This window comes from Ornithinimicrobium panacihumi (assembly GCF_052073805.1).
GTDB lineage: Bacteria > Actinomycetota > Actinomycetes > Actinomycetales > Dermatophilaceae > Ornithinicoccus > Ornithinicoccus panacihumi.
Genome location: NZ_JBQGWG010000004.1, coordinates 1 through 54,995, shown reverse-complemented (window position 1 = coordinate 54,995; position 54,995 = coordinate 1). Strand labels below are relative to the sequence as shown.

54 protein-coding genes (1 of these 54 running past the window's edge) are annotated in these 54,995 nt (G+C 72.7%); 33 read left to right on the top strand and 21 right to left on the bottom strand.

Annotation, left to right across the window (positions count from 1 at the left end):
- The 5 genes from ACTMMA_RS05720 to ACTMMA_RS05700 all read left to right on the top strand — a co-directional run.
- Positions 1–1,317, top strand: the 3' portion of a protein-coding gene (locus tag ACTMMA_RS05720) for a cation:proton antiporter (protein WP_441189145.1). 552 nt of this gene lie to the left of the window's left edge; the window shows 1,317 of its 1,869 coding nt (coding positions 553–1,869); the start codon falls outside the window, past its left edge; its stop codon occupies positions 1,315–1,317.
- Positions 1,317–2,495 (top strand): MFS transporter, encoded by a 1,179-nt coding sequence (locus ACTMMA_RS05715; RefSeq protein ID WP_441189144.1) that lies wholly within the window; start codon positions 1,317–1,319, stop codon positions 2,493–2,495. The genes ACTMMA_RS05720 and ACTMMA_RS05715 overlap by 1 nt, the downstream gene beginning before the upstream one ends.
- Before the next feature lie 38 nt (positions 2,496–2,533).
- Entirely contained in the window at positions 2,534–3,616 is a 1,083-nt protein-coding gene (locus ACTMMA_RS05710; protein WP_441189143.1) for a lactonase family protein, read from the top strand.
- A 65-nt stretch (positions 3,617–3,681) separates the two neighbouring features.
- The gene (locus ACTMMA_RS05705) at positions 3,682–4,620 is read left to right on the top strand and encodes an acyl-CoA thioesterase (protein WP_441189142.1); all 939 of its coding nucleotides are present in this window, start codon (positions 3,682–3,684) and stop codon (positions 4,618–4,620) included.
- A 295-nt stretch (positions 4,621–4,915) separates the two neighbouring features.
- A complete protein-coding gene (locus ACTMMA_RS05700) occupies positions 4,916–6,289 on the top strand; it encodes a glucose-6-phosphate dehydrogenase (protein WP_441189141.1) in 1,374 nt (457 codons plus the stop codon).
- 223 nt (positions 6,290–6,512) lie between these two features.
- Here ACTMMA_RS05700 and ACTMMA_RS05695 read toward each other — a convergent pair whose 3' ends face one another.
- Complete coding sequence (locus tag ACTMMA_RS05695; protein ID WP_441189140.1) at positions 6,513–9,812, bottom strand: efflux RND transporter permease subunit; 3,300 nt, start codon at positions 9,810–9,812, stop codon at positions 6,513–6,515.
- A 66-nt stretch (positions 9,813–9,878) separates the two neighbouring features.
- Here ACTMMA_RS05695 and ACTMMA_RS05690 point away from each other — a divergent pair, with 66 nt between their 5' ends.
- Both ACTMMA_RS05690 and ACTMMA_RS05685 read left to right on the top strand, forming a co-directional pair.
- The gene (locus ACTMMA_RS05690; protein ID WP_441189139.1) at positions 9,879–10,382 is read left to right on the top strand and encodes a MarR family winged helix-turn-helix transcriptional regulator; all 504 of its coding nucleotides are present in this window, start codon (positions 9,879–9,881) and stop codon (positions 10,380–10,382) included.
- Positions 10,383–10,437: 55 nt separating this feature from the next.
- Entirely contained in the window at positions 10,438–12,516 is a 2,079-nt protein-coding gene (locus ACTMMA_RS05685) for an elongation factor G (protein ID WP_441189138.1), read from the top strand.
- A gap of 108 nt (positions 12,517–12,624) precedes the next feature.
- Here the strand turns inward: ACTMMA_RS05685 and ACTMMA_RS05680 are convergent, their stop codons facing one another.
- On the bottom strand, positions 12,625–12,780 hold the full coding sequence (locus tag ACTMMA_RS05680) for a hypothetical protein (protein WP_441189137.1): 156 nt from the start codon (positions 12,778–12,780) through the stop codon (positions 12,625–12,627).
- 40 nt (positions 12,781–12,820) lie between these two features.
- Positions 12,821–14,881, bottom strand: coding sequence for a M3 family metallopeptidase (locus ACTMMA_RS05675; RefSeq protein ID WP_441189136.1), 2,061 nt, complete (start codon positions 14,879–14,881; stop codon positions 12,821–12,823).
- Positions 14,882–15,011: 130 nt separating this feature from the next.
- Between ACTMMA_RS05675 and ACTMMA_RS05670 the strand changes: the two genes are divergently transcribed.
- Entirely contained in the window at positions 15,012–15,827 is an 816-nt protein-coding gene (locus ACTMMA_RS05670) for an LLM class flavin-dependent oxidoreductase (protein WP_441189135.1), read from the top strand.
- A gap of 14 nt (positions 15,828–15,841) precedes the next feature.
- Here the strand turns inward: ACTMMA_RS05670 and ACTMMA_RS05665 are convergent, their stop codons facing one another.
- Entirely contained in the window at positions 15,842–16,906 is a 1,065-nt protein-coding gene (locus tag ACTMMA_RS05665) for an EamA family transporter (RefSeq protein ID WP_441189134.1), read from the bottom strand.
- A 111-nt stretch (positions 16,907–17,017) separates the two neighbouring features.
- Between ACTMMA_RS05665 and ACTMMA_RS05660 the strand changes: the two genes are divergently transcribed.
- Both ACTMMA_RS05660 and ACTMMA_RS05655 read left to right on the top strand, forming a co-directional pair.
- On the top strand, positions 17,018–17,569 hold the full coding sequence (locus ACTMMA_RS05660; protein ID WP_441189133.1) for a CGNR zinc finger domain-containing protein: 552 nt from the start codon (positions 17,018–17,020) through the stop codon (positions 17,567–17,569).
- 1 nt (position 17,570) lies between these two features.
- The gene (locus tag ACTMMA_RS05655; protein ID WP_441189132.1) at positions 17,571–18,665 is read left to right on the top strand and encodes a trans-sulfuration enzyme family protein; all 1,095 of its coding nucleotides are present in this window, start codon (positions 17,571–17,573) and stop codon (positions 18,663–18,665) included.
- A 6-nt stretch (positions 18,666–18,671) separates the two neighbouring features.
- On the opposite strand, the gene ACTMMA_RS05650 is transcribed toward ACTMMA_RS05655, so the two are convergent.
- Positions 18,672–19,481, bottom strand: a complete 810-nt coding sequence (locus ACTMMA_RS05650) for a hypothetical protein (protein WP_441189131.1) — start codon at positions 19,479–19,481, stop codon at positions 18,672–18,674.
- 4 nt (positions 19,482–19,485) lie between these two features.
- Complete coding sequence (locus ACTMMA_RS05645; protein WP_441189130.1) at positions 19,486–19,626, bottom strand: ribbon-helix-helix protein, CopG family; 141 nt, start codon at positions 19,624–19,626, stop codon at positions 19,486–19,488.
- Positions 19,627–19,736: 110 nt separating this feature from the next.
- Here ACTMMA_RS05645 and ACTMMA_RS05640 point away from each other — a divergent pair, with 110 nt between their 5' ends.
- Positions 19,737–20,057 (top strand): YciI family protein, encoded by a 321-nt coding sequence (locus tag ACTMMA_RS05640; RefSeq protein ID WP_441189129.1) that lies wholly within the window; start codon positions 19,737–19,739, stop codon positions 20,055–20,057.
- A 26-nt stretch (positions 20,058–20,083) separates the two neighbouring features.
- On the opposite strand, the gene arcC is transcribed toward ACTMMA_RS05640, so the two are convergent.
- Positions 20,084–20,995 (bottom strand): carbamate kinase, encoded by a 912-nt coding sequence (gene arcC, locus ACTMMA_RS05635; protein WP_441189128.1) that lies wholly within the window; start codon positions 20,993–20,995, stop codon positions 20,084–20,086.
- A 133-nt stretch (positions 20,996–21,128) separates the two neighbouring features.
- Here arcC and ACTMMA_RS05630 point away from each other — a divergent pair, with 133 nt between their 5' ends.
- Positions 21,129–21,821 (top strand): biliverdin-producing heme oxygenase, encoded by a 693-nt coding sequence (locus tag ACTMMA_RS05630; protein ID WP_441189127.1) that lies wholly within the window; start codon positions 21,129–21,131, stop codon positions 21,819–21,821.
- Positions 21,822–21,829: 8 nt separating this feature from the next.
- Positions 21,830–22,435 (top strand): DedA family protein, encoded by a 606-nt coding sequence (locus tag ACTMMA_RS05625; protein WP_441189126.1) that lies wholly within the window; start codon positions 21,830–21,832, stop codon positions 22,433–22,435.
- Between the two features lie 160 nt (positions 22,436–22,595).
- Here ACTMMA_RS05625 and ACTMMA_RS05620 read toward each other — a convergent pair whose 3' ends face one another.
- Complete coding sequence (locus tag ACTMMA_RS05620; RefSeq protein ID WP_441189125.1) at positions 22,596–23,402, bottom strand: DsbA family protein; 807 nt, start codon at positions 23,400–23,402, stop codon at positions 22,596–22,598.
- Positions 23,403–23,437: 35 nt separating this feature from the next.
- On the opposite strand from ACTMMA_RS05620, the gene ACTMMA_RS05615 reads away from it, so the two are divergent.
- The gene (locus ACTMMA_RS05615) at positions 23,438–24,067 is read left to right on the top strand and encodes a 2'-5' RNA ligase family protein (protein ID WP_441189124.1); all 630 of its coding nucleotides are present in this window, start codon (positions 23,438–23,440) and stop codon (positions 24,065–24,067) included.
- A gap of 38 nt (positions 24,068–24,105) precedes the next feature.
- On the opposite strand, the gene ACTMMA_RS05610 is transcribed toward ACTMMA_RS05615, so the two are convergent.
- Positions 24,106–25,782 (bottom strand): metallophosphoesterase family protein, encoded by a 1,677-nt coding sequence (locus ACTMMA_RS05610; RefSeq protein ID WP_441189123.1) that lies wholly within the window; start codon positions 25,780–25,782, stop codon positions 24,106–24,108.
- Positions 25,783–25,819: 37 nt separating this feature from the next.
- Here ACTMMA_RS05610 and ACTMMA_RS05605 point away from each other — a divergent pair, with 37 nt between their 5' ends.
- Both ACTMMA_RS05605 and ACTMMA_RS05600 read left to right on the top strand, forming a co-directional pair.
- Complete coding sequence (locus tag ACTMMA_RS05605) at positions 25,820–27,481, top strand: FAD-binding dehydrogenase (protein WP_441189122.1); 1,662 nt, start codon at positions 25,820–25,822, stop codon at positions 27,479–27,481.
- Between the two features lie 58 nt (positions 27,482–27,539).
- Complete coding sequence (locus tag ACTMMA_RS05600; protein WP_441189121.1) at positions 27,540–28,163, top strand: NUDIX hydrolase; 624 nt, start codon at positions 27,540–27,542, stop codon at positions 28,161–28,163.
- Here the strand turns inward: ACTMMA_RS05600 and ACTMMA_RS05595 are convergent.
- The 8 genes from ACTMMA_RS05595 to ACTMMA_RS05560 are packed head-to-tail and all read right to left on the bottom strand — an operon-like array spanning position 28,150 to position 36,418.
- Entirely contained in the window at positions 28,150–29,142 is a 993-nt protein-coding gene (locus tag ACTMMA_RS05595) for an NAD(P)H-quinone oxidoreductase (RefSeq protein WP_441189120.1), read from the bottom strand. The genes ACTMMA_RS05600 and ACTMMA_RS05595 overlap by 14 nt on opposite strands.
- 28 nt (positions 29,143–29,170) lie before the next feature.
- Complete coding sequence (locus ACTMMA_RS05590; protein WP_441189119.1) at positions 29,171–29,800, bottom strand: hypothetical protein; 630 nt, start codon at positions 29,798–29,800, stop codon at positions 29,171–29,173.
- Positions 29,801–29,846: 46 nt separating this feature from the next.
- Complete coding sequence (locus ACTMMA_RS05585) at positions 29,847–31,265, bottom strand: NupC/NupG family nucleoside CNT transporter (protein WP_441189118.1); 1,419 nt, start codon at positions 31,263–31,265, stop codon at positions 29,847–29,849.
- Between the two features lie 31 nt (positions 31,266–31,296).
- Entirely contained in the window at positions 31,297–32,721 is a 1,425-nt protein-coding gene (locus ACTMMA_RS05580; RefSeq protein WP_441189117.1) for a pyridoxal phosphate-dependent decarboxylase family protein, read from the bottom strand.
- Positions 32,714–34,090, bottom strand: coding sequence for an MFS transporter (locus ACTMMA_RS05575; protein WP_441189116.1), 1,377 nt, complete (start codon positions 34,088–34,090; stop codon positions 32,714–32,716). The genes ACTMMA_RS05580 and ACTMMA_RS05575 overlap by 8 nt, the downstream gene beginning before the upstream one ends.
- A 9-nt stretch (positions 34,091–34,099) precedes the next feature.
- Complete coding sequence (locus ACTMMA_RS05570; RefSeq protein WP_441189115.1) at positions 34,100–34,867, bottom strand: IclR family transcriptional regulator; 768 nt, start codon at positions 34,865–34,867, stop codon at positions 34,100–34,102.
- Between the two features lie 16 nt (positions 34,868–34,883).
- Positions 34,884–35,846, bottom strand: coding sequence for a hypothetical protein (locus ACTMMA_RS05565; RefSeq protein WP_441189114.1), 963 nt, complete (start codon positions 35,844–35,846; stop codon positions 34,884–34,886).
- A complete protein-coding gene (locus tag ACTMMA_RS05560) occupies positions 35,846–36,418 on the bottom strand; it encodes an RNA polymerase sigma factor (protein WP_441189113.1) in 573 nt (190 codons plus the stop codon). Before ACTMMA_RS05560 ends, ACTMMA_RS05565 begins: the two co-directional genes overlap by 1 nt.
- A gap of 192 nt (positions 36,419–36,610) precedes the next feature.
- On the opposite strand from ACTMMA_RS05560, the gene hutH reads away from it, so the two are divergent.
- Entirely contained in the window at positions 36,611–38,203 is a 1,593-nt protein-coding gene (hutH, locus tag ACTMMA_RS05555) for a histidine ammonia-lyase (RefSeq protein WP_441189112.1), read from the top strand.
- A gap of 106 nt (positions 38,204–38,309) precedes the next feature.
- A complete protein-coding gene (gene hutU, locus ACTMMA_RS05550; protein WP_441189111.1) occupies positions 38,310–39,965 on the top strand; it encodes a urocanate hydratase in 1,656 nt (551 codons plus the stop codon).
- 11 nt (positions 39,966–39,976) lie between these two features.
- Here hutU and ACTMMA_RS05545 read toward each other — a convergent pair whose 3' ends face one another.
- Positions 39,977–40,501, bottom strand: a complete 525-nt coding sequence (locus tag ACTMMA_RS05545; protein ID WP_441189110.1) for a PadR family transcriptional regulator — start codon at positions 40,499–40,501, stop codon at positions 39,977–39,979.
- 73 nt (positions 40,502–40,574) lie between these two features.
- On the opposite strand from ACTMMA_RS05545, the gene ACTMMA_RS05540 reads away from it, so the two are divergent.
- The 6 genes from ACTMMA_RS05540 to ACTMMA_RS05515 all read left to right on the top strand — a co-directional run bounded on the left by ACTMMA_RS05540 (position 40,575) and on the right by ACTMMA_RS05515 (position 44,703).
- The gene (locus tag ACTMMA_RS05540; protein ID WP_441189109.1) at positions 40,575–41,684 is read left to right on the top strand and encodes a serine hydrolase domain-containing protein; all 1,110 of its coding nucleotides are present in this window, start codon (positions 40,575–40,577) and stop codon (positions 41,682–41,684) included.
- A 125-nt stretch (positions 41,685–41,809) separates the two neighbouring features.
- Positions 41,810–42,352 carry a Uma2 family endonuclease gene (locus tag ACTMMA_RS05535; RefSeq protein ID WP_441189108.1) on the top strand — a complete coding sequence of 181 codons (543 nt, stop codon included), beginning with the start codon at positions 41,810–41,812 and terminating at the stop codon, positions 42,350–42,352.
- A gap of 29 nt (positions 42,353–42,381) precedes the next feature.
- Entirely contained in the window at positions 42,382–42,804 is a 423-nt protein-coding gene (locus ACTMMA_RS05530; protein ID WP_441189107.1) for a YccF domain-containing protein, read from the top strand.
- A 77-nt stretch (positions 42,805–42,881) separates the two neighbouring features.
- A complete protein-coding gene (locus tag ACTMMA_RS05525; RefSeq protein ID WP_441189106.1) occupies positions 42,882–43,406 on the top strand; it encodes a serine hydrolase in 525 nt (174 codons plus the stop codon).
- 204 nt (positions 43,407–43,610) lie between these two features.
- On the top strand, positions 43,611–43,787 hold the full coding sequence (locus tag ACTMMA_RS05520; RefSeq protein ID WP_441189105.1) for a hypothetical protein: 177 nt from the start codon (positions 43,611–43,613) through the stop codon (positions 43,785–43,787).
- 25 nt (positions 43,788–43,812) lie between these two features.
- Entirely contained in the window at positions 43,813–44,703 is an 891-nt protein-coding gene (locus tag ACTMMA_RS05515; RefSeq protein WP_441189104.1) for a DMT family transporter, read from the top strand.
- Here ACTMMA_RS05515 and ACTMMA_RS05510 read toward each other — a convergent pair.
- Positions 44,630–45,322, bottom strand: coding sequence for a TetR/AcrR family transcriptional regulator (locus ACTMMA_RS05510; RefSeq protein ID WP_441189103.1), 693 nt, complete (start codon positions 45,320–45,322; stop codon positions 44,630–44,632). The two genes, ACTMMA_RS05515 and ACTMMA_RS05510, sit on opposite strands and share 74 nt — an antisense overlap.
- Before the next feature lie 52 nt (positions 45,323–45,374).
- Between ACTMMA_RS05510 and ACTMMA_RS05505 the strand changes: the two genes are divergently transcribed.
- The gene (locus tag ACTMMA_RS05505; RefSeq protein ID WP_441189102.1) at positions 45,375–46,688 is read left to right on the top strand and encodes a cytochrome P450; all 1,314 of its coding nucleotides are present in this window, start codon (positions 45,375–45,377) and stop codon (positions 46,686–46,688) included.
- A gap of 15 nt (positions 46,689–46,703) precedes the next feature.
- Here ACTMMA_RS05505 and ACTMMA_RS05500 read toward each other — a convergent pair whose 3' ends face one another.
- Positions 46,704–47,180: an aminoacyl-tRNA deacylase gene (locus ACTMMA_RS05500; protein WP_441189101.1), complete on the bottom strand. Its 477-nt coding sequence runs from the start codon at positions 47,178–47,180 to the stop codon at positions 46,704–46,706.
- Positions 47,181–47,239: 59 nt separating this feature from the next.
- Between ACTMMA_RS05500 and ACTMMA_RS05495 the strand changes: the two genes are divergently transcribed.
- The 8 genes from ACTMMA_RS05495 (at position 47,240) to ACTMMA_RS05460 (ending at position 54,658) form a co-directional block, all read left to right on the top strand.
- Entirely contained in the window at positions 47,240–48,334 is a 1,095-nt protein-coding gene (locus tag ACTMMA_RS05495; protein WP_441189100.1) for a diaminopropionate ammonia-lyase, read from the top strand.
- Positions 48,331–49,662: an MFS transporter gene (locus tag ACTMMA_RS05490; RefSeq protein WP_441189099.1), complete on the top strand. Its 1,332-nt coding sequence runs from the start codon at positions 48,331–48,333 to the stop codon at positions 49,660–49,662. Before ACTMMA_RS05495 ends, ACTMMA_RS05490 begins: the two co-directional genes overlap by 4 nt.
- 44 nt (positions 49,663–49,706) lie before the next feature.
- The gene (locus tag ACTMMA_RS05485) at positions 49,707–50,219 is read left to right on the top strand and encodes a GNAT family N-acetyltransferase (protein WP_441189098.1); all 513 of its coding nucleotides are present in this window, start codon (positions 49,707–49,709) and stop codon (positions 50,217–50,219) included.
- A gap of 92 nt (positions 50,220–50,311) precedes the next feature.
- Positions 50,312–51,670 (top strand): allantoate amidohydrolase, encoded by a 1,359-nt coding sequence (locus tag ACTMMA_RS05480; protein WP_441189097.1) that lies wholly within the window; start codon positions 50,312–50,314, stop codon positions 51,668–51,670.
- Entirely contained in the window at positions 51,667–53,052 is a 1,386-nt protein-coding gene (locus tag ACTMMA_RS05475) for a formimidoylglutamate deiminase (RefSeq protein WP_441189096.1), read from the top strand. Before ACTMMA_RS05480 ends, ACTMMA_RS05475 begins: the two co-directional genes overlap by 4 nt.
- Before the next feature lie 238 nt (positions 53,053–53,290).
- Positions 53,291–54,103: a hypothetical protein gene (locus ACTMMA_RS05470; protein WP_441189095.1), complete on the top strand. Its 813-nt coding sequence runs from the start codon at positions 53,291–53,293 to the stop codon at positions 54,101–54,103.
- A 148-nt stretch (positions 54,104–54,251) separates the two neighbouring features.
- Positions 54,252–54,497, top strand: a complete 246-nt coding sequence (locus ACTMMA_RS05465; protein ID WP_441189094.1) for a hypothetical protein — start codon at positions 54,252–54,254, stop codon at positions 54,495–54,497.
- A complete protein-coding gene (locus ACTMMA_RS05460; protein WP_441189093.1) occupies positions 54,494–54,658 on the top strand; it encodes a hypothetical protein in 165 nt (54 codons plus the stop codon). The genes ACTMMA_RS05465 and ACTMMA_RS05460 overlap by 4 nt, the downstream gene beginning before the upstream one ends.
- Positions 54,659–54,666: 8 nt before the next feature.
- On the opposite strand, the gene ACTMMA_RS05455 is transcribed toward ACTMMA_RS05460, so the two are convergent.
- Positions 54,667–54,995, bottom strand: a 329-nt coding sequence (locus ACTMMA_RS05455; RefSeq protein WP_441189092.1) for an IS1634 family transposase, incomplete at its 5' end; no start/stop codon positions are given.

Below are 54,995 nucleotides of genomic sequence, written 5' to 3'. Positions count from 1 at the left end.
GGCAAGACGCTGCTCGTCTCGACCGCGCTCACGCTCCTCTTCGGCGTCACGCTGGAGGTCGCGCTGCGCCGCTACCTGATCCCCGACTTCCTCGACGGGGTCGTCTTCCTCGCCGTGGCGGTCGGCGCGCTGGTGCTGAGCAACCAGATCCAGCCGGAGAGCGGTCTGCTGACCGTGACCATGCTGGGCATCTACCTGGCCAACCGGCCGGGGCTGAACCTCGAGCACGTCCGGGAGTTCAAGGAGCACCTCCAGGTCCTCATCGTCGGTGCGCTGTTCGTCCTGCTCGGGGGCCGGATCACCCCCGCGCAGGTCGTCGACGTGGCCCCGACGGCCCTGGTCTTCGTGACCCTGCTCATCCTCGTGGTGCGCCCGGCCTCGATCTGGCTGGGCCTGATGGGCACCTCCGCGACCCGCCAGGAGCGGACCCTGCTGTCCTTCATGGCCCCGCGGGGCATCGTGGCGGCCGCCGTCACCAGCATCTTCGCCCTGGAGCTCGACCACGCGGTCGAGACCGCCCGGGAGCGGGCGTCCCGCGGCGGGGAGACCGCCCAGGAGACCCTGGCCCTGGAGGCCCGGGCCGAGCACCTCCAGCTCCTGCAGGAGCAGGCGGCCTCGTTGGTGCCGCTGGTCTTCGTCACCATCGTGGTCACGGTCGCGGTCTACGGCCTTGGCGTGGGGCGCCTGGCCGAGCGGCTCGGCTTGGCCACCACGACCCCCACGGGCGTGCTCTTCGCCGGTGCCTCCGCCTGGGTGCGGCAGGCGGCCGGGGTGCTGGAGAGCCTCAAGGTCCCCACCCTCATCGTCTCCCTCGCCCCTGGCGAGGTCAGCCAGGCCAGGCTGGCCGGCCTGCGGGTGGAGCGCACCCACATCCTGTCCGAGCACGCCGTCGAGGACATGGAGCTGGCCGGCATCGGCTCCCTGGTGGCCACGACCTATGACGACGACACCAACGCCACCGCCGCCCGCGAGTTCGCCCACACCCTGGGCAAGCGCAACACCTTTGCCGTCAAGCGCCAGGGCGACGGCGGCCGGGACACCACCCGCACCGCCACCAAGCTGACCGCCCCCGCTGCCTTCGACCCGCCCCTGACCGCCCCCGAGCTGGAGCAGCGGATGCGGGAGGGCATGGTCGTGCGCAAGACCAAGCTCACCGAGCAGCACACCCTCGAGGACTTCCGTGAGCGCTCGCCGGAGGCGGTGCTGATGTTCACGGTCGAGGACGGCGCCGCCACCGTGGTGACCTCCGACCAGCCCGTCCCGGAGTCGGGCGTGACTCTCGTGGCGATGGTCCGCCCGCGCGCCGGGAAGAGCTGATGGGGACGGCCCACGCCGGTCACTTCCCGCGAGCCCTCGCCTTCGCCGCCCTGATCATGGGTGGCATCGGGATCGGGATCACCGAGTTCGTGACGATGGGGCTGCTGCCCCAGATCGCCGAGGGCATCGACGTCACCATCCCGCAGGCGGGCCACACGATCTCGGCCTACGCGCTCGGCGTCGTCGTCGGGGCACCCCTGGTCGCGCTCGGCGCGGCCCGGCTCCCGCGGCGGGCGGTGCTCATCGTCCTCATGCTCGTCTTCGCGCTGGGCAACGCCCTGAGCGCTCTGGCACCCACCTACGGCACGCTCTTCGCCTCCCGCCTGCTGGCGGGGCTGCCGCACGGGGCCTTCTTCGGCCTGGCCTCCCTGGCCGGCATCTCCTTCGTCCCGCGCAGCCAGGCCGGCCGGGCCGTCGGCACTGTCATGCTCGGGATCCCGATCGCGATGGTGGCCGGCGTCCCGCTCGGGACATGGGCCGGCCAGGAGCTGGGCTGGCGGGTGGCCTACTGGTCCTGCGCGGTCATCGGCGTGCTCACCGCCGTGCTCATCCGTCTCTGGGTGCCGCGCACGGCGGGGGACCGCCGCCACTCCTGGCGCACCGAGATGACTGCCTTCACCAACCTCCAGTTCTGGCTGACCCTCCTGATCGGCGCCGTCGGTTTCGGGGGCATCTTCGCCATGTACTCCTACATCGCGCCCACCATCACCGAGGTCACCGGCATGGACCAGCGCTGGGTCCCGCCCATGCTGCTCGTCTACGGCCTCTTCTCGATCGTCGGCACCTGGGCCGGCGGACGCCTGGGCGACTGGTCGGTGCTGCGCACCCTGGTGATCATGGGGCTCGGCTGCGCGGTGTCGCTGCTCGCCTTCTGGCAGACCTCCCGGTCCCTGCTGCCCGCCGTCGTCACCGTGGCGGCCATCGCGGTGGCCGGATCCGCCTGGGTGGTCGCGCTCCAGCTGCGGCTGATGTCGGTGGCCGGCAGCGCCCGGACCCTCGGCGCGGCGATGAACCACTCCTCGCTCAACCTGGCCAACGCGCTCGGCGCCTGGCTCGGGGGCGTGGTGATCACGGCCGGGCACGGCTACCGCGCGCCCGCGCTCGTCGGTGCCGGCCTGTCCCTGGGTGGCCTCGTCGTGCTCGGCATCTCGCTGCTGGTCCACCGACGGACCCGCTGACCTCGCACCCGTCGGTGCCTCCTGACAGGCTGACGGGTATGACGCAACGCACCGGCTCCCTTCCCGCCCCGGTCGATCTCGTGCTGGGTGGATACACCGACGACCAGCCCGAGGACTCCTCCGGCCTGGCCAGGGTGAGGCTCGGCGAGGGCGACGAGGACGCACCCGCACGCCTGGCCCCGGTGCCGGACCCGTCGTGGGTGGTGCGCCTCGCGGACGGCCGGCTGGCCATGGTCTCCGAGGCCGGGGACGAGGTGGCGCTGGTCTCCCAGGCGGGGGAGGAGCTCTCCCGCTGCGGGTCCGGGGGCATGGGGCCCGCCCACCTCGCCGCGTCCCCGGACGCCAGGTGGCTGGTCGCCAGCAACTACGTCAGCGGCAGCGTCGGGCTGATCGCCCTCGACGACGACGGTCTGCGGCTCGTCGACGAGCTGCAGCTGGAGGGGGAGGGGCCGCACGAGCGGCAGGACTCCGCCCACGCCCACCAGGCCGTCTGGCTCGACGACACCCGGATGCTGGTCTGCGACCTCGGCTCCGACCGCGTGCACGAGATCAGCCTGGAGGTGGGCGGGTCGGGCGAGTCGGTCGAGACGGGTGAGGAAGGGCCGGTGGAGGAGGAAGGCGGAGGTGAGCTGCGGCATACCGGCCAGATCGAGCTCCCCGCAGGTGCCGGCCCCCGCCACCTGGCGCTGCACCCGGGCCGCGACGACGTGGCCTGGGTCGTCGGTGAGCTGGACCTCGCCGTGCACGTGCTGCGGCGGGGCGAGGAGGGCTGGGCGGTCACCGGGTCGGCGAGCAGCGCCCCCAGCGGCCCGGCCGACGGGGAGACGACCGCCGCCGGGATCGTGGTCGCACCTGACGGCGGGCACGTCTACGTCTCGACGCGCGGGACCGACACGGTGGCCGTCTTCGCCGTGGACGAGGACGGGGGGCTGGAGCTGGTGCAGCTGCTCACCGTCGACCACTGGCCGCGCTTCATCGGCTGGGCGCCGGGGTCGGAGGGCGAGGTGCTGCTCGTCGCGGCCGAGCGCGCCGGGACGGTGCAGGCCAGGCTGGTCGAGGACGGGCGGCTGGGGGAGGTCGCGGCGCAGGTGGACTGGTCGGCGCCGACCTGGGCCGGCTGAGCGGACCGCGGTCGGCCCGGGTCTGCCGGGCAGCACATCTGACCACCCGCCGCTAGCCTGTGCCCGTGAGCCGTGAGTCCCAGACCACGCTGCGTTTCCTGGCCGCCCCGACCGACGCCGGCCAGTCCGGCAGCGTGAGCGCGGGCAGGGTCCTGGAGTGGATCGACAAGGCCGGCTACGCCGCGGCCGCGCGGTGGTCGGGGGGCTACTGCGTGACGGCCTACGTGGGCAACGTGCGCTTCCGTCGGCCGGTCGAGGTCGGCGACCTCGTCGAGGCCCGGGCCCGGGTCATCGTCACCGGTCGCACGAGCATGCAGGTCACCGTGGAGGTCAGCTCGGGCCCGCCCACGACGGCCGAGCTGGAGCCGGCCACCCAGTGCCTGATCATCTTCGTGGCCGTCGACGACGCCGGGAAGCCGCGCCCGGTGCCGACCCTGAGGCCGGCGACCCAGGAGGAGCGCCTGCTCCAGGAGTGGGCCGCCCGGCGCAGCAAGGTCCGTGACGAGGTGGTGGCCGCGATGGAGAGGGTCACCTTCACCGACGGCGGGTCGGCCCCGCGCGACCAGCTGCGCTTCCTCGCGGCGCCGACCGACGTCAACTGGGGCGGCAAGGTGCACGGCGGGGTCGTCATGCGCTGGATCGACGAGGCCGCGCACGTCCTGGTGACGCGCTGGACCCAGGACGTGGCCAACGTGGCGATCTTCACCGGCGGGGTCCGGTTCTACCAGCCGCTGCGGATCGGCGACCTGGTCGAGGTGGAGGCCAGGCTGCTGCACACCGGCCCGCACTCGATGCACGTGGGCGTCCACGTCCGCTCCGGCGACCCCACGACGGGTGAGCTGGCGTTGACGACCTACTGCCGGACGGTGTTCGTCAGCGTCGACGACAGCCCGGAGCGGCGGGCGCGTGAGGTGCCGCAGTGGACGCCGGTCACCGACGAGGACCGGGCCCTGGATGCCCACGCCACCGAGCTGACCCGGATCCGGGAGCGCTACGGCGACTGAGCACCCTGGCGCGCGGTGACGGCTGTCCTGCTCGTCGTGTCCTGCGATTGTGGTCCTGCGGATCTGGTCCTGCGGATCTGGTCCTGCGCTTCTCGCGCTATAGCACCAGAAGTGCAGGACCAGAGGTGCAGGACAGCTCCGCGCAGGGCCTGCCCCTTTCCCCGGCCGGGTCCTGACCTGCGGGGACGGGACCCGGGTTCCACCCGGCGGACGCTCGGATGACGCGGGGATGACGAGTCGTCGACGAAGGATGGGCGGCGCGCGAGGTGATCCTGCACCGCATACCCTGCATTGCATGACCGACGAGTCGACCACGCTCATCATCCTCGGCGCCTCCGGCGACCTGACCCGACGCCTGCTGCTGCCCGGCCTGGGCACCCTCCTGAAGGAGGAGCCCGAGCGGCGCGTGCGCGTCGTGGGCGCCGACCGGGTCGAGCTGTCCGACGAGGACTGGAAGGCCAAGGTGCGCGACGCCCTCGCCGAGGCCGAGCTCGACGACGACCGTGCGGCGGAGCTGGTCAAGGACTCGACCTACCACCAGACCGACGCCCTGGACAGGCAGCAGCTCGGGCAGCTCCTCGACCAGGTCAAGGACACGCCGCTGGTCATCTACTTCGCCCTGCCGCCGGCGGTCACGGTGCAGGTGTGCGAGCTGCTCGAGCGGATCCACGTGCCCCGCGGGACGCGGCTGGCGCTGGAGAAGCCCTTCGGCAGCGACCTCGCGACCGCGCAGGAGCTCAACCGGCAGCTCCTCCGCGTCGTGCCCGAGGGCGACATCTTCCGGATCGACCACTTCCTGGGCGTCAACACCATCCTCAACCTCATCGGGATCCGCTTCGCCAACCGGCTGCTGCAGCCGATCTGGTCGGCCGAGCACATCGAGAAGGTCGAGATCTTCTACGACGAGACGCTCGCCCTGGAGGGACGCGCCGGCTACTACGACAAGGCGGGCGCGCTGCTGGACATGATCCAGAGCCACCTGCTGGAGATCCTCGCCTTCTTCGCGATGGAGGCACCCGCGACGATGCACGCCGAGGAGATCCGCTCGCTCAAGGCCCAGGCGCTGCGGGCCACCCACCCGTGGGGGCACGACGCCGCGGGGGCGTCCCGACGGGCGCGCTACACCGCGGGGACCCTCGACGGCCGGGAGATCCCGGACTACGCGGCCGAGGAGGGGGTCGACCCCGAGCGCGGCACCGAGACCCTGGCCCAGCTCACCGTCCAGCTCGACAACGCCCGGTGGGCGGGCGTGCCCTTCGTGCTGCGCTCCGGCAAGGCGATCGGCACGGCCAGCAAGCAGGTCGTGGTCACCTTCAAGGAGCCGGCGCACGTGCCGACCGGGCTGCACGACAACCCGCAGAAGGACCGCCTGATCCTGGAGATCAAGCCGGGAGCGGTCACCCTCGACCTGTCGATGAACGCCGAGGGCAATCCCTTCGACCTGGAGCAGAAGGAGCTGCACGCCGAGCTGGGCAAGCCGCGCATGCTGCCCTACGGCGAGGTCCTGGGCGCCATCCTGGACGGCAACCCGCTGATGACGATCCGCGGCGACGAGGCCGAGGAGCTGTGGCGGATCGTGGAGCCGGTGCTCGCCGAGTGGCGGGCCGGGACGGTCGAGCTCGAGGAGTATGCGGCAGGGTCGGCCGGTCCCGAGGGCTGGAGCGAGTAGGGGCTCACCTCGGTCACGCTAGCTTGTGGCGCCCGCGGCTTCTGGGGTCACGGGTGGCCCGGGCGTCTTCCAGGTGCCGCGTTGCCGCGGGACTTCCATCGAGTGACGCTGCTGTGCTGCCGATCCGGGAGGTTCCGGCAGCACAACAGCATCACAGGATGGGGTCTGTCGGTGGCCCCGAGCCCTACGCCGCCGGTGACGGCGAACGCGGGAGGCTTGAGCGTCAGGCGGCGGACTGGCGGCTGAACCGCGCCGCGGCCCGCTCGACCAGCTCGTAGAGCACCGGCACCAGGATCAGCGTCAGCAGCGTCGAGCTGATCAGCCCGCCGATGACCACGATCGCCAGCGGCTGGCTGATGAAGGCCCCGCCGCCGGTGATCGCCAGCGCCATCGGGACCAGGGCGAAGATCGTGGCCAGCGCCGTCATGATGATCGGCCGGAGGCGGTGGCGGGCACCCTCGACGACCGCGGTGGTGCGGTCCAGGCCCTTGGCGCGGTACTGGTTGACCAGGTCGATGAGCACGATCGCGTTGGTCACCACGATGCCGATCAGCATCAGCATGCCGACCAGCGAGGCGACGTCCAGCGGCTTGTCGGTGGCCAGGAGGAGCGCGATCGAGCCGGTCGCGGCGAAGGGCACCGAGACCAGCAGGATCAACGGCTGGACCAGTGAGTTGAAGGTCGCGACCATCACCAGGTAGACGATGGCGATCGCCGCCAGCAGGGCCAGGCCGAGCGCCTCGAAGGCCGAGCTCTGGTCGGCGCTGACGCCGCCGAGCTCGACCTGGACGCCCTCGGGGAGGTCCATGCCGTCGAGCCGCTCCTGCAGCTGGGCGCTGGTGGCACCGAGGTCGTCGCCGGACGGGCGCCCGGTGACCGTGGCGGCCCGCAGCCCGTCGATCCGGGTGATGCTCACGGCCTCGTCGACGGGGGTGAGCTCGGCGATGTCGCCCAGGGTGACCGGCTCACCCTCCTGGTCCGTGGCGACCTCCAGCTCGGTGAGATCGTCGACGTCGGCGGCCCCGCCCTGGCGGACGACGACGTCGAGGGTCTGCCCGTCCAGCTCGACCCGCCCCACGGTGGCGCCGTCGGTGGAGGCCTGGACCACCTGGCCGAGCTGCGCCTCGGTCAGGCCGACCTCGGCGGCGGCCGGGCGGTCCACCTGGATCTGCAGGGCCGGGACGGTGTCGGTGAGGTCGTTGGTGATGTCCGTGGCGCCCACCTCGTCCAGCACGACGGCGACCTCCTCGGCCGCGGCGCGCAGGTCCTCGGTGTCCTGGGACTGCACCTGCACCTCCAGGGTGCTGGGCATCATCCCCTGCCCGGCCTGGGCGGTGAAGCTGCCGCCCTCGGGCAGGTCCTCGGCGAAGGCGGCGGTGAACCTCTCGCCGAAGGCCTCTCCGTCCACGCCCTCGGCGAGGGTCAGGGCGAAGGTCGCGCTGTTGGGCCCGCTGCCCAGGAAGACCGCCTCGATGCCCCCTGGCGACCCGGTGACGGTCTGGTAGGACTCGACGTCGTCCTGCTCGGCCAGCCAGGCCTCGATCTCCTGGGTCTGGGCGTCGGTCTCGGCCAGCGTGGTTCCGCTAGGCAGCTCGAGGCTGGCCTGCAGGGTGTTCTCGCCGGTGGCCGAGATGAAGTCGGTCTTGAGCAGCGTCGCGGCCCACCCGGTGACGCCGAGCAGCACGACGGCGAGCAGGACGGTCAGCCACGGCCTGGCCAGGGCGCCGCGGAGCACGGGCAGGTAGCTGCGCTGCAGCCAGTCCGGCCGGTCGTTGGTGACCACGGCGGCAGGGGAGTCGGCGGGGGAGGCGGCAGGGCCGGTCGGCTCCTCGCCCTCCACCACGGTGTCGGGGTGCTCCTGCGCGTGCTTGCCCGGCTTCGTCCCCGCCAGGAACCAGTAGCCCAGCACCGGCACGATCGTCAGGGCCACGAGCAGCGAGGCCAGCATGGCCAGTGACACCGTGACCGCGAAGGGCTTGAAGAGCTCGCCGACGGCACCGCTGACGAAGCCCAGCGGCAGGAAGACGGCGACCGTGGCGACGGTCGCCGAGGTGATCGCCCCGGCGACCTCACGGGTCGCCTCGACCACGGCGGTGCGGCGGTCGTCGCCGCGGGACATGTGGCGCTTGATGTTCTCGATGACCACGATGGAGTCGTCGACGACGCGGCCGATCGCGATGGTCAGCGCCCCGAGGGTGAGGATGTTGAGGCTGTAGTCGAAGACCTTCAGCCCGATCAGGGCCAGCAGCAGCGACAGCGGGATCGACAGCGCGGTCACCAGCGTCAACCGGATCGAGAGCAGGAAGACCAGCACGACCAGGATCGCGAAGCCCAGGCCCAACAGGCCCTCGGTGGCCAGATCCTCGATCGACTTCTCGATGAAGGGGGCGCCGTCGTAGACCGTGACCAGCTCGCCGCCACCGAGGCCGGTGGTGATCTCCTGGTCCATCTCGGCCAGGGCGTGGCTGATCTCGACGGCATTGCCGTCGGGGGTCTTGGTGATGGCCAGGCCGACGCTGGGCTCACCGTTGGTCCTCGTGTATGCGGTCGCCTCCCGCTCCTCCAGCGTCACCTCGGCGACGTCCCCCAGGGTCGGGATCTCGGGGATCTCCACCTCCTCGGGCGCCGCGGGCGGCTCCATCGGGGGCAGCGGCTGCCCGGCCGCTGCGGCGGCCTCGGCGGCGGCAGCCTGCTCCTCCGCGGCGGCTGCGGCCTGCTCGGCCGCCTGGGCCGCGGCGGCCTGCTGCTGGGCGGCGGCCTGGCGCGAGCCCATGACCTGCTGGGTCATCAGCGGCAGGTCGGCGATCTCCTGGACGTCGGTGAGGCGGGAGCCGACCTGCACGGGCAGCTCGGTCTCGCCGTCCAGCACCCGACCTCCGGGCAGCACGACCCCGTTGGCCTGCAGGAGCTGGGCGATCGAGGCGGGGTTGGCGCCGTGCTCGGCCGCGGCCTCCTCGTCCAGGTCGACGGTGATGACGCGGTCGGCCACGCCGGAGAGGGTCACCGAACGGACCCCCTCGATGTCCTCCAGGTCGGGGATGACGACCCGCTCGAGCCGGTCGACCAGGTCGACCTCGTCGACGCCCTCACCACCGACGGCCGACAGCTGGATGATCGGGAAGTCGTCGATGTTGCCGGCGAAGATCTGCGGGTTGGCGGTGTCGGGCAGGTTGGGCAGGGCCAGGACCGCCCGCTGCAGGTCGGTCTGCGCCGAGCCCATGTCGGTGCCGTAGTCCATCTCGATGAGCACCGTGGAGAAGCCGTCGGCGCTGGTCGAGGTGACCTCGACGACGTTGTTGAGCCCCTGCGCCGCGATCTCCACCGGCTTGGTGACCTGCTCCTCGACCACCGACGTGCTCGACCCTTGGGCGGGGGTGGCGACCACGAGCACGGGGAACTGGAGCGAGGGGAAGAGCTCACGCGGCAGCGCCCCCGCGGACCACAGTCCGGCGACGATGCTGAACAGGGTGGCGAGGGCGATGAGCGCGCGGTTGCGCACGCTGAACAGCGTGAGGCGTGACATAGGCTTCCAGCGTAGGTGACATAGTTAGCCTGTTCCTAACTGAACGTGAGCGGAGGTGAGAGCGACGTGCCCACGGAGGCGAGCCCGGTGGTGCCGGGCGCTGACCGCGAGGCGCTGACCGCGCAGATCGCCGACGCCGAGCGACGGCTGCACGCGCACGTGACGCGCATGGTGCCGGCCCTGCCGGTGCCGACCGACCTGACCATCCGCCAGCTCCAGGTCCTGGCGATCCTGCGCGGCGCCCCCGACTGCACCGCCCAGGCCGTGGCCGAGGCGCTGCACGTCTCCGCCCCGACGACGAGCGGGCTGCTGGAGCGGGTCGTCGCCAAGGGTTGGGTCGAGCGCCGCCCCGACCCGCAGGACCGCCGCCGGGCCCTCCTGCGGCTGACCCCCGCCGCGGAGGAGCTCCTGGGGGAGTTCGAGTCGCCGACGCAGGTCGTGCGGGAAGAGCTCCTGGACGGTCTGGACGAGTCCGAGCTCCGGGAGCTGTCCCAGGTGCTGGGCCGCCTCTGCGAGGTGGCGCAGGAGAAGGAGGGCGTGCACCGCATACCGGAGAACGACATCGGCTGAGGGACGAGGCCGGACCCCCTTACGCTCCGTCAACGACACGGCGTAGCGTTGAGCCATGAACCGCAACGGCGCCTCATTCGCCCCCCCGACGTCCCCCTCCCAGATCCGCACAGTGGTCCTGGTCGGACCGCAGGGCACCGGGAAGAGTGCGCTGCTGGCGCAGCTGACCACCGGCCAACTCGGGCACGTCAAGGAGGCCGAGGAGGCGTCCACCGAGCTCGGTGTCGCCACCACCGTCCACGACCGCACCGGCACCGTCGTCACCCTCGTCGACAGCCCCGGGCGTCCCGACTTCGTCGGTGACGTGCGCGCCGGGCTCCGCGCGGCCGACGCCGTCCTGTTCGTCGTCGCGGCCGGCAGCGGCATCGACGACGCCACCCGCATGCTGTGGCGCGAGTGCGACACCATCGGCATCCCGCGCGCCGTCGCCGTCACCCAGCTCGAGCTGGCGCGGGCCGACTGGGACAGCGTCGTGGCCGACTGCCGCCGCATCTTCGGCGACGCCGTGCCGCTCGGCCTGCCCGTGATCGAGAAGCAGGAGCTGGCCGCCGTCATCGACCTGCTCGAGCAGACCCGCACCGACGTGGCCGGCACGACCGTCCCGCTGACCGAGGACGAGAAGGCCGAGGTCGAGGAGGCTCGCGGCGCGCTGATCGAGTCCGTCATCGAGCAGTCCGAGGACGAGACGCTGCTGGACCGCTACCTGTCCGGCGAGGAGCTCGACATCGAGGGCCTGCGCGCCGACCTGTCCAAGGCGACCGCCACCGCCCGCTTCTTCCCGATCGTGCCCGTCAACCCCCCGGACGGCACCGGTGTCCCGGCGCTGCTCGACCTGATCGTCAGCGCCTTCCCCTCGCCCGACCGCGCCTGGGTGCCGGCCGTGATGACCCCGCAGGGCGGCGAGTTCGGAGAGGTCACCGCCGACCCGGCCGGCCCGCTCGTGGCGCAGGTCATCCGCACCACCACCGACCCCTACGTCGGCCGCCTGTCCCTGGTCCGGATCTTTTCCGGCACGCTCAACACCGACGACCGGCTGCACGTCTCCGGGCACCTGGAGTGGGTCGTCGGCCACGAGGTGGAGGGCCACCCCGGCCACGACGAGGACGACGAGCGTCTCGGCCAGATGAGCACCCCGACGGCTGCCGGCCCGGTGCCGCGCACCAGCGCCATCGCCGGCGAGCTGGTCCTGGTCACCAAGCTGTCGACCGCGGAGACCTCCGACACCCTCTCCGACACCGACCGGCCCGCGCTCGTCGAGCCGTGGCTGCTGCCCGAGCCGCTCCTGCCCATCGCCATCCAGGCTGCCCGCAAGCAGGACGAGGACAAGCTCGGCAACGCCCTGCAGCGCCTCATCTCCGAGGACCTCACGCTGAGGCTGGAGCGCAACGCCGAGACCCACCAGCTGGTGCTGTGGACCCTCGGTCCGGCGCACGTCGACGACGTGATGGCTCGGCTGGAGGAGAAGTTCAACGTCAAGATCAGCACCGAGCCGGTCCGCACCTCGATGCGCGAGACCTTCGTGCGCAAGGTGGCCGCCCAGGGTCGCCTGGTCAAGCAGTCCGGTGGCCACGGGCAGTATGCCGTGGTGCAGCTGGAGATCGAGCCGCTCGAGCGCGGCGCGGGCTTCGAGTTCGTCGACAAGGTCGTCGGTGGCGCCGTGCCCCGGCAGTTCATCCCGTCGGTGGAGAAGGGTCTGCGCAACCAGCTCGAGGAGGGTGTGCTCGCCGGCTATCCGTGCGTGGACGTGCGCGTGACGCTGCTGGACGGCAAGGCCCACTCGGTGGACTCCTCCGACATGGCCTTCCAGACCGCCGCCGGCTTGGGGCTGCGCGAGGCCGCCAACGAGTCGACCGTCGCCCTGCTCGAGCCGGTCGACACCGTCGAGGTCACCGTGGGTGATGAGTTCGTCGGCGCCTGCCTGGCCGACCTGCGTGGCCGCCGCGCCCAGGTGCACGCCACCCAGCCGGCCGACCTCGAGGGCCACACGGTCGTCACCGCGGACGTGCCGCAGCACGAGCTGTCCCGCTACCCGATCGACCTGCGGTCGGTGGCGCGCGGCACGGGCTCGTTCACGCGGACCTTCGCCCGCTACGACTACCTGCCGCAGAACCTGGCGCGGGAGATCACCGGCTGACCGGTAGTCCTCGACGCCTGAGCAGACCTGGACCACCCGCCGCCCGTCGGCCCGGGTGGTCCAGGTCTGTGGCGGGGGTGTGGTGCCCGGTCGTGACGGTGAGGGGCGTCAGCCGCGCGGCGCCTCCGGCGGGCGCGGGAAGCTCGACCTGGTGTGCCCCTCGTCGATGGACCGCCGGGTGGAGAACCGCTCGGTGCTGGTCATCCGGATGACGTGGACGCCCGAGATCACGACCAGCGCGATCAGGAGCCCGAGGGCGATCATCGATTCGGTCGAGGCCCACCACACGACCAGGGGGTGACTCTCAGGCGGTGAGGCCGAGGCGGGCCAGCAGGTGGGAGACGTCCGGGTCGGAGCCGCGGAAGCGGCGGTAGGACTCCATCGCCTCGATCGAACCACCCCGGCCCAGGAGCTCGGTGCGGAAGCGCTGCCCGGCGGCACGCGTCATACCCCCGGGGTTGTCGTCGTCGCCCTGCTCCCGGAACCAGGCGACGGTGTCGGCGTCCATGACCTCGGACCACAGGTAGGAGTAGTAGCCCGCGGAGTAGCCGCCGCCGAAGATGTGGTGGAAGTAGGCGGAGCGGTAGCGGGGCGGGACGAGGCGGTGCGCGGCGCCGGCGCGCTGGAGGGCGGCGGCCTCGAAGGCCTCCACGCCCTCGGGGTCCTCGGGCAGCTCGCCCAGCGGCGTCTGGTGCCAGGCCTGGTCCAGCAGCATCGCCGCGAGGAGCTCGAGGGTGTCGCGGCCGGACTCGGTGCGGTTGGCCACGAGCGCCTCGATCCACTCCTGCGGGACCGGCTCGCCGGTCTCGTGGTGGCGCATGTAGGAGGCCATCAGGCTCGGCTCCCACGCCCAGATCTCGTTGACCTGGCTGGGGAACTCGACGAAGTCGCGCGGGACGCTGGTGCCCGAGCGGCTCGGGTAGCGCACGTCGGAGAGCAGGCCGTGCAGGTCGTGGCCGAACTCGTGGAAGAGCGTGATGACGTTGTCCCAGGTCATCAGGCTCGGGCTGCCCGGGGCCGGCGGCGGGACGTTGCAGGTGTTGGTCACCACCGGCAGGTCCTCCAGCAGGTGCGACTGATCCACGATCGAGGTCATCCACGCGCCGCCCTGCTTGGTCGGGCGGGTGAACGGGTCGATGACGAAGGCCCCCAGGGTGGTGCCGTCCTCCTCGCGGACCTCGAAGACGCGGGCGTCGCCGGTGTAGCCGACGAGCTCCTCCCGCTCGTGGAAGGTGATGCCGTAGAGCGCGGTGGCGGCGGCCAGGACTCCCTTCTGCAGCACCTGCTCGAACTCGAGGTACGGCTTGAGCTTGTCGGTGTCGAAGGCGCTCTCGGCGGCCTCCTGGGCGGCGAGGAACTGCCAGTCCCACGGCTCCAGGGTGGCGCCGGGCTCCAGCGTCTCCAGACGAGCGGCGAGCTTGTCGGCCTCGGCGTCGGTCAGGGCGACCACGCCGGGGGTGAGGCGGCCCAGGATGTCGTTGACCGCGTCGGTGGTGCGGGCGCAACCGACCTCGTGGACGTAGGCCGCGTGGTGCTCGTAGCCCAGCAGGGTCGCGCGCTCGGCCCGCAGGCGGGCGATCCTGACCAGCATGGCGCGGGTGTCGTGCTCGCCGGACAGACCCCGCTCCACGGAGGCGCGGTAGACCCGCTCGCGCAGGCCACGGTGCTCCAGGGAGTCCAGGATCGGCTGGCCGGAGGTGTTGACGATCGGGATGAGCCAGCCGTCCAGGTCGCGGCCGCGGGCGGCCTCGGCCAGCCCGGCCTTGTCGTCCTCGGACAGGCCTGCGAGCTCGGCCTCGTCGGTGACGTGGACGGCCGCGGCGTTGCGGCCGGCGACCAGCGCGGTGTCGAAGGCGTTGGACAGGGTCGCCAGCTCGGCGTTCAGCTCCCGCAGCCGGGCCTTGCCGGCCTCGTCCAGGGCGATGCCGCCGCGCTCGTAGCCCTTGATCCGCTCGGCGAGGTTGAAGGCGTCCTGCTCGTCCAGCTCGACCTCGCCGGCCTCTGCCCGCCCGCGCAGGGCCAGCAGCCGGTCGTAGAGGCCCCGGTGGAGCATGATCGCGTCGTTGTGGGCGGCCAACTTGGGGGAGAACTCGGCCATGATCGCGTCGCGCTCGGCGTTGGTGTCGGCGGCCTTGGCCACCCAGAAGGCCGAGAGCGTGCGGTCCAGGGTGGCGCCGGTGCGCTCCCAGGCGTGCAGGACGTTCTCCACGGTGGCGGGCTCGGTGTCGGCGGCGAGCGCCTCGAGCTCGGCGAGGTGCTGCTCCATGCCGGCCTCGAGGGCCTCACGGACGTGGGCGTCGGTGATCGTGGCGTAGTCGGGCAGGGAGAACGGCAGCGTCGATGGTGCCAGCAGGGGATTCGTCATGGACTCATCACATCATGCGGGCGACCACGTGGATGACCTGCCAGCCGGACAGCACCGCCTCGGTGGTGAGCTGGTGGTCGTTGTAGTCGGACCAGTGGTCGTCGTCGATCACGGGTGGGAGTCTAGAGACATGGCCGAGATCGGACTCATCTTCCCGCCGGACCAGCCGCCGGAGCACCTGCTGCCGGTGGCGCGCGCGGTCGACGCCTCGACGCTGGACGAGCTGTGGGTGTGGGAGGACTGCTTCGCCCACACGGGGCTGAGCACCGCCTCGGTCGCCCTGGCCAGCACCGACCGGGTGCGCGTGGGGATCGGGCTGATGCCGGTGCCGCTGCGCAACGTGGCGCTGCTGGCGATGGAGATCGCGACCATCGCGCGGCTCTTCCCGGGGCGGTTGCTGCCCACGATCGGCCACGGCGTCCAGGACTGGATGCGCCAGACCGGCGTCAAGCTGGCCTCCCCGCTGACGCTGCTGCGCGAGCAGGCGGTGGCTCTGCGCGCGCTGCTGGCGGGGGAGGAGGTCACGGTGAGCGGCGACTACGTGCGGCTCGACCGCGTGCGGCTGCAGTGGCCGCCGCAGGAGCCGCTGCCGCTCTACGTCGGCGGTGAGGGGCCCAAGACCCTGGCGCTGGCCGGCGAGGTGGGCGACGGGGTCCTGTTCACCGGCGGGACGAGGGACGACGCCCTGCTGGAGGGTATGCGGATCGCCACCGGCGCCCGCACCGCCGCCGGCGTCGGTGGTGGGCTGGAGTGCCTGACCTTCATGGCCGTGCGGCACGGCGCGGACGTCGACGCGGTCACCGCGAAGGTGGGGCGGCTCGTGGAGGCCGGGGCGGACCGGGTCGCGGCCTATGTGCTGTCGCCGGACGGTCCGCCGGCCTCGGACCTGGAGGCGCTGCTGGCGGCGGTGGAGATGCTGGAGGAGGTCCGGCACCAGCTCCGGTGATGGACCCGGGGCGGTCAGTCCGGGATGGGCTCGACCTCGATCGGGCCGGTGTCCGGGTGCACGTCCTCGGGCCGCTCGTCGAGCTTGACGGCCACGACGCCGGCCAGGATGAAGGCGCCGCCGAGCAGCTGGACCGGGGCGGGCAGCTCGGCCAGCAGCAGCCAGGCCCACAGCACCGCGAACATCACCTCGGCCAGCCCGACGAACGAGCTGACCTTGGCGCCGAGGCGGCGCGCGGCGGCGATGCCGGTCACGTAGGCCAGGGCTGCGGCCACCAGGCCCAGCCACAGGATCGGGACCCACCAGGGCACGGTCAGCCCGGCGAGGGTGGCGGTGGTGGTGGACCAGGCCATCGGGACCAGCCCGACCAGGCCGGCCAGCGCGAGGGCCAGGCCACCGACGGCCATCCCCAGCGCGGAGAAGGTGATCGGCGGCAGGCCCGAGGCGTCGTCGGCGCCGACCACGAAGAAGACCGCCAGGCCGACCGCGGCCGCCAGGCCCCACAGGACGCCGGCGGTGGAGAGCTCGATGTCGCCGAGCACGTCGAGCACGAGCAGGAGGCCGACGACCGCGAGCCCGATGCCGAGCACGGTGAGCGGGCGGGGACGCTGCCCCTTGGCCAGCCACAGCCAGCCCACGACCAGGATGGGGCCGAGGTACTCGAGCATCAGCGCGACCCCGACCGAGAGACGCTCGACGGCGAGGAAGTAGAAGAGCTGGCAGCCGGCGACCGCGATCAGCCCGAAGAGGGCCAGGTGGACCCAGGCCAGCGGACGGGACAGCAGGTGCCACCGCCCCCGCATCTCCAGGGCCACGAAGGGCAGGAGGATCAGGGCTCCCAGCGTGATCCTGGCCGTGACCGCGGCGCCCGGGGTCCAACCCTCGGTGAGCACGCTCTTGGCCACCGCGCCGGACGTGCCGAACATCGCCGCGGAGAGCACGGCGATGAGCAGCCCGACGACCAGGTGGCGGGCGCCGGCCGGGCGGCCGTCGGTGCCGGGCCGGCGCGCGGACTGGCGCGCTGCCCCGGGCGCGGTCTCGCGCGGGGTGCCGTCCTGGTGGGTGGTGGTCTCGCTCATCGCGTCCCCCTCTCGGTGCGGGTCGGCCGAGAGTCGTCGGCCTGACGTGGGATCATGGGTGTCAGACGTTGAGGGACATGACGATAGATGAGAGGCGTGTCAGGAGTCAAGATGCAATTCACCCATGACACCGAGCTGGCGCTGCAGGGGGCGGCCGCCCTGGTCAACACGACCGGTCGAGGCACCGGGGAGGACACCCTGGGCACGGTGGCCGACCTCGACGACTTCGTGCGCGAGTGGCGCTGGTCCGGCTCGCGGCAGCGTGACCGCGCCGAGCTGGACGCGGTCCGGGCGCTGCGGCCGCGGCTGGCGGTGCTCTGGGAGCTGGGGGAGGAAGAGATCGCCGAGCACGTGAACACCCTGCTCGCCGAGGCCCGGGCCCTGCCGCGCGTCGTCCGGCACGACGACTTCGGCTGGCACCTGCACGCCACCTCCGACGATGCCCCGCTGGCCACCCGGATGGCGGTCGAGGCCGCGATGGCCTTCGTCGACGTGCTGCGCGCCGACGAGGTCCGGCGGCTGCGCACCTGCGAGGCCGAGGACTGCCAGGACGTCCACGTCGACCTGTCCCGCAACCGGTCCCGCCGCTTCTGCAGCACCACCTGCGGCAACCGGGTGGCGGCGGCCGCCTACCGCGAGCGCCAGGCCCGGCGGGAGGGCTGAGATGGAGCAGCACGAGAGCCTCGACCCCGCGACCCGCGCGGTCGCGCTCGGCCGGCCGGACCGCATACCCGGAGCCCCCGTGAACGTCCCGGTGACCTTCTCCTCCACCTATCTCGCCGGCGGCGAGGTGAGCTATGCGCGCGCCTCCAACCCGACCTGGGAGGCGCTGGAGGAGGTGCTCGGCTCGCTCGAGGGCGGCCACGCGCTGACCTTCGCCTCCGGCCTGGGCGCCGTGGCTGCGGTCGTCGGGTCCCTGCCGGTGGGCAGCGTGGTCGTCGCCCCGACCCACGTCTACAACGGCACCGGTGGGTTGCTGGCCGAGCGGGTCGCGGCCGGCGCGCTCGAGGTGCGCAACGTGCCGGCCCACGAGACCGACGCGATCGTCGAGGCCTGCGACGGGGCCGCCCTGCTCCTGCTGGAGACGCCGACCAACCCGATGATGGAGGTCACCGACGTCGCCGCGGTCATGGGTCGGCTCGAGGAGCGGTATGCGGCCGCCCGCCCCCTCGTCGTGTGCGACAACACCTTCGCCACCCCGCTGGTGCAGCGGCCCCTGGCCTGGGGCGTCGACGCGGTCCTGCACTCGGCGACTAAGTACCTGGCCGGTCACTCCGACGTGCTGCTCGGCGCCCTCGTGGTGGCACCGGGTCGGCCGGACCTGCTGGAGCGGTGGAGCACCTACCGGACCCTGCACGGGGCGATCCCGGGGCCGATGGAGGCCTGGCTCGTGCTGCGGGGTGTCCGGACGTTGGCGCTGCGGGTGGAGCGGGCCTCGGCCTCCGCCGCGGTCCTGGCGGAGCGCCTCGGGGACCACCCGGCCGTCAGCGCCGTGCGGTATCCAGGCTTCGGGGCGATGGTCTCGATCGAGCTGGGCGGTGACGCCGAGGCCGCCGAGAGGGTGTGCGAACGGGTGCGGCTGTGGACGCACTCGACCAGCCTGGGCGGCGTCGAGTCGCAGCTGGAGCGCCGCCGCCGGCACCCCCTCGAGGTCGAGACGGTGCCGGCGGACCTGGTGCGGCTCTCGGTCGGGGTCGAGGCGGTCGAGGACCTGTGGCGCGACCTGCGTCAGGCCCTCGACCCGCTCGATCCCCCGTGACCGAGATCAGTCCATCTCGGCCAGGGTGTAGCCGTAGAGGTCGGACTGACGCTCGTTGATCCAGATCTCCTTGACCCCGTCGGGGTCGACGATCTGCAGGGTCCGGCTGTAGGTCTCGTCGATGAGCGCCGACCCGATCCCGGCGGCGTCCAGCAGCGCTTTGGCCTCCTCGACGTTGCCGGCCCACTCGAAGGCCAGCTCCGCGCCGACCGAGTCCGCGGCGTGGGTCGCCATCAGGCCGCCGCCGTCGCAGGTCAGGTCGGTCCAGACACCGTCGTCGGCGATCAGGCGCGGGCGGGCGCCGAGCGAGGTCAGGACGCGCCGGGCCTCCGCGGGGGTGGTGGTGTACCAGATGCCGACCACCGACAGTCGCGGTTCCGCGGCGGGGGTGTCCTCCGGGGCCTCGGTGGGGGAGTCGAGGGTGAAGGTCGTGCCGTCGGCCGCGGTGACCAGGCCGGCGGTGCCGTGGTCCTGCTCGCTCAGCTCGATGGGGGCGCCGGCCGCGGCGGCGATGCGCACGGCCTGCTCCACGGGGGTGGACGTCTCCAGCGGCAGGGTCGTGCGGCCGGCGGGCTGGTCGGGATTGCTGGCGTGCAGCGCGACGCGGCCCGACCCGAGCTGGTAGACCAGCCAGCCGGGGTGCTCGCTGATGAGGACGCCGCCCAGGGTCTCCAGGATGCGCTGCCAGGCAGGGATGTCGGCGGTGAAGCGGATCGGCCGGGCGGTCAGGTCGGTGATCGTGCTCATGCTGCTCTCCATGCTCGTGCTCGTGTCCTGCGTGGTGGCCTGCTCCGAGGCGTGCTGCTGGGGGGACATGGGATCACTCCTTGTCGGCGAGGTAGGCGCGCAACGCCTTCTCGACCAGGGCCGAGAGGCTGAGCCCCTCGTCGATGCCCCGGTGCTTGACGGCGGTGATGAGGTCGCGCGGGAGGTAGACGTTGAACTGCGCCTTCTCTTCCATGGATAGGATGCTAGCAATCTATGAATGCGGGTGCAAGGGTTGAGGGGACGGACGAGGGTGCAGGAGATCTGGGGCCCCGGGGAGTGGCGAGCCTCACTACGATCAAGGGCATGAGCCTCTTCGCCGTGCACTACTCCTACTCCGACGACACCGCCGCGCGCGACGAGCACCGGCCCGCGCACCGCGAGTTCCTGGGCGGGCTCGCCGCGGAGGGCGTGGTGCTGATGTCCGGCCCCTACGCCTCGGTCGAGGGCGCCCCCGACGCCGCGCTCCTGCTCCTGCGCGGCAGCAGCGCCGCCGAGCTGGTGGAGCTGCTGCGCGAGGACCCCTTCCAGCAGCAGGGCCTGGTCGACCAGGTGGCCGTCCGCGAGTGGACCCCCGTCGTGGGCGCCTGGGCGCAGGGCGTGCTGGCCGACGAGCTCAAGGGCTGAGCCCGCGCCTCGAGAGCTGAGCGCGACTACCGGGTGACGTAGGTGCCGGCCGTCCCATCGACGAGCCGGACCGCGTCCTCCAGGTTGCCGATCGCCGCCGCCGCGCCCGGTGCACCGCTCTCGACGAAACGGCATACCGCCTCGACCTTGGGTCCCATCGACCCCTCCGGCAGGTCCAGCGCGCGGAGCTCCTCGGGGGTCGCCCGCGAGATGGGCCGCGCCTCGTCGGTGCCGAAGTCCTCCATCACGGCCGAGACGTCGGTGAGCACGAGGAGCCGGTCGGCGCCCAGGCGGTGGGCCAGCAGGGCGGCGCTGAGGTCCTTGTCGATGACGGCCTCGACGCCGGCGAGGTCGCCGTCCTCCTGGAGCACCACCGGCACGCCCCCGCCGCCGGCGCAGATCACGATGACGCCCTGGTCCAGCAGGTTGTCGATGAGCCGGGTCTCGATGATCTCCCGCGGTTGCGGCGACGGGACGACGCGACGCCAGCGGTCGCCGTCCTGCCGGACCTCCCAGCCGTTCTTCTCCGCCAGCTCGTGGGCGGTCTGCTCGTCGTAGACCTCCCCGACGAACTTTGTCGGGTCCTCGAACGCCGGGTCGTCGCGATCCACCAGCGTTTGGTTGAGGATCGCCGCGAACTGCCGGTAGGGCCGCTCGTTGCCGATCGCCTGCAGCAGCCAGTAGCCGATCAGCCCCTGCGTCATCGCGCCCAGCGCGTCGAAGGGATAGGGCTCGGTGAGGCGTTGGTCGGCCGCGCTCTCCATCGCCAGCACCCCCACCTGCGGGCCGTTGCCGTGCGTGATCACCACGTCGTGCTCGTCCACCAGCGGCGCCAGCGCGCGCATCGCGCGGCGGATGTTGCGCACCTGCGCCTCCGCGTCGGGCACCTGGCCCCGTTCGAGCAGGGCGTTGCCTCCGAGGGCGACGACGATCCTCATGTGGCTGAGGGTATGCGGTGCAGCGTCTTTCGTGGGGGTGGCGTCTTCGGTCTTTTTTGGTTAGGTTGTCCTTACCTAAAGAGGGTGAGGTCCGCCTGCGCGGGCTGATCCCCGGCCGCCCAGGAGACTCCCGATGTCCGACCCCCAGCCCGACGCCCTGCCTCTGTCGGTCGCGCTGCGCACCACGACCGCCGCCGCCCACGAGAGCGCCGAGCGGTCCAGCTTCATCTCCGACCTGATGGAGGGGCGGGCGTGCCGCCGCGCGTTCGTCGCGCTGGCCGCCCAGCAGCTGGTGATCTACCGGGCTCTGGAGGAGGTCCTGCACGAGCACTACGCCGACGACCCGGTGCTCGCGCACGTCGACGACCGGCGCCTGGACCGCGTCGCGGCCCTGGAGCACGACCTCGAGGTGCTGGTCGGTCCTGACTGCGAGGTGCGGCTGGCCGACGGGCGGCTCCCCCTGACCGGGGCCACGGTGGCCTACGCCTCATACCTGCGCGAGCACCACAGCACCGAGGTGATCCTGGCCAACCACTACGTGCGCTACCTGGGCGACCTGTCCGGCGGCCAGATCATCGCCACCCTGGCCGGCCGTCACTACGACATCCCCGCCGACGGGCTGACCTTCTACCGCTTCGAGGGGATCGACAAGCTCAAGGTCTACAAGGACGGCTACCGGGCGGCGCTGGACGGGATCCCGCTGGGGGAGGCGCAGCGGCAGGCTACCCTTGATGCTGCCGTGCATGCCTTCCAGCTCAACGAATCCGTCTTCGCCTCCCTCGGGGCCGCGAAGGCTCCTGAGCACGCCGCCGGGCTGAGGGGCTGAGGGCCGGCATGGAGATGTTCAACGGCTATCCCTTCGGCCTCGCCCTGGCCTTCCTCTTCTGCATCGCGATGCTGCGCGGGCAGGCCACCTACTGGATCGCCCGCTACGTCACCGAGCAGACGCTCAAGCGCACCCGCCCGGCGGAGGGCTGGCAGGCCCGCGTCCACGGCTGGCTCTCGAGCAACGCCGTCGACCGGGGGCGTGACGCGGTGCAGCGGTGCGGGATCTTCGCCGTGCCGCTGGCCTACCTGACCGTGGGCATCCAGACCGTGGTGCTGGCCTCCGCCGGCGTCATCCGCATGCGCTGGCTGCGCTTCACCCTGGCCCAGTCCTTGGGGGCGCTGGCCTGGGGCCTGATCTACTCGACCATCGGCTTCGCCATGTGGGCCGCCTTCTTCGAGGCTGCCGTCGCCGACCGGCGCGTTCTGGTCGTCCTGGCCACCGTGCTGGTCGCGCTCATCGTGGCCGTCAGCCACCGGGTGGCCAGCCACCGCCGCCTGCGCCGGGAGGCCGCCGCCTGCCCGGTCGGTGCGCACCCCGAGCGCGAGACGATCGACCCGGACCTGAGCCTGCCGCAGACGGCTGCGCCCTCGGCTCCCGCCGACCGCTCCTGACTCGGCCACCGCGCCATTCGAAGTCACCCTCGGCCCACAGATGTCGGAGGGCGCCACACATGTCGCCAAACCGGAGATCTGCCCAGGTTGGAACCTGGGCAGATGTGAGGTTTACCGTCATCGGCTGAGGTCGCCGACATCGGCCCCGGCACAACCCGGATCACGGGGTGGCTGCGAGCTCCTTCTGCTGCTCGATCACGGTGCGGAAGTGGGCGGCCTCGTAGGCGCCCTGCACCACGGCGGTGTTGATCAGGAAGGTCGGCGTCGAGCTGATGCCCAGCGAGCGGGCCTCGGTGGTGTCGGCCTCGACCGCGGCCGCGAGCTCCTCGTCATCCAGCGCCTCGGTGAAGGCGTCGAGGTCGGGCACCCCGACCTCCTCGGCGATCGCCACGAGGTCGTCGCGGGTCAGCTCGGCCCGGCCCTCGCTCGAGCGCTCGAAGACCGCCGACTGGTAGTCCACGAGCTTGTCCTGCTGCGCCGCGGCGCGGGCCGCGATCGCGGCGTCCTGGGAGCCCTCGCCGAACAGGACGAGATCACGGAACTCGATCCGGAGCGTCCCGTCCTCGACCAGCGGCATCAGCTCGGGGCGGGTCTCCAGGTGAAACCGGGTGCAGTAGGGGCAGCGGTAGTCGGCGTACTCGATCATCACGACCGGGGCGTCGACCTCGCCGACCGCCATGGGGTCCTCGGGGTCCCGACGCTGCAGGTCCATGAGCATCTGCTGGACCTCGGGGCTCGGGGTCTGCGGAGCGGCCTCCGGCGCGGCGGGGGCCTGGGCCGGGTCCGGCGTCGGAGCCGCCGGTGCCGTGGCGGGTGCGGTCGCCGGAGGCGCGGCGGCGGTGCCGTCCCCACGCTGGCTCATGGCCAGGTAGGCGATGAGTCCGGCCACCAGGGCGACCACGATGGTCGCGATGGCCCAGGCGATCGAGCTGGCCTTGGAATCGTTGGCGGGCGGCGTCGCGGTCACCGGCCCACCATCGCACATGCGCGAGGATGGTCGGCATGCGAGTCTTCGTCGCGATCCTGCCCCCGCCCGAGGTGGTCGATCAGCTCGACATCTTCCTGGCCCCGCGCCGGGACGCCCTGGCCGACCGCGGTCAGTGGCGCTGGACCCGCTCCGAGCACCTGCACATCACTCTCGCGTTCATCCCCGACCTGGACGGCTGGCGCGAGGAGGCCCTGATCGAGGCGGGTGAGGAGTGGGCCGCCCGCCAGTCACCGCTCGGCCTCCGGCTCAAGGGTGCCGGCGCCTTCCCCGACCCCGGCTCCGCCCGTGTGCTGTGGGCGGGCATCGAGGAGAAGGCCGAGGGCTCTGCCGACGCCGACCCCTCGGTGGACGAGGGCTCCGCCAGCGTGCTGCCCGGGTGGGCCAAGGGGCTGCGCGCCGTCGCCAACCACGCCGGGGCCCGCGTCGACGGCACCCGCTTCCACCCCCATCTCACCCTGGCCCGGTCGGTCGGCCGCCCGGGGCCGGCGGGTCATCTGCTCCAGTCGCTGGACACGCTCGTCTCGCCGGCTTGGCAGGTGCAGGACCTGGTGCTGATGGCCTCGCACCTGGGGGAGGGCCCGCGCCGGACGCCCAGGTATGAGGTTCGCCACCGGTGGGTGCTCGGCGCACCTCCGGTTGGCTGAGCTCAGGTCAGGAGCGGGCCAGGGCGCGGCGCTGGAGGTCATCCGCCCTCGGCCCCGTCGGCGTCATCTCCAGAGTCGTCAACGCCGCCAGCTCCACCCTCGCCCTCGCTCCCGAGCGCAGGCTGGGCCTCGAGCAGGGGATCGATCTGCACCCCGAGGTCGGGACCGCATACCCGACCCTCCTGGGGAGCGGACTCCTGGACGGTGCGGCCGTTGATGATCGAGACGTCGTCGAACTGCGGCCGCCCGGAGACCAGGTTGCGATAGCTGTAGCGCGTCAGCCGGGTGACCGAGCAGTCGGTGCCGAAGGTGAGCACGTCGAAGGAGTAGGGGTGGCCGATCAGCTCACCGGCGGTCTCCGGGTTCTCCTCGGCCGCCTCCTTGGAGCTGTCGGTCAGCGGCGGGATGCGGAACTGGTTGACCACCCCGCCACCGGTGAACGACCCCAGCTGGATGTGGGAGCCGTCCAGGCCCCGCGCGTGCATATGTCCGTTGAGGGTGACCGCGCGCGTGGGGACGCGGTGCGCGGCATAGGGCTGGTGGGTCACCACGATGTCGGTCGGGGTCAGCCCCTCGGTCGCCTCCCGGAAGGCCGCCGCGATGACGGTCTGCTCCTCGGCGAAGTCGGCGCCGCGCTGGTTGTAGTAGCGGGTGTCGTTGAAGCCGCTGACGGTGACGCCGTTGACCGCGGCCCGCACGAACTCGCCCTGCGTCGGCTCGAGCAGGACCACGTTGGGCAGGCGGGAGAGGCGGCGCAGCACGTTCTCGTCGGTCGAGGACAGCGCGTCGTGGTTGCCCCGCGTGAAGATGTAGGGCACGCCCAGGCTCTGGATGCCTTGGTAGATCCCGGTCAGGTTGCCCTCGCGCGGCTGGCCGAAGTTGACCAGGTCGCCGGTGTCGATGACGGCGTCGATGTCCTCGTTCTCCACGATCTCGCGCATCAGCGGATAGTGGTTGAGCCCGTGGATGTCGCTGACCAGCAGGAACTTGGCCCCCGGCGGCAGCGTCTCGGCGTCGGGGTTGAACTCCTGCCGCACCGCGTCCGAGAGCGCCAGCAGGTTGGTGACGTAGATCGCGCCGTGGTCGGCGTTGCGGGTCAGGTCGGTGAGGATCCCCCGGTTGGCCTGCACCAGGGACAGCAGCGAGGTGGCGCGGAACTCGGCGACGTTCGCGGTCCGATAGGTCAGGTATGCGGCAGCCCCCGGCCCCGCGAGGGCCAGGGCCGTGGCCAGGCCCGACACCAGGAAGACGTGAGGTGTGCGCCGGGGGCGAGCGACCGCATACGCCAGGAGCGCGAGCAGCGTGGTGCCCATCGCGCCGGCGGCGAACTTCCACGCGACCTCGCGGACGCCGTCGTCGATGGCGGCGCGCAGCTCGGCCTGGTCGGGCTGGAGGTCGGCGCTCTGCAGGCGGCCGCTGCGCAGCAGGTCGGTCACCTCGTCACGGACCTGGACCTGGGCGGTCAGGCCCGGCGCGGGCAGGGGTCCGTGGAAGTCGACGAACACGTCGCCCACGACGGTGGGCAGGTGCACGGTGGAGCCGAGGTTGGGCTCGACGGACACCTCGGCCGAGAAGTAGCGCGTCGCGGCCTCGACCGGCCACAGCTGGGTGGTGGCCACGCCGCCGGTGAAGGCGACCAGGGCCATCACGAGCACCAGGACAGCACGACGGAGCCCGACCAGCAGGCTGCGACGGATGGGCTCACGGGTGCGCATCGGCACCGAGCCTAGTGCGCCGGACTAGTGTTCCGTCATGGACGCTGACGTCATCGTGGTCGGGGCCGGGCTGGCCGGACTGGTCGCCACCAGCGAGCTGGTGGCCGCAGGACGTCGGGTGGTGCTGGTCGACCAGGAGTCGACCACCCACCTGGGCGGGCAGGCCTGGTGGAGCTTCGGCGGGCTCTTCCTGGTCGACAGCCCCGAGCAGCGGCGGATGGGGATCAAGGACTCCTTCGACCTGGCCTGGCAGGACTGGCGGGGGAGCGCGGGCTTCGACCGTGGCGACGACGAGGACCTGTGGGGCGTGCGGTGGGCCCGGTCCTATGTCGAGTGGGCCGCCGGGGAGAAGCGGGCCTGGCTGCGCGACAAGGGCGTGCGCTTCTTCCCCGTCGTGGGCTGGGCCGAGCGGGGGGACGGGACCGCGACCGGCCACGGCAACTCGGTGCCGCGCTTCCACATCACCTGGGGGACGGGGCCGGGCGTCGTCGAGCCCTTCGAGCGGGAGGTCCGCGCCGGGGTCGAGGCGGGGCTGGTCGAGCTGCGCGGCCGGCACCGGGTGACCGGGCTGGTCGTGACCGACGGTGCGGTGACCGGCGTGCGGGGCCGGGTGCTGGCGCCGGACGAGGTCGAGCGGGGTGCTCCCTCGAGCCGGGAGGAGGTCGGGGACTTCGAGCTGTCCGCCCAGGCCGTGGTCGTCGCCAGCGGCGGCATCGGGGCCAACGAGGACCTGGTGCGGCAGTTCTGGCCGCAGCGGCTCGGGGCCCCGCCGGGGGAGATGGTCACCGGGGTGCCGGCCTATGTCGACGGGTCGATGCTCGAGCCGGTCGTGGCCGCCGGCGCCCGGCTGGTGAACCGGGACCGCATGTGGCACTACGTCGAGGGCCTGCCCAACCACGCGCCGGTCTGGCCGGGGCACGGCATCCGGATCCTGCCCGGTCCCAGCTCGTTGTGGCTGGACGCGACGGGAAGGCGACTGCCTGCCCCATACCTGCCGGGTTTCGACACCCTCGGCACGCTGGAGCACCTGCGCACGACCGCGCCCGGGCACGACCACAGCTGGTTCATCGCCACGCACACGATCCTGGGCAAGGAGTACGCCCTCTCCGGCTCCGAGCAGAATCCCGACCTCACCGGGCGGTCGGTGCGGCAGGTGCTCGGTCGGGTGACGACCGACGTGCCGGGGCCGGTGCAGGCCTTCGTCGACCACGGGGCCGATGTCGTCGAGGCCACGACCGTGGAGGAGCTGGTCGTGAAGATGAACGGCCTGACCGGGGAGGACCTGCTCGACCCCGCCGCCGTGCGCGAGCTGGTCGAGGCGCGCGACCGGGAGCTGGACAACGACTACGGCAAGGACGTGCAGACCGCGCTCGTGCGGGCGGCGCGCAGGTCGCGCGGGGACAAGCTCATCCGCACGGCCTCGCCGCACCGCTTCCTCGACCCGAAGCACGGGCCGCTGGTCGCCCTGCGGCTGCGGGTCCTGACGCGCAAGACGCTCGGCGGCGTGCAGACCGACCTCGACGGCCGCGCCCTCGGCGACGGCGGCCAGATCGTCCCAGGTCTGTATGCGGCAGGTGAGGTCGCCGGGTTCGGTGGCGGCGGGGTGCACGGTTACCGCTCGCTGGAGGGGACCTTCCTGGGTGGCTGCCTGTTCTCCGGGCGCGCGGCGGGACGGGCGGCGGCCGCGGCGACGGGATGACGGCCGACGGATGACGGTCTGACGGGCCGATGTCGGTGCCGTGTGGTTGGGTGAGCGCGTGGACCTGAGCACGCTGCGCCGCAAGATGGGGACGGCCGCGCTGGTGGCCTTCCGGGTGACTCCGGGGCCGATCAAGCGGACCGTCGTGCGCACCGTGGCCCCCTCCTTCACCGTGGGCGCGGTGTGCGTCATCGAGCACGACGACGAGATCCTCGTGCTCTGGCAGCCGCACCGGCGAGGGTGGAGCCTGCCCGGCGGGCTGCTGGGCCGGGGCGAGGAGCCGACCGAGGCGGTGCGTCGGGAGGTGCTCGAGGAGGTGGGGCTCGACATCGATCCCGGTGATCCCGTCGCGGTCCGGGTGGACCCGCTGGAGCAGGGGGTCGACGTGATCTTCCGGGTCAGCCTGGAGGACAAGCCGGAGATCGCCCTGGCCACCGAGGCGCGCAAGGCCAGATGGACCACGCGCAAGGAGCTGGGCAAGGCCGACCGAGACACCCGCGGCATCCTCGACGTGCTGGCCGGTGCCGGCGCGGACCGGCGCCCCGGTCGGCTGGTGCAGGACGCCCTGACCAGCGGGGCCGCGGACGGCGCCTACGCCACGGGCACCGGCGACGTGGAGGTCCAGACCGCGGTCGACGGGGGCCAGGTCGACGAGGGCCCGGACGACGTCAGGAGGTCGTGACCTCCAGGAGGATCTTGCCGATGTGGCCGGACTCCTCCATCTCGCGGTGCGCCGCGGCGGCCTCCGCCAGCGGGTGGCGGGAGGAGATGACCGTGCGCACGCGGCCCTCCTCGATCCAGGGCCAGACCGTCTCCCGCACCTCGCGGACGATGCGGGCCTTGTCCTCCAGCGGACGGCTGCGCAGCGAGGTCGCGGCGACCGAGGCCCGCTTGGGCAGCAGCTTGCCCAGGTCGAGCTCGGCCTTGCGGCCGCCGAGCAGCCCGATGACGACCAGGCGTCCGCCGTCGGCGAGGGCGTCGACGTTCCGGGCCAGGTACTTCGCGCCGACCACGTCGAGGATGACGTCGGCGCCGTGGCTGTCGGTGGCGGCCTTGAGCTCCTCGACGAAGTCCTGCTCCTTGTAGTTGATGAGGATGTCGGCCCCGAGCTCGCGGCAGGCCTCGAGCTTGTCGGCCGAGCCCGCCGTCACCGCGACCCGGGCGCCGAGCGCCTTGGCGACCTGGATCGCCATCGTGCCGATGCCGCTGGAGCCGCCGTGCAGCAGCACCGTCTCTCCCTCGGAAAGCCCTGCCTGGTTGACCAGGTTGCTCCAGACCGTGCACGCCACCTCGGGGATGCCTCCCGCGTCGGCCAGGCTGACGCCGGCCGGGATCGGCAGGAGCTGACCGACGGGGACGGCGACGAGCTCCGCATACCCTCCGCCGGCCAGCAGCGCGCAGACCTCGTCGCCGACCTGCCAGCCGGAGTCCTCCGTGCCGGGCCCGAGCTCGGCGATCCGGCCGCTGACCTCCAGGCCGAGCAGCTCGGAGGCGCCGGGCGGGGGCGGGTAGTAGCCCATCCGCTGCTGCACGTCGGCGCGGTTCACGCCCGCCGAGACGACCTCGACGAGCACCTCGCCGTCGGAGAGGGCGGGATCGGGGACGTCGGCCTCGACGAGGACGTCGGCCTGACCGGGCTCGGTGATGGTGATCGCTCGCATGCCACGACGCTAGCCGAGCGGACCCCGCTCAGCCTCCCGGGGCCAGATCCGCCGGGTGCAGCTCGTCGACGGCCGCGCGCAGCAACGACTCACGCTCCGGCGTCAGCTCCAGGTCTGTGGCGGACTCCATGGTGACCAGCGCGAACTGGCCTCCGCCGCACGCCTGGGCCGACAGGAGCGAGAGGCCGCCGAGCGCCGCGGGCGAGATGACGAGGGGCTCGGCAGACCCGTGCCTCTCCTCGGCCAGCGCGACGAAGAGCTCGCACGCGTCCTCGTCGGGCAGCGTCTTCTCGCGCAGCGACTCCATCAGCTCCAGGAGCCGGGGGTCGGCGTCGGCGTCGGTGGGGTGCGCGGGCAGCAGGTCCATGAAGGTCCAGTACTGCGTGCCCGCCCACTGCGCCGCCGGCACGCGCACGACCGTCACCCGGGCGCCGTTGTCGCCGCTGGTCAGGGCCTGGCAGGCGGGCAGTCCGCCGACCTCGTGCAGGCGGTGGGAGCCCTGCGGCCCGGTCAGCTCCTCCGTCGCCGGTCCGGACAGCAGCCGCTCGCAGCCCTGCTCGTCGATGCCGGCGGTGAGGGTGCCGCTGAGCTCCTCGGCGTCGGGGCCGCAGGCCGACAGCAGCAGTGCGGCGCCGAAGGCCAGGAGGGTATGGGGCATCCCTCGCCTTCTCCTCGTCATCCCCCGTGGTGCCTCTCGTGGGTCGTCAGGTGATCAGCATGCCGGCGATCGCGGCCGACATCAAGTTGGCCAGGGTGGCCGCCACGATGGCCCGGATGCCGAGCTCGGCGATCTCGGGACGACGGTCCTTGACCAGGCTGGCGAGGCCGCCGAGCAGGATGCCCAGCGAGCCGAGGTTGGCGAAGCCGGTCAGCGCGAAGGTGATGATCGCGGCGGTCCGCGGGCTGTAGGCCTCGATCTCCGGGGCGAAGTTGGAGAAGGCGACGAACTCGTTGACCACGACCTTCTGGCCCACGAAGCTGCCGGCCCCGGTCGCCTCGGCCCACGGGACGCCGATGAGCGTCATGATCGGGGCGAAGACGTAGCCCAGGATCTGCTCGAAGGTCAGGTCCTCCGCGCCGAACCAGCCGCCGACGACGCCCAGCAGCAGGTTGATCAGGGCGATGAGAGAGATGAAGGCCAGCAGCATGGCGCCGATGTTGAGCGCCAGCTTCAGGCCCTCGCCCGCGCCGGAGGCGGCCGCGTCGATGACGTTGCGATATTCCTGCCCCTCGTCGAGGAGGCCGTCGCCGTCGTCGTCCCGGCGCTCGGGGCGCCCGCGGTCGTCGCGCGTCACCTCGCGGCCGTCCACGCCGGAGACGGCGGAGCCACCTGCCGCCTGCCCGTCCGACCGTGCGCCGACAGTCTCGAGCTCGGTCTCGGTCTCGGTAGCGGTCTCGGTCTCGGCGTCGGTGGCCGCCTCGTCCTCGTCCTCTGCGCCCTTGCGCCGACGCCGGTCCTTGGCCTCGGTCCCCTCGGGCACCACGATCTTGGCCATGAGCAGCGCGCCGGGTGCGGCCATGAACGAGGCTGCGATGAGATACTCCAACGGCGCGCCCAGCAGCGAGTAGCCCACGAGCACCGACCCGGCCACGGTCGACAGGCCACCGACCATGACCGCGAAGAGCCCCGAGCGGGTCAGCCCCTTCAGGTAGGGCCGGATGACCAGGGGAGCCTCGGTCTGCCCGACGAAGATGTTGGCGGCGGCGTTGACCGACTCGGCCTTCTTGGTGCCCAGCGCCCAGCCGAGCGCGGCCCCGAGCTTCTCGACGACGAACTGCAGGATCCCCCAGTGGTAGAGGACCGCGGTCAGCGACGCGAAGAAGATGATCACCGGCAGCACCTGGAAGGCGAAGATGATGCCGTCCTCGGGGTTGGGGATCAGCTGCCCGAAGAGGAAGCCGATGCCCTCGTTGGAGGAGTTGATCACCGCCTGCACCCCCTCGGACACCTTGCCCAGCGCCCGCTGACCGGTGGGCCAGAAGAGGACGATGATCCCGAACCCGAGCTGGATCGCCAGCGCCGCGAGCACGGTGCGCCACTTCACCCCTCGCCTGTTCTCCGACAGCAGCAGCGCCAGCCCGATCAGGGCGACCATGCCGCCGGCTCCCCACAGCACGTGCATCCTTGCCTCCTGGTGTCAGTGGTCGGCCACGCTACCTGGGGGCCGTGAAGGCGGCCAGGAAGGTGCTCAGGAGGCGGGCCGAGTGCTCTCGCGGCAACGCCTCGATCAGCGCGAGCACCGCGGCCAGATCCAGGTCGCCGCCCGCGCGGGCCGCCTCGGCCAACGCCTCAGGGTCGGGTATGGGGCTCTCCTCGCCTCGCCCCGTGGCCGGCTCCGCTCCCGGGCCGCGCACCTCGTCGGCGGCCTCCACCAGCGCGGGCAGCAGGTCGTCGAGCATGCTCTCGGTCACCGGGGTGAGGGTCAGGTGGGTCGACCGGGGGACCGCCGGGGCGTCGCGCTGGGGATGGCCGGGCTGACCCTGGAGCACGAAGCCGCGCCGCCCGACCGCGCTCGCCCACGCATGCGGGTCGACCCGCGACACCGGAGCGACGGCCTCGTCGGACGCCACCGCGACGAGCGGCCCGACCGGCTCGCCGATCACGCGCAGTCCCTCGATCTGCGCGACCGTCTCCAGCACGGACCGGGTGGCGCGGACCGTCTGCGCCGTGAGCTCGACATAGCCCTCGACCCCCAGGTCCTGCGCGACGGCCCAGGCCGCGGCCAGCGACGTCGCCGACCGAGAGCCCAGCAGCGTGGCGTTGACGACGGGATAGCCCGGCCAGTCGGTGAGCGCGAAGTAGCGCGCCCGGTCCAGCTCGGGCTCGGCGAAGAGGAGCAGCGAGGAGCCCTTGGGGGCGAAGCCGAACTTGTGCAGGTCCGCGCTGATGCTGCTCACGCCGGCCACGGAGAAGTCCCACGCCGGGACCGCGTCCCCGCCGGCCGCCTCCCACCAGGGCAGGACCAGCCCGCCGATGCAGGCGTCCACGTGGCAGGGGATGCCGCGCTCCTGGGCGGCGGCAGCGACCTCGCCGACAGGGTCGAGCACGCCGTGCGGATAGGAGGGCGCCGACACGACGACCAGCGCCACCGTGGAGAGGTCGGCCTCGATGGCTGCGACGATCTCTGCCGAGTCGGGGCGGCCGCTGCCCACGTCGACCGGGACCAGCGTCAGGTCCAGCCCGAAGAGGTGGGCGGCCTTGTGGAAGGCGGCGTGCGCCGATGTCGGCAGCACGATGCGAGGACGACCCTGCCCGTCCCGCCCCCGCCACCGCTCCCGGGCGGCCAGGACGGCGAGCAGGCAGCTCTCGGTCCCGCCGGAGGTGACCGAGCCGGTCACCTCCGGCCCGTGCAGCATCTCCCGCCCGAAGCGGATGAGGTCACCCTCCAGCAGCGCCACGGACGGGAAGGTCGTCGGGTCCAGCCCGTTGACGGCCTGCAGCTCACGGGCGGCAGCGGCGGCGATCTCGTCCAGCTCCGGCCGGCCGCTGTCGTAGACGTAGGACAGCACCCGGCCGCCGTGGGTCGGGGCGTCGTGGGCGCGATAGGCCGTCAGCCGCGCCATGATCTCCTCACGCACCGGCCACCTCCGGCTCGCGAAGACCGACCTCCGGCTCCCGATAACGACGTAGCACCACCAGGCTGGCCAGCACCAGCAGCGCCGGCACGAGCGAGAAGGCCAGCACGATCGCCAGGTGCGCCGCCGCCGGCTGGCTCACCACCTCTTCGGGGCCGCTGGAGACGAACCCGCCGGCGGCCAGCATGAGCAGGACGATCACCGGTCCGGAGGCCAGCCCGGCCGTCTCTCCGGCGGTCCACAGCCCGCTCATCGCCCCGCCGCGCTGGCGGCCGGCCGTGGTGATGACGTCGGGCAGCATCGCCAGCGGGAAGAGCTGCATCCCGGCGTAGGCGACGCCGGCGAGCCCGACCGCGACGTAGACCCACCACGTCGGCAGGAGGGGCAGGGCGACCAGGCTCAGGGCCGCGACCAGGAAGATGACCGACGCGGAGGCGAGCGCCCGCGCCTTGCCGACGCGAGCCGCATACCTGGTCCACAGCGGCATGACCACCAGAGCCGGACCGACGAGGGCGAGGAAGAGGAAGGTGAGGGCGGCCTGCGAGTCGAGGGTGTAGGTCGCGACGTACTGCGCCGCGGCGAGCATGACGCCGGTGGCGAGAGCCTGGAGGACGAAGACGGCGAGGAGGATCCGATAGGGCCGGTGCTCGCGCAGCGTGCGCAGCCCCTCGAGGTAGCCCGACAGGGCCGGTGCCTGCTCCGCCGGCGGTGGGCGACGGCCCGCGACCCCGATGGTGCAGGCCAGCATCCCGGCCATCAGCACGCCCGCGACCACCATGCCCATGACCAGATAGCCGAGGTGGCCCCCGCCGGCGAGGTCGCGCAGCGCCGGCCCGCCGGCCCCGACCAGCAGGATCGTCAGCGCCAGGACCGCGATCCGCCAGCTCAGCAGCCGCGTGCGTTCCTCGTAGCCGTCGGTCAGGTCGGCGGGCAGCGCGATGTAGGGGACCTGGAAGAGGCTGAACGAGGTCGTGGCGAGGAGGAAGGCGACGACGACCCAGCCCGCCGCGGCCTGCGGCGACAGCCCGATCGGGGCGGCGAAGGTGGCCACGAAACCGACCGGCAGGGTGAGCGCGCCGATCGCCATCAGCCGCGTGCGCGTGTGCCGGGACCGCGCCTCCCGGTCGGAGATCGCGCCGACGAGCGGGTCGATGAGCACGTCCCAGACCTTGGGCACGATGACGACGAAGGTGGCCAGCAGCGCCGGCACCGCGAGCGTGTCGGTCAGGTAGTAGGCCAGCACCAGCCCGGGCAGCGTCCCGAAGCCGCCGGTCCCGACGCTCCCGGCGGCATAGCCCGCCACCGCTCGACGGGATATGCGGTCGCCCGGGTCCGTGGGCTCCCTCGCCCCGGCCCGCCTGGGGGTCGTCATGGCCAGACCCTAGTGGCGGTGCCCGAGCCGCCGCGACAGCTCCTCCGCCGCGCGGCGGGCCTGACCGGCCCAGGTCGCCATCGCCTCGGGGGTGGCCACCTCCTCGGGCACGGTGACCGCCATCCCGGCGACCGGGTGCCCGGAGTGGTCGAGCACCGGCACGGCGACGGAGTCCATGCCGGCCGTGACGAAACCGGCCTCCACCGCATACCCCCGCGTCCGGGTCTGCGTCAGCAGCGGGCGGAGCGTGGAGGGGGAGGTGGGCCCGGCGCCCGTGCGCTGCACGAAGGCGTCGGCCGAGGGGAAGAGCGCGCGCACCTGCGCGGCCGGCAGCGCGGAGAGGATCGCCAGCCCGGTCGCGGTCAGCGACGCCGGGAGGCGCACGCCGACGTCGGAGACGAGCGAGGGCCGTCCGGCCACGCGCTCCTCGATGACGTAGACGACGTCCTTGCCGTGCAGCACGCCCAGGTGGGCGTTGTGGCCGGTCGCGTCGGCCAGCCGCGTCAGGATCGGGCGGGCCAGCCGCTGCAGGGGAGCGTGCCGGGTGTAGGCCGAGCCCAGCTCGAAGGCGGCCACGCCCAGGCCGTAGCGCCGCTCCTCGGGCAGGTGGACGACGAAGCCGCGGGAGGTCAGGACCGTGAGCAGGTGGTAGGTCGAGGACCGCGGCAGCCCCAGCTCGCGGGCGATGGTCGCCGCGGCCAGCGGGGTCGCGTGCCGGGCGAGCAGCGTGAGGATCGCCAGCGCGTGCTCGGCCGCGGGGGCGTTGGAGCGGGCCATGCGGGCCAGTATCCCGTCAGCCGTCCTCGCCCTCCCACGCCAGGAGCAGCTCGTCCACGTCGACATCGCGCGAGGTGCCGTCGGCGATCGTGACCGTGGCGGTCAGGCCGCTGGGATAGCGGCCCTCCTCGACCGGCCACCAGGCGGCCCAGATGCCGTTCTGCACCGAGGCGGTCACCTCGCCCTGGTCGGGGGTGTGCACGACGACGCCACGCACGTCCTCGCCGGCGCGGCCGTAGACGTAGGACAGTCCCTGGGCCTGGTCCCGGCCGATGATCTGCTCCCACCAGGACGGGCTGCTGCTGAGGCTGCCGGCCATCGCGGTGTCGAGCTCGGCCCCCGTCGGATCCGGGGTCGCGGGAGTGCCGCTCATCCCGCCGCCGCCGCTCCCGCCGCCGAGCATGCTCAGCCGGGACCGTCCGAGCAGGCAGTCACCGAGCTGGCCGTCCGGGCCGCGCAGGATGGTGAAGGTCCACGGGCCCCGTCGCTCGGTGAGGGCCGCGCGCATCGTGGCCGGATCGACGAAACCCATCTCCTGGTAGTCCTCGTCGTAGGCCCCCGCCCCGGTGCCCTCGGGGTCGTAGACGCCGGTGCCGGTCCACATCTCCTGGCAGGCGCGCTCGGCCTCCTCGATGATCGGCGCCGGCGCGGGCTGCGGCATGGCGACCCAGCCGGCGTAGGCGGGGCCCGGCGCGACCATCGGCGTGACGACCCCGATGCCGACGACGGCGGCGGCCGCGGCGAGGACCCAGCGGGCCCGGCGGGGGGCGCGGGCGGTCCTGGTGCCCGCTGTCGTCCTGGTGCCCGTCGACGATCCGGCGGGCCGTGCGGCGCGCGCCGTGTCCGTCGTGGCCTGGTCGTCCCGCCGGGTCGACAGGATCAGGTCCAGGTCGGCGCGGGCGCGCTCGGAGGTCGGGGACGCGGCCGGGTCGGCGGAGTCCATCTGGCGCAGGGCGGTGAGCAGGTCGTCGTTCTTCATCAGGCGTCTCCCTCCTGGAGGGCGTGGCCGGGTGCGGCCTGGGGGCTGGGGTCGAGGTGCCCGCGCAGCGCGCGGCGCGCGCGGGACAGGCGGAGCCGGTATGCGGTCGCGGTGGTCCCGAGGACCTGCGCGGCCTGGGCGGAGCTCAGGTCGTCCCAGACGGTGAGCGCCAGGACCTCCTGCTGCTCCGGGCTGAGCCGGTGCCAGGCGCGGCCCAGGTCGACGCGGAGCGAGACGAGGTCCGGGTGCGTCCCCGGCTCCACCCCGTCGTAGGTGTCCTTGATCCGCACGGCCAGGGCGGTGCGTCGCTGCTCGCTGCGGTAGGAGTTGGCCAGCGTCTTGTGCGCGACCCCGAAGAGCCACGCGCGGCGCGCGTCGAGACCGACCGGCAGATCCGCATACCGTCGCCAGGCGACGAGGAAGACCTCCGCGGTCACGTCCTCGGCGTGGGAGGGATGGCAGCGGCGCTGCACGAACCGCAGCACGTCGGCGTACGCCGCGTCGTAGAGCGCCCGGAAGTCGTCCTCCGGCGCGGTGCCGACGCCGCTTGGCGTCGGTGTCAGGTGCGTCATGACTCCCTCGTGTCCGGCACGGACGAAGTGTGTCATCCACCCCTTTCACGACCGACGACACACTCTGCTGCCGACCGGCGACACGCTCTGGTCACCACCGGCGACACGCTCTGCCGTCGACGTCTGGGATCTGAGACACCAACGAGCGGTCGTGGCTGTCGGGCCGTGGCCGGAGGCGGTCCAATGGGACCCATGAGTCGTGTCGCCACCACCGAGCTGCCCTCCGAGGTCGTCATCGACGTCGGCCCCCTCAGCGCCGCGGACGTCGTCGCGGTCGCCCGCCACGGCGTCCCCGTCCGCCTCTCCGACGAGGCCGTCGAGGGCATCAGCGCCACCCGTCAGGTCATCGAGGACCTGGCCAACGACACGGTGCCGCACTACGGCATCTCCACCGGCTTCGGCGCGCTGGCCACCACCAGCATCCCGCGGGAGAAGCGCGCCCAGCTCCAGCGCAGCCTCGTCCGCAGCCACGCGGCCGGCTCCGGCCCCGAGGTGGAGCGGGAGGTCGTGCGCGCCACCATGCTGCTGCGCCTCTCGACCCTGGCGACCGGGCGCACCGGCGTGCGTCTGGAGACCGCGCAGGCGTATGCGGCTCTCCTCAACGCGGGCATCACGCCGATCGTCAAGGAGTACGGCTCCCTGGGCTGCTCCGGCGACCTCGCGCCCCTGTCCCACTGCGCGCTCGCCGTCATGGGCGAGGGCGAGGTCAGGGTCGGTGACCCCGCCGCGCCGGAGTCGGATGCCGGCGCACCCGTGCCCGCGGCCGAGGCGCTCGCCGCCGCCGGCATCGAGCCGGTCCAGCTGGCCGAGAAGGAGGGCCTGGCCCTCATCAACGGCACCGACGGGATGCTCGGCCAGCTCGTCCTGGCCATCCACGACCTGCGCACCCTCCTGGCCACCGCCGACGTCGCGGCCGGCATGAGCGTCGAGGGTCAGATGGGCACCGACGACGTCTTCGCCGCCGACCTGCACGCCCTGCGACCCCACCCCGGCCAGGCCGCCTCGGCGGGCAACCTGCGCAAGGTCATGGCGCACAGCGCCATCCGTGAGAGCCACCGCACCGACGACTGCACGCGGGTCCAGGACGCCTACTCGCTGCGCTGCTCGCCGCAGGTGCACGGCTCGGCCCGGGACAGCGTCGACCACGCCGCCCTCGTCGCCGACCGCGAGCTGGCCGCCGCGATCGACAACCCGGTCGTGACGCTCGACGGCCGCGTGGAGTCCAACGGCAACTTCCACGGCGCCCCCGTGGCCCACGTCCTGGACTTCCTGGCGATCATCGCCGCGGACGTCGCGAGCATCTCCGAGCGGCGCACCGACCGCTTCCTCGACGTCGCCCGCAACCACGGGCTCCCGCCCTTCCTGGCCGACGACCCCGGCACCGACTCGGGCCACATGATCGCGCAGTACACCCAGGCCGCGATCGTCTCCGAGATGAAGCGCCTCGCGGCCCCCGCCAGCGTGGACTCGATCCCGAGCTCGGCGATGCAAGAGGACCACGTGTCCATGGGCTGGAACGCCGCCCGCAAGCTGCGCCGCAGCGTCGACGGGCTGGCCCGCGTCCTGGCCGTCGAGGTGCTGACCGCGGCCCGGGCGCTGGACCTGCGCGCCCCCCTCCAGCCCGCGCCCGCCACCGCGGCCGTCGTCGCGCTCCTGCGCGGCCAGGGCGTGCAGGGCCCGGGGGAGGACCGCTATCTCTCGCCCGAGATCGAGACCACCGTCGACCTCGTCCTCGACGGCGCCGTCCGCGCCGCCGCCGAGAGCGAGACCGGACCCCTCGCCTGACCCGGACCGGACCGCGCCCGAGCCGGACGCGACCCCGGACCCAGCCCCACCACATACCCGATCACATCCCTCAAGACCTGCCCCACCCGAGTCGAAGGAGACCGTCATGGAAGGCGCCCGCCCCGTCCGCGCAGCACGCGGCACCCAGCTCACCGCCCGCTCGTGGGCCACCGAGGCCCCGCTGCGGATGCTCATGAACAACCTCGACCCCGAGGTCGCCGAGCGCCCCGACGACCTGGTCGTCTACGGCGGCACCGGGCGTGCCGCGCGTGACTGGCGCAGCTTCGACGCCATGGTCCGCACCCTCACCGACCTGCGCGAGGACGAGACCATGCTGGTCCAGTCCGGCCGGCCCGTCGGCGTCTTCCAGACCCACGAGTGGGCGCCGCGGGTGCTCATCGCCAACTCCAACCTGGTGCCCGACTGGGCGAACTGGCCCGAGTTCCGTCGCCTGGAGCACCTCGGGCTGACGATGTACGGCCAGATGACCGCCGGGTCGTGGATCTACATCGGCACCCAGGGGATCCTGCAGGGCACCTACGAGACCTTCGCGGCCGTGGCGGCCAAGCGATTCAACGGCAGCCTCGCCGGCACGCTCACCCTGACCGGTGGCTGCGGCGGCATGGGCGGGGCACAGCCGCTGTCGGTCACGCTCAACGGCGGCACCTGCCTCATCGTCGACGTCGACGAGGCGCGGATGCGTCGGCGGATCAAGAGCCGCTACCTGGACGAGATCGCCGGCTCCCTGGACGAGGCGGTCGAGCGGGTGCTGGCGGCCAAGGCCAACAAGGAGGCCGTCTCCGTCGGCGTCGTCGGCAACGCCGCCGAGGTCTACCCCGAGCTGCTGCGCCGTGGCGTGGAGATCGACGTCGTCACCGACCAGACCTCCGCGCACGACCCGCTGTCCTACCTGCCGGTCGGTGTCGACCTGGCGGAGTGGAGCGAGTATGCGGAGAAGAAGCCTGAGGAGTTCACCGACCGCGCCCAGGAGTCGATGGCCAGGCACGTCGAGGCGATGGTCGGCTTCATGGACGCCGGTGCCGAGGTCTTCGACTACGGCAACAGCATTCGCGACGAGGCGCGCAAGGGCGGCTTCGAGCGGGCCTTCGAGTTCCCCGGCTTCGTGCCGGCCTACATCCGGCCCCTCTTCTGCGAGGGCAAGGGCCCTTTCCGGTGGGTCGCGCTGTCCGGCGACGAGAAGGACATCCACGCCACCGACCAGGCCGTGATGGACCTCTTCCCCGACAACGACCACCTGCACAAGTGGCTGCGCGGCGCCCAGGACAAGGTCGCCTTCGAGGGGCTGCCGGGCCGCATCTGCTGGCTCGGGTACGGGGAGCGGGACAAGGCGGGCGTGCGCTTCAACGAGATGGTCGCCTCGGGCGAGGTCTCGGCGCCGATCGTCATCGGGCGCGACCACCTCGACTGCGGCTCGGTCGCCAGCCCCTACCGGGAGACCGAGGGCATGGCCGACGGCTCGGACGCGATCGCCGACTGGCCGCTGCTCAACGCGCTGGTCAACACGGCCTCAGGCGCCTCGTGGGTGTCGCTGCACCACGGCGGCGGCGTCGGCATCGGCCGGTCGATGCACGCGGGCCAGGTGTCCGTGGCCGACGGCACCGACCTCGCCCGCCAGAAGCTGGAGCGGGTGCTGACCAACGACCCCGGGATGGGCGTGATCCGGCACGTGGACGCCGGCTACGAGGAGGCCGAGGAGGTCGCCGAGCAGCGCGGGGTGCGCGTGCCGATGCGGGAGGGCTGAGTGGCCCTCGGTCAGGCGTCGCGGGTGCGGAACCAGTCCAGGGCGAACCGCGTCGTCGCGAGCCCGTAGTCCAAGGTCTGGCGCTGGTAGCGGGCGACGTCGGCGAGCTCGTCCGGGATGTCCTGCTGGTCGACCAGGGCGGAGAGCTCCTCGAGCCTGGCCAGGTCGGTGCGGATGCGCGCCTCGATGTGCTCCGAGACTGTGCTGCGCTCCGCCGGCTCGAGAAGGCCGAGGAAGAAGAGCCGGGAGAGCGCTGCCGTCTCCGTGCCACCGCCCGTGAGCTCGCTCGTCATCCAGGTCCGGAAGCTCTCCAGCCCGGCGGGAGTGACGTGGTAGACCTTGCGGCCACGACCTCCTGTGGCGTCCTCGACCTCGACGTGGCCCTCGCGCAGCAGGCCGTCCAGGGCGCGCTTGAGGCTGCCTGAGCTCGCGCTGTAGAAGAGTGAGACGCCCGCCTCGAAGGCTCGGACGAGGTCGTAGAGGCTCATCGGTCGGAGCAGGAGCAGGCCGAGGATCACGAACGCCATGGTGCTCATCCTAGGAGCCTTGTCTCTCCTAGACATCTCTGCTAGACATGTCTAGGAGGTATGTTGCTGTGAGGAGGCTGGCGTGGGCGGGGCAGCACTGCAGGAGTGGCTGGAGACGGAGCTGGCGGGACGGCTCGAGCGTGTTTCGCAGCGTCGGGTCTTGGGACGTCGGGCTTCGGGAGGTCGCGGCCCAGCGCTGCCGCCGCCGCAGGTCCTCGTCCGCGCGCCAGGAGTGCGCTTCACCTATGGCGACATCGAGCAGCCGTTCCACACGGCCAGCATCGGCAAGAACTTCCTGGCTGTCCTGATCGGGCGGTTGGTCTCCTCCGGGCACCTGTCCCTGGATGCGCCGCTCGGGTCGGTCCTCCCCTCGGAGGTGCTCACGCCCCTGCCCGCGCTTGAGGGCGTGGACCTGCCGCGCGAGGTCACGGTCGCGCGCCTCCTGGGCCATCGTTCGGGGCTGCCCGACCCGTTCCTGCCGCCGCGGGGCCACCGCACGGAGTGCTCGCTCCGAGCTCTCGCCGATGACCCGGGCCGGGCCTGGACGCTCGAGGAGCTCGTCGCCCAGTGCGAGGGTCTGCCTGCCGTCGGACGGCCGGGGGAGAAGTTCCGCTACAGCGATGCCGGTTTCGCCCTGCTCAGCCTCGTCGCCGAACAGGCCGGGGGTGCGCCGGTCCATGACCTGCTGCGACGTGAGGTGTTCGAGCCGGCAGGGATGGCTGACACCTACCAGGTGCTCCCACCTGTCCCTGGCGAGCGGACCGGGCGGGACGCGGCGCCGATGTGGTTGGGTCGGGCTGAGGTCAGCCAGGTGCCCGCGCTGACGATCGGGTCGGTCGACGGTGGCGCGATCACGACCGCCGACGACCTCGTGCGCTTCCAGGAGGCTCTCCACGGTGGCGCGCTCCTCGATCCGGACCTGCTCGCCCACCTCGCGCGTCCACGCTCACGGATGCGGCCGGGTATCCACTACGGGCTCGGTTTCGTCACCCTCCGCTTCGAAGGTTTCATGCCGATCGTGCTGCGAGGCCTGCCCGAGCCCGTCGGCGGGCTGGGTCTGACCGCGGCGCACGCCTTCTACTATCCGGACCACGACGCCCACGTGGTCCTCAACTACCACTCCACCCGGGAGATGAATCGGAGCTTCGAGGCCCACATCGCCGTCGCCCGCGCGCTGGGCAGAGTCTCCTGACGCGGCAGGCGCCTCGGGCATGACGGCGTGGTGAGGCGCCACCGCGCCCTGTGGACAAGATCTGCGGCTCATCCATGGGTTGACGATGCTGGACGGCATGAACCAGGAGGGGCACGATGGGGATCATGAGCATCACCGACGTCGGCATCTACACGGTCGAGGACCTGCATGCCTACCGCGAGGAGCGGGACGACATGACCGTGCAGCTCATCGAGGGTGAGCTGATCGTGTCGCCGAGCCCGGGCATCACCCACCAGGTCGTGAGCAGCGAGCTGTTCGGCCTGCTGGCCCGCGCCGCGCCCGCGCACCTGCGGGTGCTGCACGCGCCCCTCGACGTGCGTGCGGGGGAGCGCACGGTCGTCCAGCCGGACCTGCTCGTCGTCCCCCGGACCCTGCTGGAGGGCTCGGAGGTGGAGCAGCCGCCGGTGCTGGCCGTGGAGATCCTGTCGCCGTCCAGCCGGCGGACAGACCTGGTCCGCAAGCCCGAGGTGCTGGCGCAGTTCGGGGTGCCGCACTACTGGGTGATCGACCCGCTCCACCCCTGGCTGCGGGTGTTCACGCTCAGGGGCGAGACCTACGAGTCCGACGTGGTCGTCGAGGGCCAGGAGCTCTTCGAGACCACCGAGCCCTTCCCGGTGAGCTTCCGACCCGTCGACCTGACCCGTTAGCCCCGGCGCGCGGCTGGGACACTTGCGGTATGCGGCTCCTGCTCAACCTGATCTGGCTCGTCTTCGGCGGCATCTGGCTGGCCCTGGCCTATCTCGTCTTCGGCGTGATCGCCTGCATCTTCATCATCACGATCCCGTTCGGCATCGCCAGCTTCCGGATCGGGGCCTACGCCCTCTGGCCGTTCGGGCGCACCATCGTCCCGACGCCGACCGCGGGCGCGATGTCGACCCTGGGCAACATCATCTGGTTCCTCGTCGCGGGGCTGTGGATCACCATCGCCCACATCACGACGGCCGCCGCGCAGGCGGTCACCATCATCGGGATCCCGCTGGCCGTCGCCAACCTGAAGATGATCCCGGTCTCGCTGGTGCCGCTGGGCAAGCAGATCGTCGACAACCGCGAGCTGCGTCCCGGGATGCAGCCGCTCGTGGTCCGGCCCGACGGCCGCTGACACCCCCGGCCATCCCCGACCACCCCCGACCACCCTGGCCATCCCTGAGGCACGCCCGACCGAGGGAGGGAGGCACCATGAAGGACCTGCAGGCCAGGCTGGACGATGCGGTGCGAGGCAGGCTGGAACGACGGACCCGCAGGGCCGCGCCCGGGGTACCGCCGCCCCAGGTCCTGGTCGAGGCACCCGGGGCCTGCGTCGAGCACGGTGACCTGGCCCAGCCCTTCCACACGGCCAGCACCGGCAAGAACTTCCTCGCCGTCCTGATCGGTCGGTTGGTGCAGGCCGGCGCGCTGACGCTGGCGACCCCGCTCGGTGAGGTGGGCCGCATACCGGACCTCCCGGCCGTGCCCGGCGTCGACCCGCACCGCGAGATCACGGTCGAGCACCTGCTCGCGCACCGCACGGGCCTGCCCGACCCGTTCCTGCCGCCCAGGGGCCACACGACCGCCTGGTCGCCGAGCAGTCCGGCGGGGCGCCGCTGCCCGACCTGCTGCGCCGCCACGTCTTCGACCCCGCCGGCATGCCGGACACCCACCAGGTCCTGCCCGGCACGCCGGTCGAAGGCCTGGCGCCCCTCGGGTTCGGCGGTGTGGAGATGAGCCGCACGCCGGCGCTGTCGATCGGATCGGTCGACGGCGGCTCGGTCACCACCGCGGCGGACCTGGTCAGCTTTCAGCGCGCGTTGCACTCGGGTGGTCTCATCCCGCCCGACCTGCTCGCCCAGATGACGCGCCCCCGCTCCCGGATGCGGCCGGGCATCCACTACGGGCTGGGGTTTCGTCACGCTGCGCTTCGCCGGCTTCATGCCGGTGCTGCTGCGGGGGCTGCCGGAGCCCGTCGGCGGGCTGGGGATCAGCGCCATGCACTCCTTCTACTACGCCGACCAGGACGCGCACGTCGTGCTCAACTTCCACTCCACCAGGGCGATGGCCGCCAGCTTCCAGACCCACATCGCGATCGCCCGGGCGCTCTCCGGCTGACGACGGCGCGGCATACCCTGCACGCATGCCCGCCCTCCTGCTCCTCGTCCTCGCCACGCTCTTCTGGGCGGGCAACTATGTCGTCGGCGAGCGAGTCGTCGGCGCCATTGACCCCTTGTCGTTGACCTGGCTGCGGTGGGCGCTGGCGGCGGTCCCGCTGGTCGTCGTCGCCCAGCTCGTGGAGCGGCCGCGCTGGGGTGAGGTGCTGCGACGCTGGCGTGCGCTGCTGGTGCTGTCGGTCATCGGGGTCGCCGGCTACCCGCTGCTGCTCTACACCGCGCTCCAGCACACCTCGGCGGTCAACGCCTCGGTCATCAACGCCGCCAACCCGGCGCTCATCGTGGTGGCGGCCGTCGCCGTGGGGCAGGCGGCGGCAGGCTGGCGGGTATGGGGCGGGGTCGGCCTGGGCCTGTTCGGGGTCCTCGCGGTGCTCACCGAGGGCGACGTCGGCCGGCTCCTGGCGCTGCGGTTCAACACCGGCGACCTGATCATGGTCGTGGCCATCCTGGCGTGGACGGTCTACACGCTGGGCGTGCGACGGCTGCAGGTCCCGGTGCTGGCGGCCACGGCCGTCCAGGTCGTGCTGGCGGTGGTGGTGCTGGCGCCGTTCACGCTGGCCACCGGGCTGGAGGTGCCCACGGACCGGCCGACCTGGTGGGCGCTGCTCTTCATCGTGGTCTTCCCCTCGGTCGGGTCCTACCTGTGCTGGAACCTCGCCGTCACCAGGGTCGCGCCCGGCACGGCCGGCGCGGCGATGAACCTGGTGACCGTCTTCGTCGTCGTCATCGCTGCCGTCCTCGGGACACCGCCCACCCTGGTCCAGGTGGTCGGCGGGGCACTGGTCATCGCCGGCGTCCTGCTCGCGCAGAGCCGGGCGGCGGCAGGAAGGCCGACGCCCCTGCAGCCACGACCATGAGCATCGCCGCGACCTCTTCCGCGTCGGCCTCCGGCGCCGAGATCTGCTGCAGCAGGAGACCGTCCACGAGGGCCAGCACCATGCGCGCCCCCGTGCGCGGGTCGGGCGAGGTCAGCTCGGCCCCGACCCGCTGGATGAACCGCTCCCGGGCGGCCCGGACGATCTCTTGCATGGCCGGCCGGTCGGCCGCGTAGAGGTAGAGCTCGTAGCGCGCCCGCACCAGGTCGGGCCGGGAGAAGACGGCCTCCGCCGCCCGGCGCGCGCTCTCCCAGACCTCGGCAGGCACCGTGCTGAATGAGGTCGCCCCACCCGCCTCGGCGCGCACCTCGGGCGTCATCGTCATGACGTGCCCCAGCTCGATCTCCACGATGTGGGCCAGCACGGCCTCGGCGAGGCCGTCGATCGAGCCGAAGTGGTACTTCGTGGACCCCTGCGCGGCCCCCGCCCGCTGCTCGACCCGACGGTGGGTCAGGCCGCGCATCCCCTCGGTGGCCAGCTGGGCCACGGCCGCGTCGACGAGGGCGCGGCGGGTGCGTTCGCCGTCCTCGCGGGGGGAGCGACCCCCCATGGCCTGCTCCCCGCCCGACCTGCGCCCGGCAGCGCCGACCTCCTCAACCATGCGAGCACCATACCCTCCACGGTCGCAGAAACTTGGGATAGACTCCACGTTCGTGGAAACTGATCACGCTGCTCACCCGCCGAGCCTGCCCACCGTGACCCTGCCGATCGCCGAGCTGGCGACCTGGGCGTCTCGCCGGCGCGGCCCGGTCTTCCACACCTGGACGGGCCTGCGTCGCTATGCCTACCTGCTCGGTCCGGAGGCCAACGAGTTCGTCTTCGCCCACGACCGGCTCTTCCGCTTCCGCGAGGCGATGTCCGCGCTGGTCGCGGTCGACGGGGAGACCGCGCTGATCGTCTCCGACGGGCTCGACCACGCCCGGCGTCGCTCGGTGGTGCGTCCCGGGATGCACCACCGGCAGGTCCGCTCCTACCTGTCCTGGATGAGCCAGGCGGCCGACGAGGCGCTCAGCACGATCACGGCGGGGGAGCCCTTCGACGCCTACCAGCTCTTCCGCGCCGCGATCCGCCGGTCCACGATGCTGTCTCTCTTCGGGGAGCGCATCGCGGCGTCCTCGGACCAGATCGGCGCGCACCTGCAGCCGCTCCTGGAGCTGGTGGACCACATGCCCGAGGTCATCGACCTGCACCAGCGCCTCCGCACCCGGACCTGGCGCCGGTCGATGGCGGCGCGGGCCAAGGCCGACGAGTTCGTCTACGCCGAGATCGCCCGGGTCCAGCAGCAGCCCGAGGACGCCGAGACCCAGGTGCTGTCCACCCTCGTCCACGGCCGCGACGGCACCGGGTCGGCGCTGTCCGACGTGGAGATCCGCGACCAGGTCGTCTCCCTGATCGCCGCCGGCTACGAGACGACGAGCGCGGCGATGGCCTGGACGCTGTACGGGCTCGGTGGGCGGCCGGAGCTGATCGACCGGGCCCGGGACCAGGTCCTGGAGGTCACGGGCGGGCAGCCGCCGACCGCCGAGCACCTGCCGCGGCTGACGCTGGTGTCCGCCGCCATCACCGAGGCCCTGCGCCTGCACCCGCCGGCGGCCATGACGGCGCGCTATGTCGTCGAGGGCTTCACCTTCGCCGGCAAGAAGGTCCGGCCGGGCACGCACGTCCTCATCAGCCCCTACATCACCCACCGCAGCCCCGAGCTCTACGAGGACCCACTCGTCTACCGCCCGGAGCGCTGGCTCGACGGCGACGGCGGTCTCGTCACGAGGGCCCCGCACGACTACCTGCCCTTCGGCGGCGGCGTGCACCGCTGCATCGGGTCGACGATGGCCACCACCGAGCTCACCGTGATGCTGGCCCGGCTGCTGTCGCGCGGGCGGTTCCGCGTCCCGGAGCAGAAGGTGCGCGCCGTCTCCGTCGCGGCGATGCGGCCCAAGGGCGGGCTGCAGGTCGTGCTCGAGGGCTGAGGGAGACGTCCGGGCCTACCGCTCCACGATGTCGGTGATGTCCGCGATCACTGCGTCGAGGCGGGCCAGCACAGCCTCCGCCTCCACCGTGACGGCCACGCCGTGGGCGCCGGCACCCATCGAGATCCGGCGCCCCGGCTCGGCGAGCGAGGCGTCCGCGACGACCGGCCAGGCCCGCAACGACCCGAACGGGGTGATCGTCCCGCGCTCGTAGCCTGTCACCTCCTTGGCCTGCTCCGCGTCCGGCATCGTCAGCCGGTTGACGCCCAGCGCGGCGCGCAGCTTGGGCCAGGCGATCTCCCGGTCGCCGGGCACGAGCACGAAGAGGAAGTCGCTGGCTCCCCGCCGCACGACCATCGTCTTGACGATGTCGCGCGGCTCCAGCCCACGCACCCTGGCCGCCTCCTCCAGGCTCCCGACCCGCCCGTGGCGGGTGACCTCATACCTCAGACCGCTCGTCTCCACCGCACCCAGCGCACGTTCCTCGCTCACCCCTGCAGGGTAGGCCCGGCTTGGTGGCGGCGGCCGACCTTCTCGACGACGATGGAGCGATGACTGCTCCCGCCGACACCTGGTTCGCCCGCCCGGCCGCCCGCGACGCGGTGGTCCCCGCCGGGCCCAGCGGCGCGCGCGAGTTCCACCGCCACCTGCCCGGGTATGCAGCAACTCCCCTCGTCGACCTGCCTCGCCTTGCCGAGGAGCTGGGGGTGGGCAGGGTCGTGGCCAAGGACGAGTCGCAGCGGTTGGGGCTGGGCGCGTTCAAGGTGTTGGGGGCCTCGTGGGCGGTCGCCCAGGTGCTCGCGCGGCGCTTCGGGACGGTGGCTGAGCTGGGCGTGCTCCAGGCGAGCCCTGAGGTGGCTCGGACGCGGCTGGTCACGGCGACCGACGGCAACCACGGTCGGGCAGTGGCGCGGATGGCCCGGATGGTCGGGGCGGGGGCGACCGTCTTCGTGCCCGCCGTGATGACGGAGCCAGCGCAGGACGCGATCGTGGGGGAGGGGGCGGACGTGGTGCGGGTCGAGGGGGACTACGACACGGCCGTGCGGGCGGCTGCGGACTTCGTCGCCGAGGACGAGCAGGGGCGGCTGCTGGTGCAGGACACGGCGTGGGAGGGCTGCACCCAGGTGCCGGCCTGGATCGTGGAGGGCTATCGGACGCTGCTCGCGGAGGTCGACGAGCAGCTCGGGGCGCACCCTGCGCTGGTCGCGGTGCCGGTGGGTGTCGGGTCGTTGGCGGAGGCGGTGCTGCGGCACTACCGCGGCGCGGATTCGGGGAGGCCCAGCGTGCTGTCCGTCGAGCCCGACACGGCTGCGTGCGTGCTGGCCAGCCTGCGGGCCGGTGCTCTCCGACAGGTGGAGACCTCGGGCACGATCATGGCCGGCCTCAACTGCGGCACGGTGTCGGCCAGCGCCTGGCCGGTGCTCTCCGAGGCGTGCGAAGCCGCCGTGGCCGTCAGCGACGACGCCACGAGGCAGGCGATGGCCGACCTCGCGGACGGCGGCGTGCCGGCCGGTCCGTCCGGGGCCGCGACGCTGGCCGGCGTGCGTGCGGCGCTGTCCGAGCCAGGTCGGCGGGAGGCACTCGGCATCGGACCCGACTCCACGGTCGTCCTGCTCGTCACCGAGGGCCTGGTGAGGGCCGGGTGAGGCCGACGGGTCTCTACCAACGCCTGGTCCGGGCCGACCGCAGCAACCAGTCGGAGCAGGAGCAGCACCGGATCGCGCACAACGGGCTGCGGCACGTCGGTTCCGACGCCCTCCAGCAGGTCGGCGACCAGGTCGTCAACGCCAAGACCGTGCTGCCGTGGGTGCTGGCCGCCGTCGGCGCGCCCACGGTCTTCACCGCCCTGCTCGTGCCCGTCCGGGAGTCCGGCTCGATGCTGCCGCAGGCGGCGATGGCGCCGGTCCTCCAGCGGGTGGCGCGGCGCAAGAAGTTCTGGCTCTGGGGCGCCGGCGGTCAGGCCGTCGCCGCGGCCGGGATGGCCCTGACCGTGGCCGTCGCCTCCGGCTGGCTGGCCGGTCTCGGTGTCGTCCTCTTCCTGGCCCTCTTCTCCCTGGCGCGCTCCCTCAACTCGCTGGCCGGCAAGGACGTGCTCGGCCGCACCGTGCCCAAGGGGGAGCGGGGCCAGATCAGCGGGCTGACCACCGTGCTCTCCGGGGCCGTAGCCATCACCCTGGGTCTCGGGATCCGGTTGCTCGGCGGCGATGGCGCGGGGGTCGGGGTGCTCGCGGTGCTCCTCGGCGTGGCTGCGCTGGCCTGGCTCGCGGCGCTGGCCGTCTTCGCCACGATCATGGAGCCGCCTGCGGAGGTGGCGGCCGGGGCAGCCGAGGCGGCCGACGGCCCGACGCCCGCCCGCACCACCGGCTGGGTCGGCGACTCCTGGGCGCTGCTGCGCGACGACGCGCCCTTCAGACGCTTTGTCATCGCCAGAGGGCTGCTCCTCGTCTCGGCCCTGTCGCCGCCGTTCGTCGTGGTCATGGCGACGCGCGAGGGCGATGCAGGCCTCGCTGGGCTGGGGCCTTTCGTCATCGCCTCAGGGCTGGCCGGGCTGGTCGGCGGACGGGTATTCGGGCGCCTCGCCGACCGCTCCTCCCAGCAGCTCCTCACAGCGGGTGCGATCGCGGCCAGCGTCCTGGTGCTGGCCTTCCTCGGCCTGCACCGCCTCGAGGCGGTCAGGGAGTCGTGGTGGCTCTACCCCGTCACCTTCCTGCTCCTGGCACTCGCCCACACCGGTGTCCGCGTGGCCCGCAAGACCTACGTCGTCGACATGGCCGGCGACGAGAAGCGCACCGCCTACGTCGCCGTCTCCAACACCGCGATCGGCGTCGTCCTGCTCGTCGCGGGCGCGGTCTCTGGCGCGCTGGCCCTCCTCGGTCCGCAGGCGGCCCTGCTCTTCCTGGCCGCGGCCGGGCTCCTCAGCGCCCTGGTGAGCCGGTCGCTGCCCGACGTGAGCGCCAGCAGCGCGACGACGTGAAAAACTCGGTGGTCCCGCGCCGATCGGCGTGACAGGCTCGGGCCGTGCAGCTTACCCTGATCCGCCCCGCCGGCACCCCCGCGCCTCCCGGGGCAGAGCCCGGCATCGCGCCCGCGGACGACGAGGCGCACGCGGTGCCGATGGTCCGGCCGATCCTGGAGCGCGACCTCGAGGCGGTCGGCCGCCTCTACCACCGCGCGTCGCCGGACGGCGAGGTCGGCGACCTCCAGGAGGCCGTCGACGACATCCGCGCCAGCTGGGCCGGGGACTACGGGTCCTGGCTGCCCGGGGCCAGCCTCCTGGCGGAGGTGCGCGACGAACCCGTCGCGGCGGTCCTCACCGTCGACTCCCCGCCGTGGGACGACGTCGCCGACCTCGTCTTCATCATCGACCTGTTCACCCACCCCGACCACCGTGGCCGCGGCCTCGCCTCGCTCCTCGTGGAGCTCGCGGTGGCAGCGGTCGACCCCGCGCGGGACATCGGGCTGCGCGTCGAGAGCGACAACGCTCCTGCCGTCGCGATCTACCGCCGGCTCGGCTTCGTGCCACGGGACTGAGCGACGGGCGCGTCCGGGGGAGTCTCACACCTGAGACATCCACCCCAGGTGCGCAGGTATGCGGTCACTCCCCATCTCCTAGGGTCGGGGCTATGAGCAGCGCGACCTTCGACGGGATGTGGGCCGACCTGGAGCCGGTCGGGAAGGTGGGCAGCGGTGGCTACCGCCGCTTCGCCTGGACGGCCGAGGACCACACCCTGCGCGAGTGGTTCGCCCTGGAGGTGCGGCGCCGTGGGCTCGACCTCACCGAGGACCGCGTCGGCAACCAGTGGGCCTGGTGGTGGGACGGCCCGGGCAGCGTCGACGACGCGGTCGCGGCGGGCCGCAAGGGGGTCGTCATGGGCTCCCATCTCGACTCCGTCCCCGACGGTGGCGCCTTCGACGGGCCGCTGGGCGTCGTCTCCTCCCTCGCTGCCGTGGATGCGTTGCGTGAGAACGGTTTCCGGCCCGAGGTTCCGATAGCGGTCGTCAACTTCGTCGACGAGGAGGGTGCCCGCTTCGGCGTCGCCTGCGCCGGTTCCCGGGTGCTCACCGGGGCGATGACCCCTGAGCGCTCGCTGGGTCTGACCGACGCTGACGGCATCTCGGTGGCCGAGGCGCTGCGGGCGGCCGGTCGGTCGCCGGAGAGCTACGGGCCCGACCCCGAGACGGTCGCGCGGATCGGTTCCTTCGTCGAGCTGCACGTCGAGCAGGGCCGCGCGATGGTCGACCTCGGTGCCCCCGTGGGCGTGGCCAGCGACATCTGGCCGCACGGCCGCTGGCGCTTCGACTTCCCCGGCGAGGCCAACCACGCCGGGACCACGCGGCTGGTCGACCGGCGCGACGCCATGCTCGGCTACGCCGAGCTCGTGCTGGCCGCCCGCGACGTCGCCACCCACCGCGGCTGCGTCGCCACCGTCGGCAAGGTCCTCGTCGAGCCCGGCGGCGTCAACGCCATCCCCTCCCACGTCACCGGCTGGCTCGACGCCCGCGGCGCCGACGAGGAGCAGGTGAAGGCGCTCGTCGCCGACCTCGCCGGACGCTCCGGCGAGCACGGTGCCACCGTGACCGAGGAGAGCTGGACGCCCACGACCCGCTTCGATCCCGAGCTCGCGGGGAGGTTGCGTGACGTCCTGGTCGGCGGGACCACCGACGGTGCCGCCCTGGGCTCGGACGCCGAGCTGTCCGTGCCGGTGCTCGGCACGGGCGCCGGGCACGACGCCGGGATCCTGGCCAACGCCGGCGTCCCCACCGCCATGCTCTTCGTCCGCAACCCGACCGGCCACTCCCACACGCCGGAGGAGCACGCCGAGCGCGACGACTGCCACGCCGGGGTCGTCGCCCTCGCCGCCTGCGTGGCCGACCTCGCCGGCGCATCGTCCGCTGGTGCCCCCGGGGGAGTCCCCTCCGCAGGTGCCCCATTTGCGGGTGCCTCCGGCTCCACCCACCCGACCCAGGGAGAGGCGCGATGACCGCCCGGACCTGGCACGCCGCATACGCCCACCTGCCCACCGGCGTCGCACCCAGGGTGAGGCTGACGGTCGAGGACGGACGCTTCACCGCGGTCGAGACCGGCGTCGACGCCGAGCCCGGTGACGAGCGGCTGCCCGGGGTCGTCCTGCCCGGCCTGGCCAACGCCCACAGCCACGCCCTCCACCGGGCGCTGCGCGGGCGCACCCACGACGAGGGCGGCACCTTCTGGACGTGGCGGGAGCGGATGTATGCGGTCGCCGCCCGCCTCGAGCCCGACACCTATCTCGCGCTCGCGCGGGCGACCTATGCCGAGATGGCGCTGGCCGGCGTGACCGCGGTCGGGGAGTTTCACTACCTGCACCACGCGGCCGGGGGTGCGCGCTACATGCGGCCGAACGCGATGGGTGAGGCGCTGGTCCAGGCGGCCGCCGACGCGGGGATCCGCCTGACGCTGCTGGACACGTGCTACCTGCGCGGTGGGTTTGTCGGCGACGGCTATGCGCCGCTGGAGGGGACGCAGCTGCGCTTCGGTGATGGCGACGTGACCGCGTGGGCGCTGCGGGTGGACGACCTGCGCGACCACACCGACGGAGGGCCGGCGCACCTGCGGGTCGGTGCGGCGATCCACTCGGTGCGGGCGGTGCCGCGTGCGCAGCTCTCCGACGTCGCGCGCTGGGTGAGGTCGGTCCCGATCAACGCCCCGGGAGGCACCGTCGGTGGAACTCGCCCGGCGCGCCCGCTGCACGTCCACCTCTCCGAGCAGCCCGCCGAGAACGAGGGCTGCCTGCAGGTCCACGGGGTGACACCCACCGGGCTGCTGGAGGCCGAGGGCGTGCTCGGGGCGGACCTCACCGCGGTGCACGCGACCCACCTGACCGACGGCGACATCGCGGCGCTCGGCTCGCACCGGTCCTGGGCGTGCTTCTGCCCGACGACCGAGCGTGACCTGGCCGACGGGATCGGCCCGGCGCGGGCGCTGCAGGAGGCCGGGGCCAGGCTGTCGCTCGGCTCGGACCAGCACGCCGTCGTCGATCTTCTCGAGGAGGCGCGGGCGCTGGAGATGCACGAGCGCCTCGCGACCCTGGAGAGGGGGCGGCTGCAGCCCGAGACGCTGCTGGAGGCGGCCACCGCCCACGAGTCGATCGGGTGGGGCGACGCCGGGCGGATCGAGGTCGGGGCGCGGGCGGACCTGGTCGCCGTGCGCGACGACACCGTGCGCACGGCCGGTGCCCATCCGGCCCAGATCCTGCTGGCCGCCACCGCCGCCGACGTCGACACGGTCGTCGTCGACGGGCGGACCGTCGTGGCAGGTGGTCAGCACGTGCTCGGCGACGTCGGTCGGCTCCTCCAGGACGCGATCGAGCCCCTCTGGCGGGGCTGAGCTCCGGCCCCCCTCACCCCCACCGAGCGCGCGAAGTGGCGCTCCTCAGCCCGACCGGGCGCCGGAAGTGGTGGGTCTCATGCGCCTGTCTGCGCCGGCGACGCGGGTCTGCGGTCTGGCCGCGGGGTGGGGCTGTTCGGTTGGAACCGGGTCTCGGTGCTGTGAAAACCTCAAGCGGGTGAGGGAGCTTCTCGCACCGACACGACGCGGCGACGCGCCGCGAGAGAGAGGGGATGTCATGAGACTGAATCGCCTGAGCACCGCTGTCCTGGCCGCCGGCCTCACGCTGGGCCTCGCTGCCTGCGGAGACTCCGAGGACGACACGCCCACCGCAGTGTCGCCGGCGCCCGCCCCGGCACCGACCGAGGACGAGACCACCGACGACGCGACGGAGGATGTCACGGAGGAGGAGACGGAGGACCCGATAGAGGAGACCACCGACACCACCGAGGACGAGACGACCGACGACGACGCGACCGAGGACGCGACCGACGACGACGCCACGGAGGACGACGACACCGCTGCGGGAGGCGACGAGCTGACGGAGCCCGGGGAGGAGCTCTCCGTCGGCGACCCGGCCGTGGTCCAGCTGGCCACGCTGGCAGACCCGGAGGACGACTTCTACCGCTACGCCAAGATGCGGGTGACGGTCACCGAGATCACCGAGGCTCCCGCAGACATCCTCGACGGTGTCGAGCTGGCCACCCCGATCGAGGATGAGGTGCCCTACCTGGTCTGGGCCGACCTGGAGATCCTGGAGACCGAGGGCAGCCACGAGAAACTCGACCTCTACCCCCAGCTTGGCGCCGTGCACGCCGACGAGTCGCCCGCGCTGACGGTCTTCGCCGACGGTCGGGCGATCGGTGAGTGCGAGAGCGAGCCCTTCGAGGAGCTGGCACCGGGCGCGGAGGCCCGTATGTGCCTCATCGCCCTGGCCGACGCTGGCGAGGAGATCGGTGGCGCTTCCTGGGGCGGCAACGACAACGCCGACGGCGACGGCGACTGGCAGAACAACCCCTACTACGACGACCCGGTCCTGTGGATGCGCTGATCTGATCGTGCTCGGACGAGCGGCCGGATGTGGTGACCTCACCACGTCCGGCCGCTTCGTCGTGCGGCACGGGCGGTGGACCTCCGCCCGTGCCGGTCTAAGCAACCCGGGTTGACACACAGGCGATGAGCAACTTAGGTTGACAACCATGGAGTCCTCGCAGATCGCCACCGTGGCGGCCGACACCACCGACCCGCGTGCCGGGCTGCGGGCGGTGTCCTCGCTCCGGGTGCTCGCCGACACCCTCGAGCTGCGTCAGGTCGAGGCTGCCCTGCGCTCCGGCATGAGCTGGCAGGAGATCGCCGACGCCCTCGGGGTGACCCGGCAGGCGGCCCACAAGAAGCACGCCCGACGCATCGATCCCTCGATCCCGGTCCCCAGGAGGAACGCATGAGCAAGTACGTCCGTCTCGCCCAGACCAGCCAGACCCTGTCCCTCACCGCGGTGGAGGAGGCCTCGCGGGAGGGCCTGCGCGAGGCAGACCTTGAGCACCTGCTCCTGGCGCTGGTGCTCTCCCCCGAGCCGGCCGGTGAGGTGCTCCGACCTGAGTTGTGACGTCTTAGTTACACCCCGGGGTTGAGGTAGTTCAGGAGTTCGCGCGCCTCGTCGGGAAGCTCGGGCTCGGCGGTGATGTGGTGGCCGCCGACGGTGATGGTTGCCGTGCGCAGGGGCCGCAGGGTGTTGAGGATCTTCTTGATCGAGGCACCGGTGCGCTGCTGGGCCTCGCGGGAGATCGCCAGGGCGGCGAAGACGATGGTCAGGTGGGCCTCGATCGAGTCGCGCAGCTGGTGGAAGATCGGTCGGGCGCGCAGGTCGGACTTGACCATCCGGAAGGACCGTTCGACCTGGTACAGGTCCTGGTAGGCGGCCACGACCGCGGGACCGTCCATCT

Excerpts from the sequence above, each read along its gene's own strand:
- ACTMMA_RS05715 (WP_441189144.1), top strand. The coding sequence starts at position 1,317 with ATGGGGACGGCCCACGCCGGTCACTTCCCGCGAGCCCTCGCCTTCGCC.
- ACTMMA_RS05710 (WP_441189143.1), top strand. The coding sequence starts at position 2,534 with ATGACGCAACGCACCGGCTCCCTTCCCGCCCCGGTCGATCTCGTGCTG.
- ACTMMA_RS05700 (WP_441189141.1), top strand. The coding sequence starts at position 4,916 with ATGACCGACGAGTCGACCACGCTCATCATCCTCGGCGCCTCCGGCGAC.
- ACTMMA_RS05695 (WP_441189140.1), bottom strand. The coding sequence starts at position 9,812 with ATGTCACGCCTCACGCTGTTCAGCGTGCGCAACCGCGCGCTCATCGCC.
- ACTMMA_RS05685 (WP_441189138.1), top strand. The coding sequence starts at position 10,438 with ATGAACCGCAACGGCGCCTCATTCGCCCCCCCGACGTCCCCCTCCCAG.
- ACTMMA_RS05680 (WP_441189137.1), bottom strand. The coding sequence starts at position 12,780 with ATGATCGCCCTCGGGCTCCTGATCGCGCTGGTCGTGATCTCGGGCGTC.
- ACTMMA_RS05675 (WP_441189136.1), bottom strand. The coding sequence starts at position 14,881 with ATGACGAATCCCCTGCTGGCACCATCGACGCTGCCGTTCTCCCTGCCC.
- ACTMMA_RS05670 (WP_441189135.1), top strand. The coding sequence starts at position 15,012 with ATGGCCGAGATCGGACTCATCTTCCCGCCGGACCAGCCGCCGGAGCAC.
- ACTMMA_RS05665 (WP_441189134.1), bottom strand. The coding sequence starts at position 16,906 with ATGAGCGAGACCACCACCCACCAGGACGGCACCCCGCGCGAGACCGCG.
- ACTMMA_RS05660 (WP_441189133.1), top strand. The coding sequence starts at position 17,018 with ATGCAATTCACCCATGACACCGAGCTGGCGCTGCAGGGGGCGGCCGCC.
- ACTMMA_RS05655 (WP_441189132.1), top strand. The coding sequence starts at position 17,571 with ATGGAGCAGCACGAGAGCCTCGACCCCGCGACCCGCGCGGTCGCGCTC.
- ACTMMA_RS05650 (WP_441189131.1), bottom strand. The coding sequence starts at position 19,481 with ATGTCCCCCCAGCAGCACGCCTCGGAGCAGGCCACCACGCAGGACACG.
- ACTMMA_RS05645 (WP_441189130.1), bottom strand. The coding sequence starts at position 19,626 with ATGGAAGAGAAGGCGCAGTTCAACGTCTACCTCCCGCGCGACCTCATC.
- ACTMMA_RS05640 (WP_441189129.1), top strand. The coding sequence starts at position 19,737 with ATGAGCCTCTTCGCCGTGCACTACTCCTACTCCGACGACACCGCCGCG.
- arcC (WP_441189128.1), bottom strand. The coding sequence starts at position 20,995 with ATGAGGATCGTCGTCGCCCTCGGAGGCAACGCCCTGCTCGAACGGGGC.
- ACTMMA_RS05630 (WP_441189127.1), top strand. The coding sequence starts at position 21,129 with ATGTCCGACCCCCAGCCCGACGCCCTGCCTCTGTCGGTCGCGCTGCGC.
- ACTMMA_RS05625 (WP_441189126.1), top strand. The coding sequence starts at position 21,830 with ATGGAGATGTTCAACGGCTATCCCTTCGGCCTCGCCCTGGCCTTCCTC.
- ACTMMA_RS05615 (WP_441189124.1), top strand. The coding sequence starts at position 23,438 with ATGCGAGTCTTCGTCGCGATCCTGCCCCCGCCCGAGGTGGTCGATCAG.
- ACTMMA_RS05610 (WP_441189123.1), bottom strand. The coding sequence starts at position 25,782 with ATGCGCACCCGTGAGCCCATCCGTCGCAGCCTGCTGGTCGGGCTCCGT.
- ACTMMA_RS05605 (WP_441189122.1), top strand. The coding sequence starts at position 25,820 with ATGGACGCTGACGTCATCGTGGTCGGGGCCGGGCTGGCCGGACTGGTC.
- ACTMMA_RS05595 (WP_441189120.1), bottom strand. The coding sequence starts at position 29,142 with ATGCGAGCGATCACCATCACCGAGCCCGGTCAGGCCGACGTCCTCGTC.
- ACTMMA_RS05590 (WP_441189119.1), bottom strand. The coding sequence starts at position 29,800 with ATGCCCCATACCCTCCTGGCCTTCGGCGCCGCACTGCTGCTGTCGGCC.
- ACTMMA_RS05585 (WP_441189118.1), bottom strand. The coding sequence starts at position 31,265 with ATGCACGTGCTGTGGGGAGCCGGCGGCATGGTCGCCCTGATCGGGCTG.
- ACTMMA_RS05575 (WP_441189116.1), bottom strand. The coding sequence starts at position 34,090 with ATGACGACCCCCAGGCGGGCCGGGGCGAGGGAGCCCACGGACCCGGGC.
- ACTMMA_RS05570 (WP_441189115.1), bottom strand. The coding sequence starts at position 34,867 with ATGGCCCGCTCCAACGCCCCCGCGGCCGAGCACGCGCTGGCGATCCTC.
- ACTMMA_RS05565 (WP_441189114.1), bottom strand. The coding sequence starts at position 35,846 with ATGAAGAACGACGACCTGCTCACCGCCCTGCGCCAGATGGACTCCGCC.
- ACTMMA_RS05560 (WP_441189113.1), bottom strand. The coding sequence starts at position 36,418 with ATGACGCACCTGACACCGACGCCAAGCGGCGTCGGCACCGCGCCGGAG.
- hutH (WP_441189112.1), top strand. The coding sequence starts at position 36,611 with ATGAGTCGTGTCGCCACCACCGAGCTGCCCTCCGAGGTCGTCATCGAC.
- hutU (WP_441189111.1), top strand. The coding sequence starts at position 38,310 with ATGGAAGGCGCCCGCCCCGTCCGCGCAGCACGCGGCACCCAGCTCACC.
- ACTMMA_RS05545 (WP_441189110.1), bottom strand. The coding sequence starts at position 40,501 with ATGAGCACCATGGCGTTCGTGATCCTCGGCCTGCTCCTGCTCCGACCG.
- ACTMMA_RS05535 (WP_441189108.1), top strand. The coding sequence starts at position 41,810 with ATGAGCATCACCGACGTCGGCATCTACACGGTCGAGGACCTGCATGCC.
- ACTMMA_RS05530 (WP_441189107.1), top strand. The coding sequence starts at position 42,382 with ATGCGGCTCCTGCTCAACCTGATCTGGCTCGTCTTCGGCGGCATCTGG.
- ACTMMA_RS05525 (WP_441189106.1), top strand. The coding sequence starts at position 42,882 with ATGAAGGACCTGCAGGCCAGGCTGGACGATGCGGTGCGAGGCAGGCTG.
- ACTMMA_RS05520 (WP_441189105.1), top strand. The coding sequence starts at position 43,611 with ATGCCGGTGCTGCTGCGGGGGCTGCCGGAGCCCGTCGGCGGGCTGGGG.
- ACTMMA_RS05515 (WP_441189104.1), top strand. The coding sequence starts at position 43,813 with ATGCCCGCCCTCCTGCTCCTCGTCCTCGCCACGCTCTTCTGGGCGGGC.
- ACTMMA_RS05510 (WP_441189103.1), bottom strand. The coding sequence starts at position 45,322 with ATGGTTGAGGAGGTCGGCGCTGCCGGGCGCAGGTCGGGCGGGGAGCAG.
- ACTMMA_RS05495 (WP_441189100.1), top strand. The coding sequence starts at position 47,240 with ATGACTGCTCCCGCCGACACCTGGTTCGCCCGCCCGGCCGCCCGCGAC.
- ACTMMA_RS05480 (WP_441189097.1), top strand. The coding sequence starts at position 50,312 with ATGAGCAGCGCGACCTTCGACGGGATGTGGGCCGACCTGGAGCCGGTC.
- ACTMMA_RS05475 (WP_441189096.1), top strand. The coding sequence starts at position 51,667 with ATGACCGCCCGGACCTGGCACGCCGCATACGCCCACCTGCCCACCGGC.
- ACTMMA_RS05470 (WP_441189095.1), top strand. The coding sequence starts at position 53,291 with ATGAGACTGAATCGCCTGAGCACCGCTGTCCTGGCCGCCGGCCTCACG.
- ACTMMA_RS05465 (WP_441189094.1), top strand. The coding sequence starts at position 54,252 with ATGGAGTCCTCGCAGATCGCCACCGTGGCGGCCGACACCACCGACCCG.
- ACTMMA_RS05460 (WP_441189093.1), top strand. The coding sequence starts at position 54,494 with ATGAGCAAGTACGTCCGTCTCGCCCAGACCAGCCAGACCCTGTCCCTC.